Consider the following 57,671-nt stretch of genomic DNA (forward strand, 5'->3'; position numbering starts at 1 on the left):
ATTGAAAATACTGTTTTCAATTGGATCATACTTTTTCCTGCAGTCGGGGTCAGCACAGAAATAGCATTATTGATGAACTATTGATGAGCAATAACCTTGCACTCATTTATCAGGAATAGCAACAGCCTTCATAGCAAATTGAGGCAATAATCACGTATAGCCTGCAAAACCGTTTCATCTTCGCCAACGGCATTTGCCACCTTGAATTGCAAGCCAGGATGGCTTGCACGTATCGCCTCTGCCAGTAATGGTAAATCCCGCAAGACATGACCGCCCTGCCCCAAAAACACAGGGACCAAAGTGATACTTGCACATCCGTCTGCAACCAGTTGCGCGGCCAGTTCAGGCAGTGATGGCGTCATGAACTCCAGAAATGCGAGAGCAACGTTGACGTCTGGTAAATTAGCTTGCGTCATGCTTTGCAGGCGCTGGAAAGGCGCAGCCCAGCGCGGGTCGCGGGCACCGTGGGCAAACAGGATAAGGGCTGATTTATTCGCCATCAGTTTCTTTCAACATAACGCAGCCCTAGCGAGGCTATGATAAGGAACAGGATACTCGGCACCACCGCAGTCACCAGCGCAGGCCAGGTATTGAGCAAGCCGACATGGGAGAACAGCGCATTGATGAGGTAAAAAGTCATGCCTATCATAATGCCACTGAAAATTTTCAGACTGACGCCACCACTGCGCACATGCAGGTAAGCAAACGGTAGCGCCAGCGCCATCATGACCAGCGCCGCAAATGGATATGTGATCTTTTTCCAGAAGGCGATTTCATAGCGCTCACCATCCTGTTTATTATCTGCCAAATGCTTGGTGAACGCGGCCAGATCGGTTGCCGACATGCGGTCAGGGTCAGCAAACAACACTGACAGGATATCTGGCGTGACTTCGGATACGACATCACGGCTGGCCAGCTTCTCGCTCTTGACAGCTGCAATATCTTCACTGGTCAAGGTTTTAGGAAAAGAAGTTTCTATCACGTCAGAAAGACGCCAGATATTCTTGCCCATGTATTCAGCATCCGTCGCTGTCATTTCGCGCGACAGATGGAAGTTTTTATCAAACTCAAATATCTTGACGCTCTTCAAATGGCGGTTCGGCAGGATTTCTTTGACATTCAAAAAACGGGAACCGATGATGTCACCAGTCAAACCATTTTCCCGCACCAGGTCCTTGGTCCACAAGCCGGTACGAAATTCCTGTTCCAGTGATTCGCCGATGGCGCTGAGTTTCATTTTTTCGGCAAACTTGCTGGAAACCGGTGAAATGACTTCGCCGAACAAGAAGGTCAGCAAAACAAATATCATGCCTATCTTAAGCAGGATACTACCCGCCATCATAGTGGACATGCTTGACGCACGCATGATGGTGAATTCAGAATTGGAAGCAAACTGTGCCAGTACATAAATCGTCCCTATCAGCACTGCAATAGGCATGAATTCGTAGATACGGCCAGGCCAGCCCAGCAACACATAAATCACTGCATGCTTGAGCTGATAGCCTCCCCTGTTCACCGAGGACTGTAATTCATTGACGAGATCGAAGAAGGAAAACAAGGCCAGCAAAGCCAGCATGACGAACAGGACTGAGCGTAATATCTCAACGCCAAAATATCTTTGTAAAATTTTCATGCTGGGCACTTTTCCTTACCGCGCAAACCTGATTTAAAACGTACCCACAACATCAAAGGGTGCCAGCGGCTATTCACTTTCAAACGCCATAAAAACATACAGAGAGTCAGGACAGCCACAAACAAATGATGTGGCCACCAGGCCATGCCGAAACTGCTGCGCTCCTGCACCACCAGCGCCTGCAGGATATTCGTGACGGACAGGTAGATCACCACCAGTAACAGCGCAACGATCAGATTGGCAGAACGCCCGACACGCGGATTAACATAGCCCAGCGGGATAGCCAGTAGCAGCAAAACTGCGCACATCAACGGCAAAGATATGCGCCATAACAATTCGCCGAACTTGGTACTGTCAAGATTTTCCACCAAAGCTGTCAAGGGCATGGATTTGGCTGATTTGTCCCCGGCGATACTGGCATTCTGGCTGGAGATCAACACACCATATTTCTCAAACTGCATCATCTGAAAATCAGGTGCGGTTGGCACACCATCGTAGCGCCGCCCTTTGCTCATGACCAGGAACTTGTCGCCAGCCTTGTCGATTTCTACCATGCCTTCTTTGGCAACAACTATGCTGGATCGGCCATCTTTATAGGTATTGATGAAAATGTTTTGTACTTTACTGAGATCTCCGGCCACTTCTTCGACAAAGAAAATACGGTCAGACGATGCGGACTCCTGGAACTTGCCCGGTGCCACCTTGGCAATATCAGAGCGCTTCTCAAATCGCTCGCGGAACTCCACATTCTGTTGATTGGCCCAGGGAGTGACAATAAAACTCAATAAGCCAGTCAGAATGACAAGCGGGCCACCAAAGCGCAAAACTGGCTTGATCCATTGAGTCAGGCTCAGGCCAGAGGCAAACCAGACTACCATTTCAGAATCCTGGTAACTGCGGGTAACTACTAGCAAGACCGAGATAAAACCGGTCAGCAACAGCAAGATGTGCATGTTCATCAATGCGGTAAAGCCAATCAGGGCAACCACGTCAGCGGACGCCACCTTGCCCCCTGCTGCTTTTCCAAGGATGTTAATAAGCATCACCGAGATCGTGATGGTGAACAGAGTTGTGAAGACTGCGCCGGCGGCACTGTTTAATTCACGTCGAAGCGCGCGCTGAAAAATCATGAGTAGGATTATAATGTCTGTTTTACGAGACTTACAAAGAGGAGTAATACGTGGACTTTAGCATAAAAACAATCGACGCAAAAAGTGCCTCGACTGCCCATAAAGCAATTAAGACAGGCTGTATCGTCGTTGGCGTCTATGAAAACAAGAAACTTTCTGCCGCTGCAGCAGGCCTGGACAAGTCCGGCGACATCGCCGCCGCCCTGAAATCTGGCGATATCACAGGCAAAGCGGGAACATCCCTGCTGTTGCGCAAACTGGCTGATGTCGCTGCAGAGCGTGTATTGCTGGTAGGTTTGGGTGAAGAAGCAACAACCGTAGGCGAAAAAGCCTACAACCAGGCTGTGCAGGCTGCTGCCCGCACCCTGGCTGGTTTAGGTGCCAATGATGCAGTGATCGCCCTGCCTGCGGTCAAAGACCGTGATCTGGGCTGGTCCATCCGCGCCACCGTCCTGGCTTTCCGCGAAAGCATTTTCCGTGCTGACGGCCTGAAAAGCAAAAAAGACACATCCACTGCTGGCGTCAAAAAAGTCGCCATCGCAGTTGCAGCCACAGAAGCTACTGCCGCCAAAAATGCACTGGTACAGAGTGAAGCCCTGGCCAATGGCATGGATTTGACCAAAGAACTGGGTAACCTGCCACCTAATATCTGCACGCCTACTCACCTGGCCAATACTGCCAAGAAAATCGCTACCGACTACAAAATGGTAGTTGAAGTGCTGGACCGCAAACAGATACAAGCCCTCAAAATGGGTAGTTTCCTGTCTGTCACCAATGGTACGGTAGAACCACCCAAGTTCATCGTGCTCAAGCATAATGGCGGCAAAGTCAAGGACGCCCCAGTAGTTTTGGTGGGCAAAGGCATTACCTTTGACTCCGGTGGTATCTCGCTGAAAGCCGGTGCTGGCATGGATGAGATGAAATACGACATGGGTGGTGCAGCTTCTGTACTGGGTACCATGCGCGCTATCGGTGAAATGAAGCTCAAGCTGAACGTCATCGCCGTTATCCCTACTTGCGAAAACATGCCTTCCGGCAGCGCCACTCGCCCTGGTGACATCGTCACTTCCATGTCTGGCCAGACTATCGAAATCCTGAATACGGATGCTGAAGGCCGCCTGATCCTGTGTGACGCCCTGACTTATGCAGAACGCTTCAAGCCAGCAGCCGTAGTCGACGTTGCGACGTTGACTGGTGCTTGCGTAACTTCCCTGGGTCATCATAACTCTGGCCTGTTCACCCGCCATGATGAAGCGCATGACCAACTGGCAGCAGAATTGCTGGCAGCTGGCAAGCAAACTGGTGATACCGCGTGGCGCATGCCTATCGAAGAAGCGTACAACGAGCAACTGAAATCCAATTTTGCAGACATGGCAAATATTGGCGGCCCAGCCGGTGGCAGTATCACGGCAGCCTGCTTCCTTGAGCGCTATACCAAGAAATACACCTGGGCTCATCTGGATATCGCTGGCACAGCCTGGAAATCCGGTGTAGCCAAGGGTTCCACTGGCCGCCCAGTGCCTTTACTGACGACATTCCTGATCAATCGCGCAGGCTAATGTAAGGCTGGTAGGCGTTCTGAGTCGAATAAAAGCGGGGGCCTGGTTTTAATCAGGTTTCCCGCTTTTTAAATTATCCTCTGGGTGATTTGTACTTTATGGCTTAAACCAAAGCTCAGTGCGACTCAAGGGCATATTTGCCGGATTCAGGAAGGGATTTTGCAACTCCAGCACTGTTCTTTGTTTAAGTCCGGCTTTCTGTATCGAGCTTTGATGGTATTTCAGGAAAAGTCTCTCGAATTGGCCATTACGGATTAATATCTCAAGGCCATTTGTCAAGTCTTCAGCAAACTGACGCTTGGCAGGGGCGACAAAGAAATAATAGGCAGCAGGATAATGCAGGGCGATATCCTGGCTAATTATGAGGTTTTTACTTGCGTGTACCTCTTGTTCCTTCCAGATTTCCATGACAGACCTGGGGAAATAATCAAAGCGGCCAGCTTCCAGCATACTGAAAAGCGCCTCATAGGAATTTGCCTTTTCAACTTTCAGACCGTTGTTTTCAAGAATTTTTACATCCGGCCAATCCAGCTCTTGCCCAGCCGAATAATTCTCTATGTCGCGCAAGGTCTTGATGGCTTTGAACATTTGCCGGTTTTCACTGATAACGAAGGGGGTCCTCCAGCCCAGCAAACCCTTGTCGATGGGTATCTTGATGGCGATCAGATTTTTCTCCCTCTCGTCAGTAGACATGCTCCACAAGAGATCAACCTCGCCAGTGCCATTTTTCATTTCATGCACAGCCCTGCCCTGCTGCATGGTCGCCTTGCTGGGTAATAGCTGGTATTTGCGGGGTGAAAAGGCGAGTGCTTCAGTCAAGAGCTCATTGACGTAATCAAGATGGCTGTCTACCTTGGCTGCGGGACGCGGATAGCGTATGAATGTAGTATCTGCAAATGCTACGGATCCGCTCAAAAAGAAGATGGCACTAAAGACAATAATGAAATAATTGACCATGGCAAATAAAAAAGCAGCTACGTTGATGCATTTTAGTATCTTTCCAAAACGAAAGAAGTTTAAGCGAATGGAGAAACGTCAACGATTGAAAAGTCCCGTTTTGAGTGTGAATGCACGCAACACTTTTGTGATCTACATCGCCAGCATTATCAATTCACAACATCGTATAATGTGGGTCAAATCCATAGTCATTGCTACAACAGGGATTTTTCTCTGTCTTTTCCTGCAAAAATACCACCCACCCGCATAGATCAAGATCAATCATATGAAATTAGTCACATGGAACGTTAATTCCCTCAAAGTCAGACTCCCGCAAGTCTTACAGTGGCTAGAAACCAATCCTGTGGATGTACTTTGCATACAGGAAACCAAGCTCACTGATGACAAATTTCCACAGGCCGAGATAGAAGCGGCAGGCTACCACGTCGCTTTTACAGGCCAAAAAACTTATAACGGTGTAGCGATTTTATCGAAGCACGCGATGACGGATATTCAAAAGAATAATCCACAGTTTGAAGATGAACAGCAACGCATCATTGCCGCCACCATAGAAGGCATACGCGTCATTTGTGCTTATGTGCCGAATGGACAGGCGCCGGATTCCGATAAGTTCCAGTACAAGCTGACATGGTTTGCAGCGCTGGAAAACTGGATCAGGGAAGAAATGACACGTCATCCAAAACTGGCGGTATTGGGCGACTACAACATCGCCCCCGAAGACAGGGACGTACATGATCCCGCAGCCTGGGTGGGCATGAACCTGGTGTCACCAGAGGAAAGAACTGCGCTCAAGAACCTCATTGCACTTGGATTGAGCGATAGCTTCCGCCAGTTTGAACAGGCAGAAAAATCCTTTAGCTGGTGGGATTACCGTGCCCTCGGCTTCCGCCTGAACAAAGGCGTACGCATTGATCACATCTTGCTGTCTGCAGAACTTGCAAAGCAATGTACCTCCTGCGTGATAGACCGGGTACCACGCAAGTGGGAGCAACCATCGGATCATGCCCCGGTGATTGCTACCCTGGCTTAAGTTTAGTCAAAAAGTTTAATCGTCATATTCCAGACTGGGCGCAGAAGCCTTATTCTTCGCCCAGCTTGATTTGGCTGGTGCTAGGCGTGGACCAGAAGTTGAATCTTCCATACGGAAGGCTGACATAGCGGTTTTCAGCAAGTTGGCCTGCTCCTCCAGTGAACCTGCGGCTGCCGCAGCCTCTTCTACCAAGGCAGCGTTTTGCTGAGTTGCCTCATCCATATGAGCCAGTGCCACATTGACTTGCTGGATGCCGTCGCTTTGTTCTACCGAGGCGGTGGTAATTTCATTGATGATCGCTGCAACCTGATCTACTGCTGAAACAATGCGAGTCATGGCGGCACCAGCCTTATCCACCAGTTCTGACCCTTCACTGACTTTATTAACCGAGTCTTCGATCAGGTTCTTGATCTCTTGTGCAGCTGCTGCACTGCGTTGCGCCAGAGTACGTACTTCACTGGCAACCACGGCAAAGCCCCGGCCCTGCTCACCGGCCCTGGCGGCTTCCACCGCTGCATTCAAAGCCAGGATATTGGTCTGGAAGGCGATGCCCTCTATAACGCTGATGATATCGACAATCTTGCGCGAACTATCGCTGATGCCCTGCATGGTCGCGACTACCTTGCCGACCACTTCGCCACCTTGAGTTGCGACATCGGATGCATTGACGGCCATTTTGTTGGCTTCACGGGCATTGTCGGCATTATTGCGCACGGCTTCAGTCAACTCCTCCATGCTCGCGGCAGTTTCTTCAAGGGAAGATGCCTGTTGCTCGGTACGGCCAGACAAATCCATATTACCCGTGGCAATTTCTGTTGCCCCTACTGTAATGGAGTCAGTGGCCTTGCGCACATCCACGACCATCACACGCAACTGTTCAAGAAAGCGATTGAAAGCAGAAGCGGTCTGGGCCACTTCATCATCGCCCTCGACATCAATCTTGCGGCTCAAGTCGCCGCCACCGGCAGCGATATCCGACATAGCGTCGCGCACTCTTTGCAAACCGGCCAGCATGCGGCCCACCAGCAAGGTCGTCAAAGGCATGATCACACCCAGCAAGACCAGCAAGACAACGGCAGAAAGAATCAGTAACTGATCCAGCGCTTCCAGCGCTTTTTTCTTGTCGATGACCAACGCCAGGTAAATGTCGGAACCGGTGATTTGCTGCAAAAGCATGAAATGCGGTTTGCCGCCAATTTCAGTCAGTATCGGGTCTTTTTGTTTGGACAGGTTCGCCAGATTATCCAGTGCCAGATCGGGAGTAATTTCCTTTGCCATTTTCGTGACCCTGGCCTGATCTGCATGCGCCAGCACCTGGCCACTTTTATCCAGCAAGAAGGCATAACCGCCACCCGCCAGTTTGATGGTCAGTATCTGGTCAACAATCTTGGTCAGGAAAACGTCAGCACCCACGACTCCACCTTCACCTCCCTTGACAGGCGCAGCAAAAGTGATCATCAGACCAGGTGGAGCAACACCCATGTAAGGTGAAGTCACGATGGGTTTTTTGGCTTCCATCGCAGCCTTATACCAGGGACGCACAGTAGGGTCGAAACCGGCAGGCGGTGGGTCAGGAGGGATATTGGTAAATTGCTTGTCGGGCTGGCCTTGATAAACACTGAGGAAATTGCCACCACCACGCATCATGGTCAGGCTGGCCTGCAAATCTGCGCCATTGCCCAAGCCCTGTGACAGGCTGTCCATCATGGACAAATTGGTTTGTATCCAGTTACTCAATACGGCGTTATAACCTGCTGCAACGCCACGCATTTCATTGTTCAAGTCATTTTCTATCTGGGATTTCATCCTCAGGTAGCTGCCTATGGTCAAAACTATCGTACAAACAGCAATTAACAATCCTATAACAACAATGAGTCTGGCCTTGAGTGATTTCATAGCTTCCCCTGAGTATGGATATAAATAAGTAACGAGACTTTACAGGCTTCGCCCAAGCAAATTCAACAGTAAAGTGGCGTGCCAGTATCAATATCACGTCGCGACCACCCACAGCGAAAAGCTTAATGCCATTCAACAATATTACGCTCCAGACTAAACAATGTGAGAAAAAGTTTATCCAATTTACCATCTTGTAAAAGAAGTTCACAAGTCTGTAGGATCGCAGCATCACTCCGGTTCGGATAATTTGTTTCAATTCTGCCCTATTATCAGGGAAAAGCGCCTAGCTCTTTTATGTGGACGACTGTAAACTAATCGTTCCCAAGGAGACAGTAATGGCCACCATCATCACGACAGAAAGACTCTATCTGCGCACGATTACGACAGAGGATGCAGCGTTTTATCTGGCACTCGTGAATGACCCCGCATTTATCACCAATATCCGCGATAAAGGACTACGTACCCTGGAGCAGGCACAAACCGATATCGTCAACGGCCCCATGGCAAACCAGAAGAAAATAGGCTTTAGCCTGTACGTAATGGAACGCAAAGAAGATGGGCAGGCGATAGGCCTGTGTGGTCTGGTCAAGCGCGAAACCCTGAAGAATGTGGATATAGGCTACGCCCTGCTGCCTCAATTCATAGGACAGGGCTATGCCAGCGAGGCGGCCCGGGCGACGCTGGAATATGCCAACCAGCATTTGCGTATTACCAAACTCGCCGGTATCACATCACCAGACAATGCCGCATCCAACAAACTGCTGCAAAGCCTGGGTTTTAAACTCGAAGCGGTGGTGGTGCTGACAGGCGAAAGCAGAGATACCAATTTGTATGGGTACGAGTTCTGCTAGGACTTACGCAAAACCGCCGCAAAGCGTTGCAACTCCTCTTTTAGCAGCCGCGTACTAAAGTACTGTCTTCGTCATTGCGGTGAAGTCGGGGTTTCAGGCAACAAGTTGCTTGCCGATGAAACGGACATTTCCTAAAAGGGATGTTTCCTGAAGCGACAGCCTTGTCGGGACAATTCTGCGCAGGTCCTCTCTAAATCGGAATCTATACTATGTTCAAGGGAAGCTTAGAGGAAGCGGTCGAGTATCTTGCGGCTATGCTTGTCTATCTCATACATGTCACGTATCAGGAATTGTATGCCGTGATTATCGGTAATCAATAAAGAGGTCTTCCCGATACGGCGTATGTCTTCATCACCCTTGAGGACAAACTCAGTCTCGCCTCGGTCCGTTGCGACCTTCCAGGTACATGGCAGGGCAAAGCTGGTGACGCTGATGATGTTGTTGATTTCAGGCATGAATTCGCGACCTTCCAGCTCTTCCATGACCAATGCACGCACATCTGTTGCCAGGTCGTCGAGTTGATCTATCCATGCCACTTCGCGCCCGTCTGTCATGACCAGGGACATGCCCACTAGTGGTGACTGGATAGGGAATGCCCGTACCGGGCTGACGCCTTCAAACACTTCACCAGCTTCATTGCTGAGTATCAGCTTGCCGAAAGAATTGCGGGTCAGGGTAAATTTTGTCGTTGTCATCTTCTTTTACTCCTCAACCAGTTCTGCATTACGGGCTTGCGCCTGGTAAAGCTTGTAGTAAGCACCTTCTTTGGCCATCAATTCGTCATGGTTGCCCACTTCGACTACCTGGCCTCTGTCCAGCACAACCAGACGGTCGGCCTTATGCAGGGTAGATAACCTATGCGCAATCGCTATGGTAGTACGGCCTTGCACCAGGTTATCAAGGGCTTTCTGGATTTCTTTTTCTGTTTGCGAATCCACGGAAGAAGTCGCTTCATCCATGATCAAAATGCGTGGGTCTATCAACAAAGCACGGGCAATCGAAATACGTTGACGCTCACCACCCGACAAGCCCTGGCCGCGCTCGCCAACCATGGAGTCATAACCTTGCGGCAGGCGCAAGATAAATTCATGCGCATGGGCCGCACGCGCCGCCGCGATGATTTCATCACGCGTGGCTTCTGGTTTGCCATAGGCAATATTTTCGGCAATGGTGCCAAAAAACAGGAAAGGCTCTTGCAAGACCAGGCCGATATTTTGGCGGTAATCCGACACTGCAAATGAGCGTATATCGACACCGTCTAGCAAGATCGCACCTTCCGAAACATCATAGAAACGGCAGATCAGGTTCACCAGCGTACTCTTGCCCGAACCGCTATGACCAACCAGACCTATCATTTCTCCTGGTTTGATGTTCAGATTAATGCCACGATTAACCGCACGGTTACCGTAACGGAAGCCTACTTCCCGCAATTCTATCTGGCCTTTGACTTCTTTTACCTTCACCGGATTTTGCGGATCAGGCACGCTCGATACATGATCAAGAATATCGAAAATGCGCTTGGCAGCAGAAGCAGATTTCTGCGTCACAGAGACGATGCGGCTCATGGAATCAATACGGCCATAGAAGTTGCTGATGAAAGCCACAGCAGCCACCAGCGAACCAACGGTAATATCACCCTTGGAAATCTGCCAGATACCAAAGCCCCAGACCACCAGAATGCCAAGATCAGTCAGGAAAGACACAGTAGGTGAAAACAGCGACCAGACCTTGTTGAGCTTGTCGTTAACCGCCAGATTATGCTTGTTCGCCTCACGGAAACGTCCTGCTTCGCGCTTTTCCTGGGCAAAAGCCTTGACCACACGTATGCCAGGGATAGTATCGGCCAGGACATTGGTGACCTCGCCCCATACCCTGTCTATCTTTTCAAAACCGGTACGCAACTTGTCACGCACCAGGTGGATCATCCAGGCAATAAATGGTAGCGGCAGCAAGGTCACCAGGGCCAGCTTGGTATTGATCTGCAACAGAAAAGCCGCAGTCATGATGAACATCAGCACGTCAGTTGCAAAGTCCAGCAGGTGTAGGGACAGGTAAACGCAAATGCGGTCACTTTCACTGCCTATGCGTGACATCAGGTCACCAGTACGCTTGCCACCAAAATATTCGAGAGACAATTTCAGCAGATGTTCATAGGTAGCGGTACGCAAATCGGCGCCTATGCGCTCTGACACCAGTGCCAGGATATACGTCTTGCCCCAGCTTAGCAGCCATGCAACAACTGCAGAACCTAGCAGGCCGCCGATGTAAAACACCACCAGCTTGGGATCGACATGCGCACCGTTTTGATAGGGAATCAGCACCTCATCCGTCAGCGGTTTGGTCAGGTAACGCGGGATCATGTGTGCAGCAGTGCCCAGCAACATGAGTGAAAAACCGATAAACAGTTGCAAGCGGTAAGGATGGGCAAATCGCCACAGGCGCAATAGCGTCCATGTCGATGGTGGTGTATAGGTAACTTTGGTACACACCGGGCATTCTTCCTGGTCCGGCTCCAGCACGGCTTTACAGCTAGGGCAAATATTTTGTTCCGCACGTACTACCGGCATGCCAGTCACATGGCTTAGCAATTGTTCCTTGAAGTGATCCAGCAGGCGTATGGCATGCAAATTCTGGCCCAGGGTAAAGCGCCAGCTGGCCTGCAAACCCTGCTCATCAACGAGTTCAAGATGGCCGACACCGGCATGGTCATGATGACTTAATTGCAATCCCTGGTGAAAACGCCATTCTTTCCAGTCAGTTTCGCCGGGTGATTTGGTCAGCAGGCGCTGATCTGTGACCACCAGCAAGCCCTTGCGGAAGCGAAGTTTATTGTCTAGGTCAACCTCCAAGGCAGTTAAAACGTTCTCGCCCTTGACGATCTGACTGTTGAGGTCAGACTGCCAGGATACTGGAAGTGATGTAACAGGCTGTTCGAGGCTGAATTGTGTTGTGGTCATCGTAAAATGAACTCCTGCTCAAGAGCTGGTCCCGAATCAAATCAGGACATAAATTTTAGTAAAAGAGATCACTTGGTTTCCATTTCCGGCATAAGCCATGTCACGGAAGCAGCAATTTACGGTATTCTATCGAAAGAAAAATAATCAGATCACTCTGATCAAGAGGATGAACTGCTTTTGCGCTGGCGCGCAAGTATATCAGCAGGCGTGCCTTTCACAGCCGCTTTCAAGATGATATGAGAAGTAACATTGTGGCGATGACAAGATTTTCAAGGCAATAGAAAATTTTGCGTAGCCAGCCAGCCCAAGATGTTGCGCATTCAGGGAAAACGAAGAAACGCTCTAAAATGACAAGACCTGGTCCGCATAAACCTGGCTTATAAAAGTTTACATACATGATAACAAACAAGAAAGACATCCGCATTCTCAGCGCAACGCATTTGCGGGGCCCGAACATATGGACTTATCGCCCTGTCATTGAAGCAGTGCTGGACATAGGTGAGCTGGAAGAATTCCCATCGAATAAAATCCCTGGCCTGTATGAACGACTGACGACCTGGTTGCCTGGCATTATTGAACATCGCTGTGGTGTCGGTGAACGTGGCGGATTTCTGGAGCGTCTGCGTGAGGGCACCTGGTCTGGTCACATCCTTGAGCATGTAGTCCTTGAACTGCAAAATCTGGCGGGCATGCGTACCGGCTTTGGCCAGACCCGCTCTACCAATGTGGTCGGCGTCTATAAAATGGCATTCCGCACCCGTGAAGAACAGGTAGGACGCGCCGCCCTGCAAATTGGCCGCGACTTGCTGATGGCAGCAATCGAAGACCAGCCTTTTGACCTGCAAACCAAAGTCGCAGAATTGCGTGAACTGGTCGATGACCGCTGTCTGGGCCCTAGTACGGCCAGCATCGTTGATGCCGCTACCGAACGCCGCATCCCATCAATACGCCTGACAGATGGCAATCTGGTGCAACTCGGCCATGGCGCTGCCCAGCGCCGCATATGGACAGCAGAAACTGACCGCACCAGCGCCATTGCTGAAAGCATCGCCAGCGATAAAGACCTGACCAAGACACTGCTGCAATCTTGCGGTGTGCCGGTTCCTGAAGGTTCATTGGTGCGCAGTGCTGAAGAAGCCTGGGAAGAAGCACAGGATATCGGCCTGCCCGTCGTTATCAAACCTTATGACGGCAACCATGGCCGCGGTGTTTCATTGAACCTGATGAGCAAAGAAGATGTGATTGCTGCCTACGAACTGGCTTCGCGCAAGGGTGATAGCAAGAGCGTCATCGTCGAACGTTTCGTCACCGGTGACGAACATCGTGTGCTGGTCGTCGGTAATCAGGTCGTTGCAGTAGGTAAAGGCGAATCATTGTGGGTGACTGGCAATGGCAAATCCAATGTCACTGAACTGGTCGACGACCAGATCAATACCGACCCGCGCCGTGGCACGACAGAAGACTGTCCCTTGAATGCGCTGGACCCCGCAGCAGGCGCAGAAATCATACTGGAATTGAAGCGCCAGGGCATGGATGCCGATTCCATCCCGCTAGCAGGACAAAAGGTATTGATACAGCCGAACGGTAATGTTGCTGTTGATGTCACCGATAAAATCCACCCAGATATTGCCTATGCAGCGACATTGGCTGCACGTATTGTTGGCCTGGATATTGCGGGTGTTGATCTGGTGGCAGAAGACATTTCCCGTCCTATGGCAGAACAAGGTGCGGCAATTATTGAAGTCAACGCCAGCCCTGGCTTGCTGGCCCATATCAAGCCAGCCAATGGTGAAGGCCGCCCTGTCGGCAAAGCCATCATCAATCATTTATTTGCACCCGACGAAAATGGCCGCATCAGCATCGTTGGTGTTGCTGGCACCAAGGGTTGCAGCCTGATTGCACGCTTGATCGGTGCGCTGATCCATATCAGCGGCAAGGAAACCGGTGTCGCTTGCGCCCAGGGCCTGTTCCTGAACAAACGGCTGGTCAATGATGGTGATTGTGCCAACTGGGAAGCGGGCCAAAGGTTGCTGATCAACCGCTCAGTCCAAGCTGCCGTATTTGAAACCAATGCCAAGGCCATGCTCAGCGATGGTCTGGCCTATGACAAATGCGCCGTTGGCGTCGTCACAGATCTGGATGGCCATGCCGACCTGGGTCCTTTTTACATAGACAGCCCAGACCAGATGCGCAAAGTCTTGCGTACCCAGGTTGATGTGATATTGCCCGATGGCGTTGCGGTATTGAATGCTGCGGACTCTGCAGTAGCAGACTTGGCGGAGCTCTGTGATGGCAAGGTGATTTTTTATGCCAGGGATTCCGGGCTGGAAGCCATAGTCAATCACCGCGCCCTGGGTGAACGTGTCGTGTTTTTGCGTGACGACAATATCGTACTCGCAGATGGCGAGACTGAAACTGCCTTGCTGCCCTTGAGTGCCTTGAAGCCTGCAAAAGTCGCCCAGGCAGAAAGCGTATTGGCAGCGGTTGCAGCAGCATGGGCTCTGAACATCACACCAGAACTGATCGGTGCTGGGCTCAGAACTTTTGACTCCAGCAAGAAAGCTGCATACTAAGTTTACCGAAATGTGTGCGGATGCCTTGCATGGCATCCGTAAAATACCAGATATAGTATTAACGTATTTTCTTAGAATTTGCTATTTATCTGAGGGTGTGATTTCTGGTACTTATTCTGATATAAAAACCAGAATGCCAAGACGAAACACACTCTCGTTTGACGCCTTTTTCAACAGGATTAAGTTTTATGGAAGTATCACGCATCCGTGCCCTGCGCGGTCCCAATCTCTGGAGCCACCATACGGCCGTAGAAGCGATTGTTGCCTGCACAAATGAAGAGATGTCAATTGCTGGTCTGAACGGATTTGAAGACCGTTTGCGTGCCCTTTTCCCGCAACTCAGCATTTTGCAACCCACCGGCCATGATGATGCCATCCCCATGGCCCATGTGTTTGAATTGCTGACACTGGGCCTGCAGGCAGAAGCCGGTTGCCCTGTCACCTTCAGCCGCACTACGCAAACCCTGGAAGCAGGTATTTTCCAGGTCGTGGTTGAATATTCGGAAGAAGCTGTAGGTCGTCTGGCCGTGGAACTGGCAGAACAACTTATCAATGCCGCACTGATAGACCAAGCCTTTGATCTGTCTGCTGCACTTGAACAATTGCGTGATCTGGATGAAGACGTGCGTCTGGGGCCATCTACTGGCTCTATAGTCAATGCCGCCGTTGCCCGCAATATCCCTTACCGCCGCCTGACCGATGGCAGCCTGGTTGCCTTTGGCTGGGGCAGCCGCCAGCGCAAGATACAGGCAGCGGAAATGGATGGCACCAGCGCTATTGCTGAAGCCATTGCGCAAGATAAAGAGCTGACCAAGAAGCTCTTGCATGCCGCCGGCGTGCCTGTGCCTTTGGGTCGCTCAGTATCCGACCCTGATGATGCCTGGGCAGCCGCCCTCGAAATCGGTCTGCCTGTGGTGGTCAAACCCAAGGATGGCAATCAGGGCAAAGGCGTGACTGTTAATGTCACGACGCGTGAACAACTGGATGCAGGTTTCCATGCCGCCAGCGAATTCCGTGATGACATCCTGGTCGAGCGCTTCTTACCCGGCAATGACTTCCGTCTGCTGGTAGTCGGCAACAAGCTGGTTGCCGCTGCCCGCCGTGACCCGCCACAAGTAGTAGGTGATGGCAAGCAAAGCGTGCGTGAACTGGTTGAACAAGTCAATAAAGACCCGCGCCGTGGCAGTGGACATTCCACTTCCCTGACCAAGATACGTTTTGACGATATCGCCCTGGCCAGTCTGGCCAAACAGGGCTTTGTGGCTGACTCCATTCCCCCCAAGGGCCAGCGCGTGGTATTGCGCAATAACGCCAACCTCTCTACTGGTGGCGCCGCAACCGATGTGACAGATGATGTGCATCCTGAAGTCGCCGCCCGCGCAGTAGCTGCCGCACAAATGGTGGGGCTGGATATTTGTGGTGTCGATCTGGTCTGTGACAGTGTCTTGAAACCGATAGAACAGCAAAATGGCGGCATCGTTGAAGTCAATGCTGCGCCAGGTTTGCGTATGCACCTCTCCCCTTCTTTTGGCAAAGGCCGCCAGGTTGGTGAAGCGATTATCGCCTCGATGTTTGATGACAATGACGATGGCCGCATCCCTATCATTGCGGTCACCGGCACAAATGGTAAAACCACGACAGTACGCCTGATTGCCCATCTGCTGACAGCCAGTGGTTTGCGTACAGGCATGACCAATACGGATGGCGTCTATGTTGCTGGCCGCCAGATTGATAGCGGCGATTGCAGCGGCCCCCGCAGCGCCCGTAATGTCTTGTCTCACCCTGATGTAGATGCAGCCGTGTTTGAAACTGCCCGCGGCGGCGTCTTGCGTGAAGGCCTGGCTTATGACCGTTGCCAGGTTGCCGTCGTCACCAATATAGGTTCTGGCGATCATCTTGGCCTGAATTACATTACTACAGTGGAAGACCTGGCTGTATTAAAGCGCGTCATCGTGCAAAACGTTGCTGACAACGGCTATGCGGTGCTGAATGCGGCTGACCCTATCGTTGCTACCATGGCCAGCAATTGCCCGTCTGCCGTCATCTTCTTCGCTGCAGATCACCAGCATCCTGTGATGGCAACACACAGGGCCCAGGGCAAGCGCGTGGTATATATAGAAAATGGCCATCTGATCGCAGCAGAAGGCAAGACACGCCATAGTGTACCGCTGGCAGATATCCCTATCACCCGTAATGGCAGCATAGGCTTCCAGGTCGAGAACGTCATGGCATCCGTGGCCGCTGCCTGGGCAATCAATATTGACTGGGACAGCATACGCGCAGGCCTATTGTCTTTTGCCAATGAAGCCGATAATGCGCCTGGCCGCTTCAATGTTTTCAGCTTCCGCGGTGCGACCCTGATTGCTGATTATGGTCACAACCCGGATGCGATACTGGCACTGGTACGTGCAGTAGAAACCATGCCTGCCAAACGCCGCTCTGTCGTCATCAGCGGTGCTGGAGACCGCCGTGACCAGGACATACGCCAGCAGACTGAAATCCTCGGTGAGTCGTTTGATGACGTGGTTTTGTATCAGGACCAATGCCAGCGTGGTCGTGCTGATGGGGAAGTTGTCGCCCTCTTGCGTGAAGGATTGAAGCAGGCAACAAAAACTTCGCGCATAGATGAAATCAATGGGGAATTCATTGCCATTGATCTGGCCATGGACAGGCTTGAAGCAGGTGATCTTTGCCTGATCCTGATTGATCAGGTAGAAGAAGCACTGACGCATATCGCCAAGCGTGTTGCAGCAGGCTAAAATCGCTTAGCTTGGTTTAGCAAAATAAAATACCGGGGCAGTCTACACTGTCCCGGTATTTTTTATTCCTGGTTTCTTCAGGTATTTCGGCCTGCCATCACACCACCGTCCACATCCCAGATTGCCCCAGTTACCCAGGAAGCCTTATCCGACAGCAGGAAGGTAATCGCTTCTGCCACATCCTGTGGCGTACCTATACGACCGATAGGATGGAAACCATTGAAACCCTGCAAAGCCGCAGGAATATCCGCTTTGGGTATAAAGCTTTCATAGACAGGTGTTTCTACCACTGCTGGTGACACTGCATTCACACGAATATGATGGGAGGCAAGTTCCATGGCCAGATGCTGGGTCAAAGAATGTATGCCTGCTTTTGCCATCGAATAAGCAGAGGATGGCGTTACCGCAATCGCCTGTCTTGCCCACATGGAGCCTATATTCACGATAGACCCATGATTACCACTGGCAATCATGTTGGCAGCGATTTTTTGGGTAATGAAGAATATTGCTTTGTTCAAAGCCTGATACTGGTCATAGTCATTTTCACTATGCTCAAGAAATGGCTTGGGTACAAATATGCCCGCGGCATTCAGCAAGAGATCGATGTCCTTGTGCGCTTCATCGATTTTTTTCAAGAGTTGCTGTACTTCTTCTGCTTTGGATAAATTCGCGGTAAATATAGTGACTTCACCCAACGCTGACAACTGCTGCTGTGCCGCCTCAGCCTTGTCCTTGCGATGACCAACGATGACGACCTTGCCACCCTGGGATAAGACTATGCGTGCTGTCTCCAGACCCATACCGCTGGTGCCTCCTATTACCAGTAATTTCTTGCCTTCAAAATTAGTGCCCATTATATACCCTTTCTTTTATCTACCTACTAATTGGTAGTTTACATTTACAAAAAAATGCCGGCCTCAAGCCGACACAGTGGAAAGAAAAGTTCGCGCGATGTCAGCTGGCCCTTGCACAGTATGCATACCGCGTCCCAATACCATAGCCCCCTCCAGCGCACTCAAATAAGTTTGAGCCAGCGACTCTGCGGCGCAATTATTTTTGATTAACCCTGCATGCTGGGCATCGGTCATGATTTGGGTCAGCCAATCCAGGTTGACCTTGAAGAATCGTGCGATTTCGTCAGCAACAGCTTCTGGCAACGAGCCTGACTCTGCCCCCAGCATGCCGCAAACACAAAGCCGTCTTTCCCGATTGAAAGTCTGTTCAAATACAGCAGCATAGGCAGCCAACCTTTCCATGGGACTGGCATGCAGCCCTTCTATAACCAGCAATTCACCGCGAAATCTATGGGTATAGCGTTGTACCAGCACTGTAACCAATTCCTCTTTTTTGGAAAAATGATGATGAATGCTGGGTTTTTTGATACCGACCAACTTGGCCACATCATCATAGGAAAAACCGTTGTAGCCTTGCTGCTGTATCAAGCCTTGGGCAGCATCTATGATGCGCTCGGCCATAGGCGTCATTTCTGAAAAATGCTTCATGTGCTACCTGTTTAAAGTGAGCAATAATGCCCTGATCAATTAATTTACCTTCTAGTTGGTAGGCATCATAAGAACTCTTAATTGTTATGTCAAGGAGCTTTTTGATGTGCGGTACTGTTCCTAACAGAAACTCAAAAAACTTCCGCCAGGGTCAAATAAGTCGAGAGCAAGACCATGAATGACATTGCACCACTCATCCATCTGCTTAAAAACACCGCATTTATGCATGTTTATGCATGTTTATGCATGTTTATGCATGATAATTATTACGCATAAACATGGATTAAACGATCAAATCAAAAAACCTTTAGCTTCCGTCTTGGCATTGCGCAAACTAGCAAGCGGTAAAAGTTTATCAGTGGTGATTTCGCCATCCAGCATCAGCGAGGTATAACGCAAACAGCAAACTCGCAGGAAAGATGAGAAATTGTCGATATGGCCGCGGTAAGCAATCAACTCATCATACAGCTTGGTGATGAGTTGATTGGTATTCATGCCGTCGCGTACAGCGATCTCTTCCAGCACATTCCAGAATATATTTTCCAGCCGGATGGAAGTCACCACGCCATGCAGGCGCAGGGAACGCGCCCTGGATTCATACAGACCAGGATCGGCTTTGATAAATATCTCGCACATTTTTCCTCCCGCATATCGTCAAGAAAATGATTTCCTGACGATTATACGGCACTTGCCTGATTTACAAGCCAAGCCACGATATGGCTATAACTTGATTTCCGTACCCAGCAATTGCAGGAACTGACTTATCCAGGCTGGATGTGCGGGCCATGCTGGTGCCGTGACAAAATTCTTGTCCGTTACTGCATCGGTAACAGCAATATTTGCGTAATGGCCACCTGCCGCTTCTACTTCTGGCTGGCAAGCAGGGTAAGCTGAGCATTTGATACCCTCAAGCACCTTGGCAGCAGCCAAAATCTGCGCACCATGGCAAACGGCGGCTATCGGCTTCTTTGTCTGCGCGAAATGTTGCACGATAGCAATCACTTGTGGGTTCAGGCGCAGATATTCAGGTGCGCGGCCACCAGGTATCAGCAAGGCATCATAATCCTGCGCCTTGATGCTGGCGAAGTCATGGGTGATGCTGAATCGGTGACCTGGTTTCTCGGTGTAAGTCTGCTGGCCTTCAAAGTCATGGATGGCGGTAGCCACATAGTCACCGGGCTTTTTGTCCGGGCACACTGCATGTACTGCATGCCCGACCGCCAGCAGGCTTTGGAAAGGCACCATGGCCTCATAATCTTCTACAAAATCACCGACCAGCATAAGAATTTTTTTGGCTGCCATGATGTCTCCTGAATATTGGTTTGAAGGAGACCCATTGTTGAGCAAATTTCAGCATCGCAGGTAATGATGGGTTACTACATGAATGAGAAAATTTCCACCTGGAAATTAACTATATTTTGCGCATTCTTATTAATATTTTGCGACGTATTAATCAAACAGTAACAGGAACTCGTATAAAATCAAATCATGCTCTGGAATTCGATCATACGGGGCGGGTATCGTTTATAGCCTGGAGACAACATGGCAGAAGCAGGACCGCTGTATAAAAATCGGGTATTGCTGCTCACGCAAACCTTTTTCATCATCGATAACAAGAAAGAATTGTTGATCGGTGCCCATAAGTACGACTTCGATATACTGTTTTTTGACCAGATGAGTGACTTTGTGAAGGCGGTACAGACTTCCGAAGGCCATGATCTGTTCGTGATTGACCTTGATGTGCTGTACAACATGCAGGACGATATGCAGCACACCCGCCGCCAGACCATGTTCCTCAGCGACTTGCTGCAGCGCCTGCCAGATGATCAAAGCTATATCTACCTGCAGACCGTGCGCCAGGGTGAGCGTTTCTTGCTGCAACAAAAACTGGTTGATAGCAATTGCATGGCCTACGCAGAAAAACCCATCACCAATGAGGTGCTGGTAGATAAGTTATTCAACATCTTCGCCCGCCAAAAGCGCGGCGAGAACAATACCATCGTGCTTTGCGGTGAACTGTCTTCACTGGATACTGCCCTGCTGGCAGAAAACCATATAGAACTGCTGCACAATCCTGATGCCCGCTCTTTGCATGTGCGGGTCAAGGAAGCACAACCAGATATCGTGCTCATTGATGAAGCACAATATTTGCAGACCGAAGCCCTGGTGCGTGTACTCAAAAAGAATATAGAATTTGACCCCGGCCGCGAAATCATCCTGCTGCAAAGCCGCCCTGACCCAGCCATGGCCAGGCGCGCACTTGATAGCGGTTTTGATGAAATCCTGACACCCAGTGACGCTGATGTACTGACACGCCAGCTACTGAACCGCGTCAATAAAATCCGCGCCAGCAAAGACCTGATCAGTCGCGACCGCGCCACTGGCTTGTTGAATAAAGTCGGTTTGCAAAAAAAGGCTCAGGAATGGATACGCCGCGCCAGCCGCGAAGACAAACCGCTGGCCTATGGCATCATTGATATTGACAAGTTCAAGATCATCAATGACACCTGGGGCCATTATTTTGGTGACATCGTCATCAAGCGATTGTCTTTGGTCTTGTCTGCTCAGCTAGGCGAACAGGATTTGCTCAGCCGCTTTGGTGGCGAAGAATTTGTCGTGGTTTTCTGGGATTGCACACCGGCACAAGGCAAACAAAAACTCGATGCCATGCGCGAAGCCTTTGGCAAGATCGTCTTCGAAGTCAAACCAGGTGAAAATAAAAACTTCAGCTTCAGTGGTGGCATCGCCGATTTCCCTACCTGGAATACCGAGAATGCCATGTTCTTGCAGGCAGATGCGATGTTGTACCAAGCCAAGCAAGGTGGGCGGAATCAGGTTTGTGTTAGTGGCAAATAATTCAATTTAGGCCCCACCCGTAAGTTGGGCTACGCTTCACCAGCCCAACACTGGGCCGTAACAAACGCATACATTATTTAACCGCCGAATGTTGGGCTAATAAAACGTAGCCCAACCTACGAACCGACTCCCCAATTTGTGTCAGTGGTAAATAAGCTATCCAGACTTCTTAAATTTGTTGAGAGTTGATATGCTCCAACGGAAGACTGCAAGCTCGTTGAGCCCACACACCTTCCTCCCAGGAAAAAATAGGTGAGGAGAGTAATTTTCCTGTACCAGGCCATTCCCTATCGCGCGGAAGACTTCTTTTAAAAACCAGCGCGCTTCCAGGTTCATACAGCAAAACATATTGTCTCGCGAGGTGCAATCGCCTCCTGCGCAACTGGTGCATTGATACTGGCTTTTCCCATCCGCAATGGGGAAAGGGTTTACTTTTCCCATTGCTATGCTCAAGCACCAGCACCCTAAGCAGTTGCCGTTTCAACTCAGACCGGCTCATTCGCACGACTGTTTTTCTCCAAGGACGCACAGGCCAAAATTCACGCTGCTTCAGCATAGGCAGACAGCTTTAAAGCACAGGGACAGAATCATGCCCACCTGCCCCAAACAACTGTTCCTTGACATGCGCTAACTGATCCCTGACCTGGGCTGCTTTTTCAAACTCCAGGTTCTTGGCATGATCGAGCATGAGTTTTTCCAGGCGCTTGATTTCGCGGCTGATCTGTTTCTCGCTCATGACTTCATAACGTGCCTGCTCTTGTGCTACTGCCAGCTCTTCTTTTGCTTCCTGCGGATTATAGACGCCATCGATGATGTCCTTGATCTGCTTGCGTATGCCTACCGGCGTAATATTATTGGCCAGATTGAAGGCAAGCTGTTTATTACGACGGCGCTCGGTTTCACCCATGGCGCGACGCATGGAGTCGGTCACCTTGTCGGCATACAAAATCGCTTTGCCGTGCAGGTTACGCGCAGCGCGGCCTATGGTTTGTATGAGGCTGCGTTCAGACCTCAGGAAACCTTCTTTGTCTGCGTCGAGTATCGCCACCAGTGATACTTCAGGGATATCCAGGCCTTCGCGCAACAGGTTGATACCGACCAGCACATCAAAAGTGCCGAGGCGCAGATCGCGGATAATTTCTACCCGTTCTACCGTATCAATATCGCTGTGCAGGTAACGTACCTTGATGCCGTTTTCGTTGAGGAATTCGGTCAATTGTTCTGACATGCGCTTGGTTAACGTGGTGACAAGTACTCGCTCGTGTTTTTTGACGCGCTCGATAATCTGATTCATCAAATCATCGACCTGCGTCAGCGCCGGGCGTACTTCGATTTCCGGGTCAACCAGGCCGGTAGGCCTGACCAGTTGCTCTACTGTCTGGTCAGAATGCTGGTCTTCGTAATCACCTGGCGTGGCTGAGACGAATACGGTCTGGCGCAATTTGCTTTCAAATTCAGCAAACTTCAACGGGCGGTTATCCAGTGCAGACGGCAGGCGGAAGCCATAGTCCACCAGGTTGGTTTTGCGCGCCCTGTCACCGTTGTACATGCCATTCAACTGGCCTGTCAGCACATGTGACTCATCAAGGAACATCAGGGCATCTGCTGGCAGGTAATCAACCAGGGTTGGCGGTGGTTCACCGGCCTTGGCACCACTAAGATGGCGCGAGTAATTTTCAATGCCCTTGGTAAAACCTATTTCCGCCATCATTTCCAGATCGAAGCGAGTACGCTGTTCTATGCGCTGTTCTTCAATGAGTTTGTTTTCACGACGGAAGAAATCCAGGCGCTCACGCAACTCTTCCTTGATGGTATCGATGGCACGTAAGACCGTTTCGCGTGGCGTCACATAATGCGAACTCGGATACACAGTAAAGCGCGGTATCTTTTGCTTGATGCGACCTGTCAGCGGGTCAAACAATTGCAGGTTTTCAATTTCATCATCGAACATTTCGACACGTACAGCCATCTCGGCATGTTCTGCCGGGAATATATCAATGGTGTCACCACGTACACGGAAAGTACCACGTCCAAAATCAACTTCATTACGCTTGTACTGCATCTGTATAAGACGGGCAATGACGTCGCGCTGGCTAACCTTGTCCTTGGCACGCAGGGTCAAAATCATCTTGTGATATTCGCTAGGATTACCGATACCATAGATGGCTGATACAGTTGCCACGATGATGACATCACGTCTTTCCATCAGCGATTTGGTGCAGGACAGACGCATTTGTTCTATATGTTCATTGATAGCAGAATCTTTCTCAATGAACAAGTCACGCTGCGGCACATACGCTTCTGGTTGATAGTAATCGTAATAACTGACAAAATACTCCACCGCATTGCGTGGAAAGAATTCCCTGAACTCACTGTACAACTGTGCTGCCAGGGTTTTATTAGGTGCAAAAATGATAGCCGGACGACCTGTCCTGGCAATCACATTTGCCATCGTATAGGTCTTACCCGACCCCGTCACTCCCAGCAGTGTCTGAAAAAACAAACCGTCACTGATACCCTCTACCAATTGTGCAATCGCCGCTGGCTGATCACCTGCTGGCTTGAACATTTGATACAACTGATAAGGTGAATCAGGGAAACTGATAAATTTCGATTCGTCCAGCTGCTCTGACAAAGCTGTTGAATTAACTGGTGCTACGGCCATGATGCGATTACCTTTGCTAAAATAGGTGGCTGTACTATGCAATCTGCCTCATTCCAACCATTACTGTCGGCAACGACAAATATTTCCATATTATCACGATGACTGCTTCCACATCTTCACCCCTGTTTTCCGCCATAGAAATGGCCCCCCGCGACCCTATACTGGGTATCACCGAAGCATTCAATGCTGACCAGAACCCTGCCAAGGTCAATCTGGGTGTAGGCGTTTATTATGATGACAATGGCAAGGTGCCATTGCTGGAATGCGTCAAAAAAGCCGAAGCTATTTTGATGGAAAAATTCGCTCCACGCACTTACCTGCCTATCGAAGGCCTGGCTGCCTATGATAAAGCAGTACAGGAACTGGTGTTCGGTGCTGACAGTGACGTCGTCAAGGAAAAGCGTGCAATTACTGCACAGGCTATCGGCGGCACTGGTGCACTGAAGCTGGGCGCTGACTTTTTGCAGCGCTTCACGCCAAATTCTGAAGTATGGATCAGCGACCCAAGCTGGGAAAACCACCGCGCCTTGTTTGAATCGGCTGGCTTCAAGGTCAACTCTTACCCTTACTATGATGCAGCGACACGCGGCGTCAATTTCGCTGGCATGCTGGATGCATTGAAATCCATGCCTGAAGGCTCCATCGTATTGCTGCACGCTTGCTGCCACAATCCAACCGGTGCTGACCTGACTGATGATCAATGGACAGACGTCATTGCCGTGGTTACTCAACGCAACCTGATCCCTTTCCTCGACATGGCTTATCAGGGCTTTGGTGATGGTATCGAAGCGGATGGCAAAGTCGTACGTCGCTTTGCTGAAGCTGGCGGTGCTCTGTTCGTCTCCAACTCTTTCTCCAAATCCTTCTCCCTGTATGGCGAGCGCGTCGGTGCCCTGAGCATTGCCGCCTCCAGCGCAGAAGAAGCAGCACGCATCATGTCGCAACTGAAACGCGTGATCCGTACCAATTACTCCAATCCACCTACCCATGGTGGCCAGGTAGTAGCAACCGTGCTGGCAACACCAGAACTGCGCCAGTTGTGGGAAGAAGAACTGGCAGGCATGCGCGTACGCATACGCGAAATGCGTAATGCCTTTGTTAGCAAACTCAAGGAACAGGCTCCAGGCCATGACTTTGATTTTGTCGTCCAGCAGCGCGGCATGTTCTCGTATTCTGGCCTGACCAAAGAACAGGTTGGCAAACTGCGTGAGAACAATTCCATCTACGCTGTTGATACAGGCCGCATCTGTGTAGCTGCACTCAATAACAAGAATATTAACAACGTTATTGCGGCAATTACTGCGGTTTTGTAATTCGATTTGACTTGCGTATTGACAAACAGGGGTCGAGAGAATATAATTTTTGTCTCTGTTCCCTGATAGCTCAGTTGGTAGAGCGACGGACTGTTAATCCGCAGGTCCCTGGTTCGAGTCCAGGTCGGGGAGCCACAGAATTCGAAGTAAGTAGTGAACTTATCAAAAAATCACTGCGAACAAAGTAACAAGTATTAAATTATAAAGTTTAACGAAGATCATCAAATCTTCTATTCCCTGATAGCTCAGTTGGTAGAGCGACGGACTGTTAATCCGCAGGTCCCTGGTTCGAGTCCAGGTCGGGGAGCCAAATTTATAAAGACAGAGTTACTTGCTCAAGCTTGTAACTCTTTTTTTTCCACTGGAACTGTCCGGTAAAGTATGAAAAGTAAAATCCTGAAAGGGTTTTGCAGCAAGAGATTGAAGTGAACAGTGAACTTGACCATAATCACTGCCGAAGAATAGTTTTACAAGTTTAATGAAGATCATCATATCTTCTATTCCCTGATAGCTCAGTTGGTAGAGCGACGGACTGTTAATCCGCAGGTCCCTGGTTCGAGTCCAGGTCGGGGAGCCAAATTGAGAAAAGAGTTACTCGCCAAGGCAAGTAACTCTTTTTTTTCCGCCCTGCCCTTATCAGGCATGACGGACAAGTAGCGCAGAGTTCAGCGTTTCCAGAGCAAGGCTTTTATGTACGCGGCGTAAATAGCAGCTCGCAACGACTCAAAAATTCTGATGAACAAATACCGGTTGACGTACTATCCCGGGCAAAGAAAATCGTACAAGTATTTCCTCCTCCCTCTCGTAGCAAATCCCACAACGATCGTCAGACAAAACAAAAGCCCGGACAGCACTGGCTCTACTTCGCTTAATCTACATCGCCAGGTTCTGGCCCTGTCTTATTACCGGTAATCATGGCCTTGACAAGGTTCTCACGATGCTGCCAACTGGTAAAAACCACACCAAATATATGCAAAGCAATCAGCCCTACCATGGTCCAGGCGATAGTCACATGCACGCGCACGGGCCATTCATAACCCCATAGCAAATCGGTACCCATGGCCCAGCCTGTCAAGACTAGCAGGCTTAAGCAAGACAAAAGCGCAACCGCCATCCAGCCACCCAGGGGATTGTGGCCAATGTAACGTGGGGCTTTGGATTGAACGACCAGACGCAGATAATCGGCCGTTGCCTGACCCAGCTTCAGGAATTGGGTAAAACGTGCGTAGCGGTTACCGATGCCACCCCAGACCAGGCGTATGAGGACCAAGACGCCTGCGCCGTAGCCAACATATTCATGAACTATCCCTGTCATGCCGCTGGTGATCCAGGCGGCGATGATAATGACAACCTGCGCCCAGTGAATCAGGCGCACAGGCAAGTCCCAGACGGGCTGACTATTCTTCAACGCGTTCGAATGTGACCGGGTTAAAGAAGGCTTCTACGCGCTTGCCTTTAGGGTCTTTGGCATACACTTCATAGCAACTGGTGGTTTTTTCCATACGGCGAATTTGCCAGCCTTCTTTGGTCAGCTTTGCTTCCAATTCTGTATGTGGACGCCATTTTTCTTTTGGCTCGGTGGTGCATTTGACGTCGCCGTGTGCCCAGGCGCTGCCGGATGACATGGCGAATACCAATGGGACGAATGCAGCAAAAATAGATCGTTTAATTAGTGTCATGGATAACTCCTGATAAGTTAAAACAAATTCAAGTAATCGCCCAGCGGCGCAATAGATTATGATAAATGCCAGTGAGCCTTAAGAGTGCAGTATTTTGTGCATCGACCAGAGGGGTCAGCTTCTGGATAGCCTGATCAAGATCGTACAGCATGCTGCGTTCAGCATCATCATTGACCATACTTTCTATCCAGAAAAACGAAGCCACCCTTGCGCCAGCAGTGACTGGGGTGACTCTGTGCAAACTGGATGAAGGATAGAGCACCATGTCGCCAGCTTCAAGCTTGACAGTCTGCGCGCCAAAGTCAGTTTCAATTTCCAGCTCTCCACCGTCATACTCTTCAGGTTCAGCTAGGAATAAGGTCGCCGAAATATCGCTGCGCAAGTTTTGACGAGTGCCGGGCATCATCATCACAGCACTGTCCACATGCAAACCATAGCCACCACCATCCTGATAGCGGTTGAATTTTGGCGGGTAGATTTTTTGTGGCAAGGCAGCGGAAATGAAAACAGGATGCTCGCCAAGCTTGCGCAGGATGCGGTTTCCCAACTGGATCGCCAGGTCTGAATTGTCATCTATCTGCAAATTATTTTTGACTTGCAATGCGAGTGTGCCTGCCGTGCGTGCACCACTCTGCCAGTCAGCCTGGTCCAGATGGGCACGAAACTGCCGGACTTCATCCTTGCTCAAGACCCCTTCAATCACATTTAGCATAAGCCTGCCCGACCTTCCTTCAATTCATTCATGGCGCAGCAAAGCACCGCTATCAATATCGGCCAGCGTAGCGCATCCAGCCTGGGCCATACATATCTCCAACTCTTCGCGCAACAACTTGATCATATGTGCTACGCCCAGGGCACCAGCAACACTGAGCGCATACATCTGCAAGCGCCCGACCAGAACAGCGTCTGCTCCCAGCGCCAGCGCCTTGAACATATCAGTGCCAGAACGAATGCCACCATCCAGCAACAAAGGAAAGTCATCTCCTACCGCAGAGCGGATTGCAGGCAGCACTGACAAGCTGGCGGGTGCACCATCCAGACTACGGCCACCATGGTTGGATACAACAATACCAGCAACACCAGCCGCCTTCAGATCTGCCGCATCATCGGGATGCAAGACGCCTTTCACCCAGACCGGCAAGGATGTCTGAGCCAGCAACCATTCCAGATCTGGCCAGCCTGGTGCAGAATGCATCGCCCCCTGGAAAATACGGCTGTCATCAGCAGCAAGTTGCACGGGCACATTTGCATCTGTCGATTGCAGGTTAAGCGCAACGCAGTCGGCTGGCATGCAAAATCCTGCCGCCATGGCGCGTGCACTTGCCACCTGTATCGATGCGTCCAGCGTCAAAACAATTGCGCTGTAGCCAGCCGCCTCTGCCCTTGCCAGCAAGTTGCGGGTAGCGTCACGACTGGTTTGAAAATACAACTGAAACCATTTATGCGGGCCAGCAGCTTGCGCAACATCTTCCAGCAGGCTTGAGGACAAGGTGCTGCATACCATGCAAGTATCAGTCGCACTGGCAGCGCGGGCCGTGTCGATTTCACCAGCCGGATGTGCCAGCTTTTGAAAAGCGACCGGGGCCAGCAAAATCGGATGAAGAAAAGTTTGATTACCTAGCGTGACTCGCGTATGCCCACCAGTGACATCGCGCAAAATACGTGGATAGACTGACCATTGCGAGAAAGAGGCCCGATTGGCAGCGACAGTCAGGTCGTGCCCACTGCCGCCTGCCACATAGGCGTAGCTTGGTGCGGCCATGCTACGCTGTGCTGCAAACTCATAGTCCCGGGCACAGCGTATATCTGGTGGAATAACAGGAATAGCAGGGGTTTTCATCAAAGAAAATTATTCATAAAGAACCCGTATTCTAGCTGAATCACAAGAACCCACTGCTGTAGATGACATGGGTTCTTGCTCTCCATCAAAAGATCACATTTCGTAGTTCAGAGTGAAGCGAACAGCGCGTGCATCACCTTTGTACAGGAATGCGCCAGAACGATACACTGCTGTGTAGTAGTCTTTGTTGGTCGCATTCAGAACATTGACGCGGACGTCAAAACGGCGGGAGAAGCGATAAGCAGCGAACACGTCATACGCGGTGAAGCCTGGTACTGGCTGTGAGCACAGGCCGGTTGTTGTATAGCCAGCCGCTGTATCTGGCTGACCACCGCAACGGTCACTCTCATGACGGGCAACACCGCCAAACGAGAATGCATTCGTCAATTGGTACTTGGCTTGTGCCGAGAAAGTTTTCTTGGCAAAGTTACTCAAAGGATTGCCGATATTGGCTGCTGTGGTCGATGCCAGCACTTTAGAGTCCATGAATGCTGCACCAACCTGTACAGACAAATCTTCAGTCAGGTTACCACTCAGGCCAAATTCCACACCTTGTACACGGTTCTTACCTGTATTGAATGTACCGACCGTATCGTAGTTAGCACCTTCCATCACGTCTTTTTTCGTGGTTTGGAACAAGGCTGCTGTTGCCAGCAATTTGTCGTCCATCAGGTTCCATTTCAGGCCCAGTTCATAGTTGACTGAGGTTTCTGGCTTGGCACCGGCGATCTGGTTTTGGTACAGCACTGCGCCACCGTAACCACTGCTGGTACCGGCATCAGCTTCACCGCCATTGATGTCTTGTGCGCTGGCGACAGAACCATAAACGATCAGTTTAGGTGTGATCTTGTAGCTCAGGCCAAAGTGACCATTCAACAAGGTATCTTTGTAGCCATAGTCACCAGTGATCACGCCAGTGGTGTTGTTACGACGAGTCAGGCTCAGGTCAAAGGAATCGGCACGCACACCGCCGAAAGCAGTAAATTTGTCAGTCAAGTCAACGGTATCCATCGCTGTCAGGGCCAGCGCCTTGATATGCCAATCCTGGTTCCAGCTCAGGCGAGTGGAATTGCGGCCAGCCAAGCTGTTCAGGTTGGCAACAGGTGTGCCGTTGCTGTCTGTGAAGCAGAAGCCATTATTAGCACCAATGCCTGCAGTCGTTTTGCAATTGAATGTGCCTGTGTTGGTGATGCCATAAGTACCGGACACAACTTTGTGGTCAGCATATTCAGCGCCGAAGATGAATTCATGCTTCATGCCGCCGATTTGCTTGTCCCAGCGCAGGTTGGTCTGGTGAGCAAAGTAATCGATATCTTGCCAGCCAGTGTGACCACCATCGAGAACGCCAGTCGTGTATGCCACACCTGTCGTCCCATTATAACGGGTTGCAGAAGAAGCACCTGTAGTGACATAGCCGTTACCAGACTTGCCATAACGTGTCAGGCTGGTGATTTTCATGTCTGGGGCAATGGTCCAGTTGACGCGTGCTGTGACAGTGTCAACATCAGATTTCAGAAAATCATTCGTCTGACCATAGACCGGGACATTGGTCGCAGGAAAACGACTTGGCACAGTACCAACCAAATAGTAACCCAGGTCTGGTGATGTATCTTTGGTACGCAGGCCATAGTAATCCAGTGTTACAGACAGGTCTTTGCTGACTTCATACAGGCCGGACAATGCAATACCTTTGCGTGAACGGTTAGCTGGTGAACGATTAGGTACATCTTCATCGCCGTACAACAAGTTGGTACGTAACGCGAATTGTTCGCCAAAACCTTTGTTGATATCAGCAGTCACACGTTTTTGTGAATCGCTGCCTATGCCTATGGAAACACGCTCAAAGTCATGGTCCAGTGTTGCTTGTTTGGTGATAGCATTAATCGCACCACCGGCAGTACCACGACCTGCGAAGCTGGAATTTGGACCTTTGGAAATTTCGATTTGTTCAACAGCGAAACTTTCGCGAGTGGACATGCCTGGGTCGCGCAGACCATCAACGAACACGTCGCTGCGTGCTTCCTGGCCACGGATGATGTAACGGTCGCCGAAGGCATTACCATTCTCACCAGTACCCAGTGTGATACCTGGCTGTGCGCCCAGCACTTGTTTCAAATCCGTCAGGCCGGAATCATCCAGCGCAGCGCGGGTCAGTACAGAAATTGTCTGTGGTGTTTCTGCCAGTGGACGTGTGTGACGTGAATCAGCAGATGTCCTGGCTTTGTATGGGGAACCGACTTCTGCATTTGGATTGGACTCTACGCGCTTGCCCAGGATTTCTACTTCTGGCAATTTTTCTTTTTGTGTCTTGGTAGCGGGCGGCGTTGTGTCTTGTGCCATCGCAACCATAGGCATCAGCATCGCGCTGGAAATACCCAGGGCCAGAGTGGTTTTCTTCATAGAGCCAAATACCAGGTCGTCTGTGTCACGTAGGCTTTTTGGTTTTTGAGCTTGCGAGTGTTTCATGTAAGTCCCTGTTTGCGTAAAGCAAAAATGTTATAGATAAAATATTAAATTTGCAGCGATTGATGAACTAATACGAATGATATATATATTGACAATGAGAATCAATATCATTCACATTTAAAATGTTAAATATATATACTTAATCAAACTAAAAATCTTGTTACAAGGGTTAATGAATGGCAAATCACTTCTTTTTTACATGCTGGATTGTGCGAAAACCGGGCAGCCATTACTAGATAATTTGCATTACCATCACACAACTGCAAAGCATCAGATTAAGTCAGGAAAGTTTTTTCGCTTGCGGATACAATGAGTGCCTTCGACTCAAAAAACTCTTTTCTGATGTTGCTTACCATCCGCACTTGGCATAGAGCCGTTTTTTGTTTACTCATAGTTCTGCGCTCTGGCTTTTGCAATGCGGCGACGGAAGATGCCTGCCCAGCCAACCCTGCCCCAATCAGGTTTTTGTTGAGTTTTGACGATGGCCCCAGTGCTATACAGCCTGACAATCCTACAGAAAAAATATTAAAGGTTTTACAAGCCAATGCTTATCAGCCGGATATCAAAGCGATCTTTTTTACGCAGACAAGAGCGGTAAATGGTGGCGGCACAGAATTTGGCAGAGCATTGCTCAAACGCGAAGTGGATGCGGGCCATACGCTAGCTTTTCATACGGGAACACCCAGGCATTCCAACCACCGTTATTTGAGTGAGGATGATTTAAAAACCTCACTTGCTCTGGGCATTGCAGATCTCACGACTATCACTGGCACTGCCCCCAAACTGGTGCGCCCGCCATTCTGGAATTATGACGAACGTACGCTCAACACCTATCACAGCTATGGCCTGCAAATGTTGCTGACGGATTTGAGTGCTAATGATGGCATTATTTATGGCATCAACTTCAGCCTCACCAAACGTCGTAATATGCGCAAGCTGTTATTGGCAATCCGCCCGCACTGGTGTCAAAACGAAATGCCGGCACCAGACGGTGTCACACCTATCGTGGTGACATTTCATGACATCAATTCCTATACTGCCAATCACTTGGAAGAGTATCTGGACATACTTTTGGATGTGGCTAAGGAATTGAATATTCCTGTCAGTGAAAAGCCTTTTTACGATGACCACGATGAACTGGAACGCGCAGCTTTGGCAAGGACAGTGAAAGACGCCGGTAACCCACCAGAGTTGCCGGGAATATGGAACTGGTTCTGGGGCTTATTCCGCTGACAGACTGCTCAAGACAACTTGTGGCAGAAATTCTAGTCTCTTGGCACTGCACAGGGTGATCGACAAGTCAGGGTGTGGAAAATGTAAGCATTGTGCACTGGGTTGATTGAGTTTAATCTGCGCTTCTTTAGTGGTCCATAACTGATAAAAATCACGCATGCGGTCACTTGCAGGCCGTTGCTCTAACCACGCGCTTTCATCTGTATTAAATGCCTGTAATGCCAGTGCAGAAAAATCGCGGTTTGGATTCAAAAGCTCAATATCCAGACCCAGTTTACCATTGGCACTGACTGCGCACGCTATCCACGAACCGCTATGTGAGAGGCTGAATCCTGTATGAGTTAACTCAGGATTACCCAAGCGAGGCACATTGCCTGGGCATTCAGACAATTGCAACTCATTGACGGGTAGGTTCAACAATTGACTCAGGCTTTGACGTAATAAAATGCGTCCGACCAGAAACTGCCGCTGACGCAGTGGTCTGACAAAGCGCTGATAACGCTGTAACTCAAATGGACTAAGCCATGAGATATAGTTGGCAAGTTCCCTATCTTCGATAAAGGAACTATTCAGAAGACATATCTTAGTGATTGGCATTACCAAGTGACGAGGGTGCTATTAAAATTAATTACCTTGATCAAAGCCTGACAAAATTTTATAAGTGATTTCAGTATTTGTTGCTTTGATTATTTCTATGCGTGCACCTTTATAACCAAGTATTGAGGACTCGCGCAAATCGTACGTCACTTCGTTATTATAGGCTGGTCGCGCATTGTCATTAAAAAACTCTCTATATGCAAGCGTGATTCGATTTTCTATTTTTCCGTTATAAAGCAAAGTTTGTTGAGAAATAGTCCGAGATTTTTTTATAACTTTGTTATTGAGCGAATATTTGATATCTGCGCACTGCTCTTTACTAAAACAAATTTTATTTTCAGCCTTGTAAAGATAAACTTCCTTTTTTTCTTTTACAAACTTAATGCGCGCTGAATTTTCTGCCTCAAACGGATATTCACCTTTAAGTAAAGGCAATGAACCTATCATCTCATCTTGAGCAATAACCAGTGATGGTTCCAATTGCCCTTTCCCCTGCATTAATAGACTTTCGCCTACACCACTTGTCGAAATAGCGCCTATATCCGGAATAGTGAAAAAGGTGGATTCGAGTTGTTTTTTTGAAGCACATCCTGATAGCAAAAGCACTGGCACTATCGCCATAGGCAGAATTTTTTTCCAGATACTCATATATAGTTTTTCCAATATAAAAAACACATCGAAATGCAAAAATTTCAATCGCCATTGAAACCTTTGACTTATGCATTCAAATAAATATTATCAACACTCACGAAGATAAAGCATGTCGGGATAAATTTACAACTCTTTTTTATTTACTATCAACTTTCACAAAATCGGCCTTAAGAACAACACCAGCCATCAGGGCGCTAGCATGGCATTCGAATTCTGTCTCGCTTAATTTTTCAACATTGTCGTAGTTGCTGACGATATTCATCACTGCGTTGGTGCCTGACTTTTCTGCGCGCTTTTTCAGTTGCAGCATGGCCGATAAAAACACCCAATTACAAGCCTGCTCTGTAGTTTTATTCAAGGCATTTGTTTTTTTATTTGTTTCATCGTTGAGTATCCTTTTTACTACAGGCGGAGTCGTTTGTGCTGAAATAATATTTAAGCTTATCGCCCAGCCTTTACGGCACATCATTGCTGGACATCGCCGTTGCAATAGGTAACATCACGACGTTGTCAGCCGGAGCAGCTGACAACGAAAATCCAACGAAATAACCTGTGCAATTGCAGTAGAAATCAATGTCTTCATGTTCCATCTCCCGCTTAAAAACACCCTATCCGTACAATATCAAAACACATGTTGATCAAGTGTATTTTTTGAAAATCAAGGAAGTATTGATACCGCCAAACGCGAAATTATTCGACATCACATATTCACAATCTATCGCCCTGCCCTCATCCCTGATGTAATCCAGGTCTGCGCATTGCGGGTCCAACTCCTGCAAATTGATCGTGGGTGCAAACCATCCCTCGTTCATCATTTCTATACTGATCCAGGCTTCCAGTGCGCCGCAGGCACCCAGTGTATGTCCCATATAACTTTTCAGTGAACTAATGGGCATGGTATTGCCAAAAACCTGTGCTGTGGCATGGCTTTCGGCAATATCGCCCTGTTGAGTACCGGTGCCGTGAGCATTAACATAGCCAATATCGGACGCCTGCAGCTCTGCATCTTCCAGCGCCAGTTGCATGGCGATTTTCATGGTCTCGGCATTTGGTTGCGTGACATGGCAGCCGTCGCTATTGGTGCCAAAGCCCACCAGCTCGGCATGTATGGTGGCACCGCGTGCGAGTGCATGCTCCAGCTCTTCCAGTATCAGGCAACCTGCACCTTCACCGATGACCAGGCCATCACGTCCTGCATCAAAAGGACGTGGCGTCATCTCTGGCGTGTCGTTGCGCACACTGGTAGCGAACAGGGTGTCGAAGACTGCGGCTTCTGTCGCACACAATTCTTCAGCGCCACCGGCGATCATGGCGATTTGTTTGCCGCCACGTATGGCTTCATAGGCATAACCTATACCCTGGCTACCTGAGGTACAAGCAGAAGATGTGGTGATGACGCGCCCGGTCACACCAAAGAACACACCGATGTTAACAGGTGCAGTATGTGCCATCATCTTGATATAGGTAGTGGCATTGATACCCTTGGTGGTGCGCTCTTCCATCATGCGGCCAAAGTCACCAATCGCACTGGGTGTACCAGCAGAAGAACCAAAGGAGATACCCATATTACCGCTGCTGACGAGAGGATGATTGAGCAAACCGGCATGCTCCAGCGCCAGTTCACTGGCCCGTGTTGCCATCAGTGCGACACGGCCCATACTGCGGGTGGCCTTTCGGTGGTAGCGCTCGTTTAATTCAAAAGCTGGGGCTGGCGCACCCAGTTGCGTGTTCAGGCCTTCGTAGTCACTCCACTCATCCATGCGCTTGATGGCATTTCTGTATTCTCCCAGTTGCTTGCGTATGCTGGCCCAGTCATTACCCAAAGGGCTGATGCCGGCCATGCCAGTCACCACGACGCGAGGTTTCATATTATTCATACTCATGCCATACCCCCGTTCACAGAAATGACCTGGCGCGTGACATACGCCGCATCAGGTTGCATGAGAAAGCTGACGACGGCAGCCACTTCTTCTGGCTTGCCAACGCGCTTGGCAGGTATCATTTTCAAGGCTTCTTCCATCGGCACATCTTCTATCATGTCTGTTTCTATTAAACCTGGGGCCACGCAATTAACGGTAATGGCACGTTTGGCCAACTCTATCGCCAAGGCCTTGGTGGCACCGATAATGCCTGCCTTGGCAGCACTGTAATTGACCTGCCCACGGTTGCCGATCAGGCCGGATACCGATGCCATGGTGACGATGCGGCCAGGTTTGCGGCGCTGTACCAAGGGCATGACCAGGGGATTGAGTACATTATAAAAACCATCGAGATTGGTACTCAGCACAATATCCCAGTCCTCACCCGACATGGCAGGAAACGCATTGTCGCGTGCCACACCAGCATTACAGACAACACCATAATAGCAACCGTGCTGCTCAATATCGGCAGTCAATATGGCTGCGGACTGCTCGCGCTCGCTGATATCAAATTGCAGTACACGCACCTGCCGGCCCATGGCAACAATGTCACGCGCAACAGATTCTGCTTCTTCACGCTGGCTGCGGCAATGCAAGACGATATCGTAACCATCACTGGCAAGGCGCAAGGCGATTGCCTTGCCTATGCCACGCGAAGATCCTGTCACCAACACACTCATACTCATTACTAACTCCGTTGCAGAAAATCTTTGACGTTATTTGGCTGAAACACGGTAATAGTCGCATTTGCCAGCGACGTACCACTCGCGCTATCACTAATCTGACATTCAAAAGCCCCGAGGCCATTATCCCCCTGCAATGCCTTGTGCACATGGATATGTAATATGCAACCAAGCGCAAATATTGGCTGGCTACATTCATAGCGCCGTGAACCCAGCAAGAAACCGACTTTAACAGGCTCACCACGCAATTGCGCCAGATAACCTGCATGGGCAGCAATGGCTTGCGCCATATATTCGATACCAACCCAGGCACCGACGCCTGACGTTTCACAGAATAAGGTTTCCGGCCTGATACTGACTTGTGCACACAAATTCTCATCGTCAGCGCTCAGCACTCTGTCCAGCAAAACCATCTCGCCGTCATGCGGTACCAAGTCGCAAACCGGGGGCATTTCTTTTTCATTCAGCATGCTCATCCCCTTCCCAGTATCAAGACAGCATTGGAACCGCCGAATGCAAAAGAATTACTCAATACGTAACGCACCGGTCGCCCCAGTTGCTGTCCACGGGCAACCATATTCAGCGCAGGCAACTGCGGGTCGGCGACAGCATCCCACAGGTGGGGTGGTAACTTTCCTTGCGTATTATCGTCCTGCATCGCCAGCCAGCACAATGCAGCTTCCACAGCGGCAGCGGCACCCAATGTATGCCCGGTGAATGGCTTGGTGGAGCTGACTGGCACGGCATCGCCAAACAGATCATGAATCACGCGTGATTCCATCGCATCATTTTGCAGGGTGGCGGTGCCATGCAGGTTGATGTAATCGATGTCCGAAGCAGAAATGCCCGCACGCAGCAAAGCCTGGTTGATCGCCAGCCGCGCACCGCCACCTGCAGGGTCAGGAGCAGATATATGATGTCCATCGGATGACTCACCCCAACCACACAAAGCCACGCCAGAACCTGTGGAATCAGCTTCAGCACTCATCAGGAACAAAGCTGCGCCCTCGCCTATATTGATGCCGTGACGATTGGCACTCAAGGGATTGCACAGGTGGTCACTGACCGATTCGAGTGCTGAAAATCCAGCCACCGTAAAAGCGCACAAGGTATCGACGCCGCCAGTCAGAACAACATCGCAAAGCCCCATCTTGATCAGGCGCGCTGCGCTGGCCATGGCTTTGGCGCTGGAAGAACAGGCGCTGGAATGCACATAGGCAGGACCAGTAATACCCGCAACATGGGCCAGAAAATCAGCAGGTGACGCCATCTCTTGCTGGGCATAATGAAACTCCACAGGCAACGAAGCGTCAGTATCGAATTGGCGCAAGGCAGCTTCAGTATTGGCAACACCCGAAGTGCTTGTACCTATCACCACAGCGACGCGATGTGCACCAAAACGGGCAATGGCAGCATCCATTGCCGGCCGTATCTGTGCCAATGCGGCTAATGCCAGCTGATTATTGCGGCTGCGCATGCTCAGTGGCATGTCGCTAATATCTGGCAACGCGCTGGTGACTTGCCCTAGCGGCAATGTGCGGTCACTTGACCAGGCATCGGTGGGCAAGACGCCTGTCGCAACCTCGTCCAGCAAACGATGCAGGATGTCCTGATGATTGTCGCCTAGTGCGCAGACAATGCCGCAGTGATGTAAATACAGCTTCATAATGATATCAAGGTGCTGACTGTATGGTCAGGCGATAGTGGTAACGCAAATTATTCAAAACAACACTGCCACTCCAGCGCGGCATGCCACTGTAGTCAATAGTGACGACCAGTTTGTCATCCAGGTAAAGCGAACGATGCAAACCTTGTTCTTCAATACGCCAGCCAGCAGGTAAAGCCTGGGCAATCGCATTCACAGGCCACAGGCAGAGCTGCATGTCTTCCAGCACGTCTTCTGCCCTGACCTGTGCAGGAAGCATGGCATGCCGCCAGGACTTTAACTGCTTGCCGTCGTAGCTGAGGCTCAAGACGCGCTGCCCAAAAGCCAGCCCCACCAGTTCGAGATGGACAGGCTCAACTTCCAGCGCTGCATCCAGTTCATCTATACGGCCATTTCTTTCCACGATCAAATGCTGCTGCACGCTGAAAGAAGCATCCAGCGCAGCAGGGGCGAGCATCAGGCCCAGACGCGCTTCGGGCTGCGTCGGTTTGCTGGCGCAGGCACTTAGCAATGCGAGTGTGGCGGCCGACGCAGCCATGCTGAGCCATGATTTAAGTTTGAGCGACATGCGCACTTTCTGTAGTAGAGGTAAAACAGGGAACAATCAGCCACACCAGTGCGGTGCCTATCAGCATCGTCAAACCAAAGGCTTGTAATGCCGGGGTGGGGCTCAATCCCAACAAACCGAAAGACAGTAAGGTATTGGCAGCCGACAAACCAACTGCCAACCACGGCGTGGCATTGCGCCTGTCAGGATGCTCTTGCATGAAAATACCGTAATCAACACCCACGCCCAACAATAACATCAGCGCCAGGATATGGAATAACTGCAGGCTTTGCCCCGCCAGACCCAGCAAACCCAGCGTCACGAGGCTGGCACACAATGTTGGTGCCAGCACGCGCCACGCATTGCGACGGTAGCGTGGGAGTAACAGCGTAAATACCACCAGATAAGCCGCTGACACTACCCAGCCCATATAGGCACGATAGCGCCCCAACACCGAGGATATCTCATTGACCTTATCCACCCATTGCACGCCTTCTAGCCCCTGCCCTGTCTGCGCCAAAGTCGCCAGACCATTATTGGCATAACTGAGGCCGCGCAAGGCGACGATACTGGCATGTTCATTGCCGATGTGCCCCAGCCACAAATGCCGCCAGGGCTCACCGGCTGAAGTCTTCAAAAATTCATCAATAGAGATACTGGCGGTCAGTGTCAGCAAATGCTTGCGTATGGCGTCAGCCCAGGCCGCGTCTTCTTCCACCTTGTTTGCCAACAGAGTCAAAGCTGCGCCTTCTGCCAGCAGTTTTTCATCAATCAATTGATGACGCTGTTTTTGTAATTGTGCAGAAGGTATCCAGTTTGACAAAGCCTGGTAACCGGAGATGGTATGACGCTCTATCAGAAGATCCAGTTTGCGCTTCAGGGCTTCTTCACGCTGCAAGACAATTTCAGCACTGCCACCACGCACCAGGAAATACTGGACTGGCGTCGGCGCATCCAGCAATTTGCCGAGTTTGATCTGATCAGCAATTAGATGCTTGGGGGAATTTTGCAAGAGACGTATGTCGTCATTGGCACCCAGGCGTGAGCAGCCTATCGCCGTAGTTATCGCACAAATAGCCAGGACAACAAGGCTGCGCGGATTCAAGCCCAAGCGTGGCCAATGCATCAGAGCAGCCGAATAGCGCGCCACCAGTTTGCCACTTCTCAGGCTACCAGCATTGATCAGTTGCGGGAACCAGCAAATCACGGTGAGCCACGCAAATACCAGGCCCAGTGCAGAAAATACTGCCATATGGCGCAAACCAGGGAAAGGGGTCAGCCCCAGGCCCAGGTAACCGATGACTGCTGCCAGCAAAGTCAGTCCCAGACCTGGCAGCAAGCGTTTCAATAAAGTGGGCGAATCAATACTGGCATCAGCACTGAGGCGGTTACACAAAAAATAAATTCCATAATCCTGCGCCACGCCTATCAGGCTGGCACCAAATACCAGAGTCAGTAAATGTATGCCACCAAACAGCATCCAGCACACTGACAAAGCACCAAGAAAACCTACGCCTATGGAAAGTAAAATCAAGGTGATGGGTTTCAAGGAACGAAAACTCAGCCACATCAGCAAGATGATACCGACCAGTGAGCCCAAGCCTATCGTCGACACTTCACTGCCAGCCTGCTGCCCGGCTGCGGCTGCATGCAGGACAACACCGGCGCTGATGATCTCTACCGAAGGTGTCGCCAGCAAAGCTGCTTCCGCTGCCTTGTCAAGCAAAGGCACAACTGCCTCTTGCGCAGTCAGGGAAAATGCCGATGGTTTCAAAGTCAGCGGCAACAGTACATATTGTTTTTCCTTGTCTGCCACGAACAGATAAGCATCGAGCGGGCGCACTGGTGTTTCTTGCGCCCGTTCCTGCACCCATCCAGAAAACAGATTAAAAGGGTCATCCTGAAAGCTACCCAGCTTGGGGCCAGAGAAGGCACTATACATTTTCGCCAGCGCCAGATCAGTCCAGTATTGCGCTGGTTCTGTACGCAATTGCTGCTCTTGCCGTACTGTCAGCAAACCCAGGCTTTGTTTTTGAAATACTGCCAGCCAGTCATTTTGGGCTTGGTCGCTGATATTGGTCGCCGTCAATAAATCAGTGCGGCTTGCCAGCACTTTTTGGTAAGCGGCGGCGGCATGTTTTGCCTGTTCCCAGTCATTCGCACCTAACAGCACCACTACCCTTTGCTGGGCAGTGTCAACCATGTGGGCGAAGGACTGCTGCAAGACCGGGTCACGTTCTTGCACTGGCAACAAGGCCAGGATATCGGTATCAGGTGCGATACGCTTGCCCAGCCACAGATAGGCATGATGGGCCAGCAACAGGCAAACCACGATTGCCCATGTGATTGCCAGCCCTTTAGTCAATCCGTGCTGTTTTTTCATACCGTCGCTCATGAATTTGCTTTTCCATTACTGAGCAAACAAGGCAAGTTCTTCAGCCGTCATGGCCGTTTCCCCGGTCTTGATATCTGAAAAAACAATAGTGGTACGGTCACCGCTGGCTTCGTCGATATGGATATTTTTTACGTAGGCACCACCGTCCAGCGAGATCGCACCTATTGCTTTTGCCAGAGCTGCTTCACGGGCTTTTAATGCCACCTTCCAGCTAGCAGCATCGGCGCTGCCTTCGACTTCAAACAGGGTTTCCAGTTTACCCAGGTCACCAGACAGCAATGAAAACAGTACACTGTTGATCATACGTACCGTAGGTTCTTTTTGTGCATCCAGGCGCATTGCTACCCGTTCACCTTGCAAATGTACGATTTCATCACGCGTCAGGCGCAAGGTATTTGGGAATGGTTGCAGCGTGCGCCACAAGATACCCTTGCCATTGACCACACAAAAACGGCCATTGGATGCGAGTGGCTTTTTCATGCCCTGCAACTGCTTGGTCTGATCAAACCTGCCGCACAGTATTGATGGTTTAGCCAGCATGTTCTGGATTTTGCTGATAGGAGCGGCGGCATTACTACTCTCTGTCCATGACAGGCTCAGCAACAGCATGAAAATAATGGATGACAAACGCATCATGGATATCATGGAACAGGTACTCCCAATTTTTCAAACAAGATGGCAGGAGAAACAAAGCACATTTCTCCATTGGCGATTTCAACGGCAACCTGAGTAGTGCTGGCACGGTTCAGGCGTTTTCCTGTGGCTGTGTCGGTGATCAGGTAATCTATCTTCAAACGGTTTTCCCATTCGACAATCTCGGCACGCAGGGTCAGCTTCTGGCCGAAACTGGCGGGAGCAATATAGCGCAACTGCATGTCGATGACAGGCCAGGCATAGCCGGATTCCTTCATTTGCACATAGTTGTAATTGATCTGATCCAGCAAGGCACATCGTGCTACTTCCAAGTACTTAACGTAGTTGCCGTGCCAGACGATTTCCATCGGGTCCAGGTCAAAGAACTGGACTTGCATCACAACTTCGGCAGCCCATTGGCTGGGCGTATTCTTTTTACGCATACAACTTCCATTCTTGCTGGCGGATACGTTCCAACATCAGGCGCAGGTCAGGTTCCAGGCGGCGGTCTTCCTGCACTGGGGCTATATCTGTAGCGAGGGCATCCATCATCTGCGTCAAACCTGCCGACAATTGCAAATCCTGGTTCACGCGGGTTCGCAACCAGACACCCTGCCTTACTGTAATGAGCAAGGCAGCCACTACCTGTTCTGTTAATTCCAGCACGCGCAGGCAATCACGGGCAGCGATGGTGCCCATGCTGACCTTGTCCTGGTTATGGCATTCGGTGGAACGTGAAAAGACCGAGGCAGGCATGGTCAGCTTCAATGCCTCTGCTGTCCAGGCTGAAGCACTGATTTGCAAGGCTTTCAGGCCATGGTTAATTGCCGCACGCGGCCCCTCCATGCCAGACAGATTGGCTGGCAGACCATGGTTATAGCGGCTATCAACCATCAAGGCCATTTGCCTGTCGAGCAAATCGGCCAGATTGGCGACAGCGTTCTTCATGCCATCCATGGCGAAGGCGATATGACCGCCGTAGAAATGGCCGCCATGAAGTACTCGTTCATTGTCGCCGTCGACAATCGGATTATCGTTGGCGCTGTTCAATTCATTTTCTATAGACTGGCGGAAGAAAGGCAGGGCGTCGGCCAGCACGCCTATCACATGTGGGGCGCAGCGTATCGAATAACGGTCTTGCAGGCGTTTGCCATTGCGTTCAGCTTGCCCTGCTGGTAAATCATGACGTAACCATGCGGCCACGCCTTGCATGCCGGGATGCGGTTTCACTGAAAACAATACTTCATCAAAATGGTGGGCATTACCATCCAGTGTCACTGATGCCATTGCCGTGATGCGCGTAGTCAACCTGACGAGGTAATCAGCACGATCATAGGCCATGCAGGCCAGTGCTGTCATGACGGCTGTGCCATTCATGATGGCCAGGCCCTCTTTCGGGCGCAGGCGTAAAGGTGTGATTCCTGCTTCACGCAAAGCCTGGGCGGTTGGTACTTGCACGCCATCGCGCCAGACTTCACGCTCGCCACATAAAACTGCGGCCAGATAAGATAACGGCGTCAGGTCACCACTGGCACCGACAGAACCTTCACTGGGTATCATTGGCAAAAGACCAGCTTCCAGCAAACGGCTGATCTGTTCCAGCAACTCCACGCTGACCCCCGAAAAACCTTTGGACAAAGACGCCAGGCGTGCCGCCATGACGGCGCGGGTTTGTGCCGGTGACAGATATTCACCCAAGCCACAGCCGTGGTAGGTATATAGATGGTACGGCAATTCTGCCACCAGGTCTGGCGGTATGGTGACGGTACAGGAATCACCATAGCCAGTCGTGACGCCATAGATGGTGCCATCTTCACGCAACAGGCGATCCAGGAAATCAGCGCCGCGGGTTATCGCTGCGCGAAACTCAGGGTCGGCGGACAGTGCCGCATTGGCGCGGCCATGGGCGATATCGACGATATCTTCTATGTTCAATCTGTTACGGTCGAATTGTACGGTGCGCAGCTTGGTGCTCTGATCAGCGGATTGCATCTTGTTTTTCCAATTCGGGTAAATGCCAAAAATCATAAAAATTAAACCATTGCAGCGGTGCCCGCACAGCATAATATTGCAGGCGCGCGGCGTAATCTGCCACCACGCAGTGCAAGGCTTCGTCACGTCCTTTGCGTGGCAGCCTGATAGCCTCACGAAAGAGTTCAAAGCAGACTTGCGGCACGCCATCCATTTGCAAGGAAAATAGCAAGTAGACCGGGCATTGCAAGACACTGGCCAGTACATAAGGGCCAACCGGAAAAGCTGCATCACGGCCAAGAAAAGAGGCTACCGCCACCCTGGGTTGTGGCGCTACCGGTATACGGTCACCAGCAATTACGACAAAGCCACCTTCAGCAATTTTGTCCGCCAACAGCATTGCCGTAGCAGGTGTCATCTCTGTCACCTGCAATAAATTCATCTGGCTATCGGGATCAAGCTGGGCCAGCATGCGGTTAAATGCCTGTGCATGCTTGGTATGTACCAGCACAGTTAACTTCACTTCAGGGAAACGGCGCGATAATACACGGCACATTTCCAAGTTACCCAGATGAGAACAAACGATCAGGCCGCCACGTTTTTGGGTGACTTGAATATGCATCTCTTCTTGCCCTGCATACTTGACTTTGTTCTCATCAAACAAACCTCCCCATAACAGCATCTTGTCGAGTATGTTTTCTGCAAAGGCAGCAAAATGCCGCAAGACACCAACCCAGCCCTGGGCGACTTTGGCATAGGCATTCACACGTTGCAGGTAAGCCATTGATGCACGGCGAGGTGCAGGCTTGGTGAGGACATACCAGGCCAGTACCGGGTACAAAAATATGCGGAACGGCCAGCGTCCACAGAACTTGAATATCCAGAACAAAAAGCGCATGCCGGCCACAAAGCTGACTTCATTGATGCTGGCCCAATGCCAGGAGGAATCTGAGTGCTGAGTGTTCTGTTTCATTGTCCAGCCTCAGGCTCGCTACGCCAGTGACGTGCCAGTAGAGATGGGATACGCAACAACATCCCAAAAAATAACTTGGTATGCATGACGGTAATCAGTGCATTGTCACGCCATACGCGAAAATGAGAAACACCATCCATTGGGTAAGCAACACGCGTTGGCAGATTGATGACTACCGCGCCACCCCAGTACAACCTGACCAGGATATCGGTATCAAAATTCATGCGCCTGCCTATGTCTTGCCTGGCCATCAGTGCAATCACTGCATCCACAGGGTAGACGCGAAAACCGCACATGGAATCGCGTATGGCCAGCGACAAGGTATTAATCCATACCCAGACATGGGTCAGGTAGCGGGCATACAAACGTATGGCAGGCACTGATTCATCATAGACTGGGTAACCGGCAATCACCGCCTGCGGGTGTGCCTTTGCCTGCGCCAGGAATTGCGGTACATCTGCCACGCAATGCTGGCCATCTGCATCAATCTGCAAGACATGGGTATAAGTCGCTTGCGCTGCATAGCGAAAACCTGTCAGCACGGCAGCGCCCTTACCCTGATTGATGTCATGACGCAGCAAAGTCACCTTGCCTGGCGTTGCGACCTGTAAATCCTGCAATACCCGCGCACATTCAGCCGAGCTGCCATCATCCACCAGCACACAATCCACCTCATGCGTCAGCACAGCCTGCACTACGGCAGCTATCGCATGTTCATGGTTATACACGGGGATGAGGACGCAGGGCTTGAACACTTTACTTCTCCACCCTCGCAAAACGCAGCAAGGAATGACAATAGCCTATATCGTCGCGGGTCGTGACTAATTGCAGGCCAGCGGCTTCTGCAATACGCACATAATCACCACTTTCATAAATCTTGCTGTTACCGCTGGCCATGGCAGTAAAGTACGGTGAAGTATTAATGAGGCAAAATGCAGCGATATCATAACGCTGCCTGTCCCAGAAAGTATCCATGATCAGCAATTGCCCATTGGGGGCCAGCGCCTTGGCAGCACGTTGCAATATACTGGCAATGGCAGGTTCTGAAAAACAACTGAGGAACTGGCTCATCCAGATCATGTCTATGCCAGTTGGCAAGACAGCTTCATTATCCAGCAAATCAATGGAATGAAAATGGGCGCGCTCATGTACGCCAGCATTTTTCAAATTTTCTTCTGCCACCAACAACTGGCGCGGCAAATCTACCAGATGCATTTCTACAGTTGGATTGTAGGCCAGGGCAGCACAACTGAATTTACCGGTATTGGCGCCAATGTCCATGAGCTTGCGTGGCGCTGTGGCAAACACATCCGGCAAGATGCTAGGGAAAGAGGTATCAGAATAATGATGGTCAAAAGCAAACCAGCTGGTTTTTGCTGGCTCTGGCAATTGCGACAAACCTTGATATAGCGTTGGCCAGTTACCCAGCGCGCTCAGGCCCAAAGGTTTTTCATTATCCAGGGACTCATCAAGCTTGAACAAACCTTCGTAACAGACATCATGATTGAAATCCAGATTGACCTGGGTGATGGAATCAGTCAGTACACAATAACCCGCCTTGTCCAGTACATAAGAACCTGCGCTCAGATACACCACGCCAGATGAAAGGCAGGTTTCGAGCACGACTTTCAATGCATATGCTGTCCATTTACCTGTGGCTGCCATGTCGGAAATTGTCAAGCCCGCACATCCTGCATCTGCAAGAGCCTGCAACATGCCGCGCTTCCAGGCATAACGTACGCATTGAAAAACAACCGGACCAAATGCAATTTTTTGCGCTTCAAAACGAGCGGCAAAAGCAGTTTGGCGTTCAGGAGAAAATTTCTTATCTAGCATGCGGGCTTTTCATTAGCGAAAATAATACGACCACCGGCATGTTGCCCGGCCTCAGAAAAATAACGGAATTGCAAACTGTCTTTTACTACATCATGTATTAATTCCAACATGACTGGCACTTCAGGGTGAATCACATGCTGGAACTTCAGTGCATGAACAGACTTGAATATGGGCGGCAGTGCAAAATACTCGCGGGCATATTTGATCACCCAATCGAGTTGCACCACGCCAGGCAGCACAGGTGCAACCGAAAAATGTCCATCAAAATAAAACAGCGTTGCTGGCACGATCAGTTCAAACAATACTTTTTCTGATGTTTGTTCCAGCAGCCGTATTTGCGGCAAACGTGGACGCGGATCACCTGCCTCATCCAGCAAGGCATGCAGTTGTGCAAGCGTAGTCTTACCCTGGGCATTGACTGGCATCTGATCCAGATAACGCCAGCGGCGGGGCAAGGCAATTGCCTCCACCAGCTCGCTCAATATGGCACGCATGCGCAGGTTGAATGCCCTCTTTCCTTCAAGAGCCAGTTGCTGGCCACCTTCTTCTGTGGTCACAATAAAAGCGGACAGTTTTTGTCTTTTCCCAGGCGCTTCATGATCCGCGATCACTCGGACTTCGCTGACCAGATCAGAGGTCAATAAAGCCTGCTCAATGGCATCAAGTGAAATACGCTTTTCTTCGATTTTTACGATGCGGTCACTACGCCCCTGCAACAGCAAACGTCCACTGTCTGTCAATTGGGCCTTGTCTGCCATGCGCAACCAGCTAGTCTGGTCCAGGTGCGGCGAACGCACTTCCAGCAAATCTTCTTCTGTTATCCGCAAATCGACTTTGGGTAAAGCTTCCCAGCTTTCTATTGCTCCCGCCTGACGCTGGCGCCAGGCGATGCCGCCGGTTTCAGAACTGCCATAGACTTCATAAGGTACATGCCCGAGCATATCGCCGACAGCATAAGCAGTCTCAGCCGCCAATGGGCCACCTGAAGAAAATATGGTGCGCAATCTTTGCTTGCCTGCTTGCCAGTCAAGATGCTCTGGCAGACGTTTCAAGTGAGCGGGGCTGGCAATCAGGACGCAATCGCGCTGTGCCAATATTTGCGCCAGTTGTTCGGGGAAATTCACGCTCAAGGCATGAATGGCACGTTCAGCCGACAAAGGCCACAAGACCTTGAACAGCAAGCCATAAATATGCTGATGCGATACGGTAGCGACAATTTCGGCATTACTTAGACGCTGGCCAAATACTTGCTCCAGGCTACCGACCTCGCTCATCAGTTGTGAGAGTTTTTTTGGTATCGCCTGCGGCTCTCCGGTACTGCCGGAAGTATGTACAACCAGGCCAATGAAATCGGGGTCGAGCGCTTTCAATATGACAGGCACTGCAGTGACTGCCACTTTTACGGGCTGATATTCTGCAGGAAACTCACCCAAAAAAGCATCCACAGATGTGGATAATGCAAGGCATGTGGCAGGCAAGGTATCGGCTGCCAGCCATACCGTTTTATGTTCCAGCCAGACTGCCAGCAAGGCCGCTGAGAACTCAAGGCTGTCTTCGAAATACAAGGCTAGTTGTGTTCCTGCAGTATTGCGGATGGTGGCACTCCATACACCTATACGTTGTAGAAAATCGTCATGCGATACTGCGCCTGCCGCATTCCATCCTATGATGGCGTGGCCAGGACGAGCTGCCAGCGCAAGGCAAGGATCGGGAGAAAAATCAGACATGATGAATTCGTTTAAATCTCAGGCGCACCAGGTATTCGATAGCAAATAACAGGCCCATGAGGATATAGGCGATGACGCCGGTATACAGTGACCAGACTGCTGGTGTAGCCCACAAGGCCGTGGCAAAAGCGATTGCGCCATTGATGACGAAAAACACGCACCAGACTTGCGTCACGCGGCGTGTGTACGCAATCGCCACATCCGGCAATTCGGGTTCGCGCAAACGTGCAAATCGTTCCACCATAGATGGCGGCACCAGCAAGCTGTAAGAAAAAACAGCCAGCAATGCGCCATTCACCAATACCGGATACAATTTAAGGGGCAAGAGAGCATTGGCCCATACAGCACAGCTAGCCAGCAGCAAGGCACAAAACATAGACCACCGCGCTACCCGGCTGACCTTGAATGTGGGCAATCTGGTTGCCGCTGCCAATAGCAATAAGACTGCCAACCAGCGCGGCTCTACCTGCCCCTGGCCAAACCAGATGACGATTGGATAAAGCACCGTAAGGATAACCGCGACGACGGTCAGGATTGCGCGAACTATGTTGACTGCTCCGCCTGCAGATTGAGCAGGGCATCAATCACGTCGCCAATAGTGCGTATCTTTTTAAACACTTCAGGCTGAAGACGCATGCCTGTCATTTGCTTGAGCTTGACCGCCAGGTCAACCGCATCAATGCTATCAATGTCCAGGTCGGCATACAGATTGGATTCCATCGTCAACGCCGATTTGTCCAGCTCAAACATGTCGGCCAGCAGGTCCACCACCCAAACATAGAGCTCGTCTCTGCTCATTTCACTTACCACTACCATTGCAGACTCCTTACTTCTTTCTATTTGCAGCAATTAATGCTGCCAGTGCATTCACCGATGCAAAATGGCGGCGCGTATCTTCAGAATCAGCCGAGAGCGAAATACCGTAACGCTTTTGCAGGGCCACACCCAGCTCAAGTGCATCGATAGAATCCAGACCCAAACCTTCAACAAACAAGGGGGCATTACTGTCGATGTCGGCGGCTGTGATATCTTCCAGTTGCAACACTTCGATGATCAATTCTTTTACTTCTTGCTCAAGCATGACGTTGATTTTCCTCGGTAAAATAATGCTGCAGATGCTCCGTCAAATGACGGGCTGCCATGACGTCCGACTGGCCAGCACCAATAAAATGCTGAATCGGAATATCTTCTTTAACTTCTATCCTGAACTGCGCAAAACGTTCTGGCACATGCCACCACTTCTCACCCTTGCCCAAAGTCGGCGGGTCACAACGTATGACTACCGGCGTTACTGCGCAAACTCCGCGCACCGCGATATTTGCTGCACCGCGCTTTAAACTGATCACGCCATCAGCGGGAGTACGTGTCCCTTCAGGAAACACGATCAGATTATTGCCTGCCCGCAAAGAAGCAATACAGGCTTCCAGTAATTCTGTGCCCTGCTCATTACTGATATAAGCAGCAGCTCTTACGGGACCACGGGTGAACGGGTTACTCCACAAATTACTTTTGACGATGCAATCTGCATTTTTGACAAAAGCCATCAAAAAAACTGTATCGATCAGGGTAGGATGATTTGCCAGTATCAGCAAGCCACCTCGTTCCAGTTTGTCCAGACCAGTGATCTCATAACGCAAGACTCCAAGCTGCCGCATCAGGCCAACAAAGCTACGGAACGTCAGCCGTATGATGTTACGCGCAGCTTTGGTCCGTTTTTCCTGCTGCCATACCAGCACATACAATGCCGGAAACACCAGCACCCGCAACAACAAACCACCTATGCCAAACGTCAGAAAACTGATACCTGTGGCCAAAACCCGCCAACCACGATCAAGCTTGTCAAGCATGACGTGACCAAAGCCAGCGCCGTTTGCCGACTATACGCTGCATCTGCGTTTGTTCTCCAATTTGAAAACGCAAGACTTCCAAGCCGCCAGGCATGTCGCCGGAGTCTAATTCCTGCCCTTCAACATCATCCCAACTCAAATGAATAGCATTTTCCTGCGCAGGTACCATCAACCAGGCCCAGGCATAAGACTGCTCGTCACAATCCTGAAATGATGCAAAAACTGGAGGCAAAGCATGATCATAAGTCACCAGCATCACCATGGGTGCCCCATCTGCCAATAAACCACATGCTTCAATGACTGCATGCTCAACCGTGCTTTTTCCACTGGCCAGGGCAATATGATTGGCTTGATCCTTGCGTGCAATTGAAAACAATCCAGCACTGGCATTATGTACAGCCAGACCAAAGCCTGTTGGCGACACAGATCCATCCCGCGCCAATTCTGTCAACAAATCGACAGCGCGCGACACCTCGCCATGGCGAGAACAAAATACCGTGGGAACCTCAGTCCGATCGCCCAGACACTGATAGGATACCTCAAGTGCCATTTTGCCAAGAAAGCCAGCACGCCTACGCAACATGACTGGCATGGGCGCCACATTGGGCTCAGCATCGCCAATCAAAGGGAATGGCGATGCTGCCCATCTTTTCCATGCATCGATGGTCGAAACACCGGGAGCCCAGGCGGCATAATTATCAATTGAAAAACGAACACCGTTAACACGCATTATTATATTTTTCCGTCCGTTTTTTTAGCATGCCACAGGGCGCATAGTACTGTGCTATACAATTTGTAACAAATAGGGTCGCATTATAGCAAAGCATGAATAGAGTCCACAATCTGATATGCCATGGGATTGATTTTTTGTTTTTTTTGGTTCAAGCCTTTGTTTCTCAAAGGAAAAGTGCTAACAAATAAAAATGGCGATAGTGATTGATTTGGAAAAATGATTGTCGTTACCAACATGAAAATAACAAAACCCCACAACACTTTCATGTTGCGGGGTTCTTATTTTGACTTACTCTACAAGCTCACTACATAGCAAAATACATTTTATAAACTTTGATGAGCATCCGTTGTAAGCTGGTTTGCAGATTTTCCAGACAATTTGCGCCTGATTTTCCCTAACAAATGCTCAAAGTCATCGATATAGGTGAACACTGCCGGCACCACCAGCAAGCTCAACAAGGTCGAAGTAATCAAGCCACCAATCACCGCAATTGCCATCGGCGACCGGAAGCTGGGGTCAGCCCCCCAACCCATCGCCAAAGGCATCATGCCAGCGCCCATGGCGATGGTGGTCATGATGATGGGGCGGCTACGTTTGTGGCAGGCATCAACCAGAGCATCAAAACGAGTCAAACCTGCATTTCTGGCCAAGACTGCATAATCAACCAACAAGATAGAATTCTTGGTGACGATACCCATGAGCATGATCAGGCCTATCATGGATGGCATAGACAAAGCGCGGCCAGTCACCAGCAAGGCCACGAATGCACCACCTATGCTCAAAGGCAGGGCTGCCAGAATCGTCACCGGTTGCAAGAAATCCTTGAACAACAAAACCAAGACACCATAGATACACAGTACGCCGATCAACATGGCTATGCCAAAGCTGGCAAACAAGGCTTGCATCTCCTGCGCATCACCAAGCTCAGCAATGCTGACTGAGGGTGGCAGGTTTTTCATACTCGGCAAAGCGCGGGCTTCTTCATTGACTTCACCTAACTGACGGCTACCGAGCTCCACATCCAGTGTCACATTACGTTTGCGGTTCAAACGGTCTATCTGAGCCGGGCCAGATTCCATGGTGACGCTGGCAACGCTGCCCAGCATGACAGGACCATTCTTGCCTGGCACAGTCAGGCGCTCTATCTCAGCCAGGTCAGCCCTGAAACTATCAGGCAATTTGACGCGGATAGGCACCTGACGCTGCGACAGATTCAGCTTTGGTAAAGCCTGGTCATAATCGCCCGCCGTTGCCACCCGCACTGTTTCACCGATGGAAGAAGCCGTCACACCCAGGTCCGCGGCCCTTGCTGAATCGGGGCGCACGATAATTTCGGGACGTACCAATGAAGCACTGGAACTGACATTACCCACACCTTTGAGTGTACGCAATTCCCTTTCCACTTTTTGTGCCGCTTCAAGCAAAGCCAGCGGGTCTTCACTTTGCAAGACCAGTTGCATCTTGACGCCAGTATCCGGCGGCCCAACCGTAAACCTGGCACCAGAAATATCTGCTATCTCGGTACGGATTTTGGCGTCAATATCGGCAATTGAATCTTTGCGTTTATTTCTGTGCACTGCCGTTACGGTCAACACTGCGCGTCGGGCTTCTGCTGCAGCACCAGGAGCAAAAGCATCACCACTGGAACCACCACCGATAGAACTGAAGACATTGATAATTTCTTTATTCTTCATGATGGCGATCCGGGCCTGCTCAGCGACGGCACGGGTTTCTGCCAGCGTGCTGCCTGGCGGCAGCTCAATGTTTACCTGCGTTTGTGCGCGGTCTGCAGAGGGGACGAAACCTGTTGGCAACAGACCTACCAATGCGATTGAGCAAACAAAAAATACCGTGGCAGCCGCCATCGTGATGAAGCGGTGACGCAGGCACCATTGCATAGTTCTCATATAGCGCGTCATGAGCCAGCCATCGGCCTGACCATGTTCACCAGCCTTGCCAGGCTTGGGGGACTTCATGATGTAAGCTGCCATCATCGGCGTCAGCAAACGCGCGACCACCAGCGAAGCCAGAATCGCAATCACCGCTGTCCAGCCAAACTGCTTGAAAAACAGGCCAGGCACACCTCCCATGAAAGCAGTAGGCAAGAACACGGCAACCAGCGCAAAGGTAGTGGCAATGACGGCCATACCAATTTCATCCGCCGCTTCCATGGCGGCCTGCATCGGTGTTTTGCCCATGTGTAAATGGCGGGCAATGTTTTCAATTTCCACAATCGCATCATCAACCAGGACACCCACTACCAAAGCGAGCGACAACAAGGTTACGGTATTGAGGGTATATCCAAAATACTTGAGACCAAGGAAAGTAGGTATCACCGACAAAGGCAAGGCAGCTGCTGCCACCAGCGTTGCACGCCAGTCACGCAAGAACCACCACACCACCAGAATGGCCAATAAGGCGCCCTCATACAGCAAGTCCATGGAGCCATCGAAGTTTTCCTCTACCGGCTGCGCATTGTCGATGGCCTGATGAAACTTCATGTTAGGATGCGCAACCTGCAATTCATCGACCGCAGCATGTGAACCTTTGGCAACATCGACTTCACTGGCGCCCTTGGTACGGAACACTTCAAAGCCGACCACGGGCTTGCCATCAAGTGTTGCCACTGAACGTGGCTCGCTGACGGTATCAAGTACGCGGGCCACCTGATCAAGCCGTATATGCCTGCCATCTGGCAAAGGGATATCCAGAACAGCTAGCTCAGCCGCCGTCTTGACGGTCGCAATAGTACGGACAGATTGCTCTGCACCACTGACATCACCACGACCACCTGGAGCCTCTTGCTGCACCAGCTTCAAGCGACGCGATACATCAACAGCAGCGACATTGAGGGCTGCCATTTTTTCGGTATCAAGTTCAACCCGCACTTCGCGGCTGACACCACCCATGCGCCTGACCGCACCAACACCGGGGACAGCACGCAAGCGTTTTGCCACGGTGTTATCGACAAACCAGCTCAGCTCTTGCGCATCTGGTTTGCTACTTTCGCCAGCAACAACTTTACTGTCTTTGCTATCGTCTGCAGCTTCTACCGTGTACGTCATGATGACACGGCCAGCAGTAGATGCCTTGGTGACAGTAGGATCACGCATTTCGCTAGGCAAGTCGGCGCGTACGGTTGCCACTGCATCACGCACTTCATTGACTGCATCCGAAATCACTTTTTCCAGGACAAATTCGACCGTGACTTCAACATCACCATCGAGTACTTTGGTGTAGACGTTTTTCACGCCCTGCAGTGAAGCGACAGCATCTTCTATCTTGCGGGCGACCTCAGTTTCCAGCTGTGCCGGTGCGGCACCAGACAAAGGTGCACTGACTGTGACGATGGGCAATTCAATATCCGGGAAATCCTGGACTATAGTAGAGCGAAACGACAATATCCCTGCCAGCGTCAGCAAGATAAACAGCATGATCGCCGGTATGGGATTTTTTATGGAGAGGGAAGAGAAATTCACATGAACCCCTTAATTTTTTGCAGCAGCCGGTGTCACCGGAGTGACGGCTGTGGCATTGGCTGGCTTGGTTGCAGCCACCACTTTTACGGTATCGCCATCATTCAAGAAGCCTGCGCCGCTGGAAACGATGGTGCTGTCTGCATTCAAACCAGAGACCACTTCCACCAGATCGCCCTGCGCATTGGATACGCGGCGGCCAGTCTGCAATTTGATTTGCGTGACGCGGTTATCCGCATTAACACGGAAGGCATAGCTGAAACCATCCCTGACCACCACAGCCTGCTGCGGTATGGTCAAGGCTTGAGAACTGCCCATCACAAAATCGCCCTTGGCATACATACCCGGCTTGAATGCCAGAGATGCCGTAGCTGCTTGTGGCTTGGCCGTACTATTTGCATCTGGCACCAGATCAACATATACCAGTCCCATCCTGGTTTGCGCATCGACTGTTGGCGATACCACCCTGACCTTACCCTTCCATTGCGTTCCACCTGGTGCAGTAACAATGGCTTCAGTACCTGGCATTATTTTTGCCATTTCACTGGCCGTTACTTCAGCACGCCATTCCAGACGCCCCTGACGTATCATGCGGAACAACTCTGCACCGTTACCGACGACAGAACCAAGGGTAGCTGCACGCGCAGTAATAATACCGCTGTCAGGTGCAAGAACGCGGGTATGGCGCATACGCAATTGCTGGGCTTCTACACTTGCTTTAGCCGATTCAACCCGGGCTTTGGCGGTTTGCTCTGCAGTCAGATATTGACCAACTTGCTGGGCACTAAGTGCTCCACTCGATTGCAGGGAACGAGTACGTTCTGCATTGGCTGCAGCGTCAGCCAGATTGGCTTGCGCCTCCGCCAGGCTGGCTTGTGCCAGTGCCAGATCGGCTTTGACGGTTTCGCTGGCAAAGCTGACCAGCAACTGGCCGCGCTGCACCACATCACCGATATTGGCATGCAACTCTTGTATGCGCAGGCCTGTTGCCTCTGAGCCGATCAAGGCTTCCTGCCAGGCGGCGACACTGCCGTTGGCGGCCAACTTGATGACGAGATTACCGCTACTGGCTTTAGTCGTGGTGACCGTCAGGGCGGGTTTCACTTTCGTGGCACTCGCAGAGGCACTGGCTGTCTTGGCTGGTTCATCCGCAGCATTGGATGTCGCTGACAGCCAGATACCGCCAGCACCAACAGCAATCATGCCAGCCAGGCTCAGGGATAGTGGTTTGCGTGAAATGAGTTTCATCATGTCTGATACGCTTTCTGTTTAATTTTTAAATTCAGGAATTTATCTGGCGTTGGGGCTGGAATTCGGGCTGAGGCTGGGTAGCTGCTTGTGCATTCAAATCCCAGCCACCGCCCAGCGCACGGTATAGCGCGATCCAGGCACGATTTCTTTCTAACTGCAGGGCAATCAGGGCAGACTGGGAAGCGAAGGCAGTGCGCCGCGTGTCTTCCAGTTCCAGCAAGCTGGCCATGCCCTTGTTGTAACGCTGGGCAGTTGCCTGCAAAGACTGGTCATAGCCTTTGGCTGAAATTTCAGAATCAAGGCGACGGGCATCTGTGCTGTTCAGATTAACCAGTGCCTCCTCCACTTCACGTACTGCCTGCCTGACCTTGCCGTGATAATTGACACTTGCATTTAGGTAACGTGCTTTGGCAGCTTCAATGTTGGCTGTCGTCTGTCCACCGTTGAATATAGGCAGGGTCAAAGCAAGTGGGCCGACCGACCAGGTATCCATCCGTGTCGTACTGCCTGCAACGTCATAGCGCATGGTGCCGATGGACCCACTGAGGCTCAGACGTGGATAACGCTGCGCTTCTGCAGCGCCGACCTGGGCACTGGCGGTTGCCACTTCTTTCTCGGCCGCATACACGTCCGGCCTTTGCGCCAGTAATTGTGCAGGCAAGGTGGTGACAGCCAAAGGCAGCAGGTTTTTGAAACTGGCCTGGGCAATTGTCAATAATTGCCTGAGGTCTGGCTCTGGCTTGGCAGTCAGCGCGACCAGGGCTTTGATATCCAGATCACATAATGCAGCCTGTTGTATGGCACGGCTATTACCTTCAGCAGCGCTGGCGCGTGCCAGTGCTGATGTCGCACTGGATGACATGCCGGCGTGGGCACTGAGTTCAGTCAGCCTGGCAGTTTCTGCGCGTGACTTGGCATCTTGCCAGGTCAGGTCTGCCGTTTGCTGGCAGCTGATGACAGAGAAATACAGTTGCGCTACTTCAGCCGCTACCGATATCCGCGCATCATGCCAAAGCGCCTGCGTACCTTCCAACTCTGCCTGGGCAGCCTGATTGGTAGCGCGATTGGCGCCAAACACATCAATTTCCCAGGCTGTCTGCAAACCTGCCTGCGATGTAGTGGCGACTGGCATGCCCGGCTGGTTTTTTGCCCGGGTCGCATTGGCAACAGCATCGAGCGAAGGTAAGAGTGCAGCACCACTGGCCACCCTTGCGGCCCTGGCAGTTTCTATGCGTGACCAGGCTTGGGAAATGGAAGGGCTGACCTTTTGTGCAGACTCAATCAATTCCAGCAAACTGGCATCGCCATTGGTTTGCCACCAGTTGCGCAATTCGGTATTTTTTTCCACGGAGGGCAATACTGCCTGCCATTGTGCTGGCACGCTACCGGTACTGGATGTCATTGGAGCAGTTGTCGAGCATGCTGCCAGCAAGACGGCAATGGCCGGCATAAGAATGAAATGTCGTATAGTCATATCGCTGTCAAAGATTTGGTTTATCAGAACTTGTTAAAAGCCGGCGTCGTTTTTCGTCTTCACACATAGCGATGGCATAGTCCACCAGACGCGAAGCATAGGCATCAATTGCCTTGGGCTTGGCGATTAACGCGGGCCTGGTCGCCTGTATCACGTCACCGCTGATCAGCAGTGAAATCGCCAGTCCAGTAATTGAAATCGCCAGCCTGTGTACATCATCATCTGCCTTGGTGATGCCAAGATAACGGCACAAAAGCCTGACAAAACCCTGGTGCGAAGGTTTGATGACGGAGTCAATTTCTTCCATCCACAGGCCTGTGGGTTCCAGCATTTCACGAAAGTGCAGCTTCATGCAGGTTTCCATGATCTCACCCTGCTTCAGCGAATCAGTAA

At 50.7% G+C, this 57,671-nt stretch carries 51 protein-coding genes and 3 tRNA genes (2 of these 54 cut by a window edge); 11 read left to right on the plus strand and 43 right to left on the minus strand.

All coding sequences use genetic code 11. The features are described from left to right. The 4 genes from ACO0LG_RS01920 to lptF form a co-directional block, all read right to left on the minus strand. Positions 1–29 carry the beginning of a substrate-binding periplasmic protein gene (locus ACO0LG_RS01920; RefSeq protein ID WP_423022786.1) on the minus strand. It extends 739 nt beyond the left edge of the window, so 29 of the gene's 768 nt are visible here — the first part of the coding sequence; the start codon lies at positions 27–29; the stop codon falls past the left edge of the window. A gap of 99 nt (positions 30–128) precedes the next feature. Beyond that, positions 129–500, minus strand: coding sequence for a sirohydrochlorin chelatase (locus ACO0LG_RS01925; RefSeq protein WP_423022788.1), 372 nt, complete (start codon positions 498–500; stop codon positions 129–131). Further along, positions 500–1,633 (minus strand): LPS export ABC transporter permease LptG, encoded by a 1,134-nt coding sequence (lptG, locus tag ACO0LG_RS01930; protein ID WP_162041764.1) that lies wholly within the window; start codon positions 1,631–1,633, stop codon positions 500–502. Before lptG ends, ACO0LG_RS01925 begins: the two co-directional genes overlap by 1 nt. After that, positions 1,630–2,763 carry an LPS export ABC transporter permease LptF gene (gene lptF, locus ACO0LG_RS01935; protein ID WP_423022791.1) on the minus strand — a complete coding sequence of 378 codons (1,134 nt, stop codon included), beginning with the start codon at positions 2,761–2,763 and terminating at the stop codon, positions 1,630–1,632. Before lptF ends, lptG begins: the two co-directional genes overlap by 4 nt. Before the next feature lie 50 nt (positions 2,764–2,813). Between lptF and ACO0LG_RS01940 the strand changes: the two genes are divergently transcribed. Further along, positions 2,814–4,322: a leucyl aminopeptidase gene (locus tag ACO0LG_RS01940; RefSeq protein ID WP_423022793.1), complete on the plus strand. Its 1,509-nt coding sequence runs from the start codon at positions 2,814–2,816 to the stop codon at positions 4,320–4,322. Positions 4,323–4,418: 96 nt separating this feature from the next. Here the strand turns inward: ACO0LG_RS01940 and ACO0LG_RS01945 are convergent, their stop codons facing one another. Then, positions 4,419–5,237: a hypothetical protein gene (locus ACO0LG_RS01945; RefSeq protein WP_423022795.1), complete on the minus strand. Its 819-nt coding sequence runs from the start codon at positions 5,235–5,237 to the stop codon at positions 4,419–4,421. Between the two features lie 307 nt (positions 5,238–5,544). Here ACO0LG_RS01945 and xth point away from each other — a divergent pair, with 307 nt between their 5' ends. Beyond that, positions 5,545–6,309, plus strand: coding sequence for an exodeoxyribonuclease III (xth, locus tag ACO0LG_RS01950; protein ID WP_423022797.1), 765 nt, complete (start codon positions 5,545–5,547; stop codon positions 6,307–6,309). Positions 6,310–6,324: 15 nt separating this feature from the next. On the opposite strand, the gene ACO0LG_RS01955 is transcribed toward xth, so the two are convergent. Further along, the gene (locus ACO0LG_RS01955; RefSeq protein ID WP_423022799.1) at positions 6,325–8,205 is read right to left on the minus strand and encodes a methyl-accepting chemotaxis protein; all 1,881 of its coding nucleotides are present in this window, start codon (positions 8,203–8,205) and stop codon (positions 6,325–6,327) included. Between the two features lie 335 nt (positions 8,206–8,540). Here ACO0LG_RS01955 and ACO0LG_RS01960 point away from each other — a divergent pair, with 335 nt between their 5' ends. After that, positions 8,541–9,056 (plus strand): GNAT family N-acetyltransferase, encoded by a 516-nt coding sequence (locus tag ACO0LG_RS01960; RefSeq protein ID WP_423022801.1) that lies wholly within the window; start codon positions 8,541–8,543, stop codon positions 9,054–9,056. A 224-nt stretch (positions 9,057–9,280) separates the two neighbouring features. Here ACO0LG_RS01960 and ACO0LG_RS01965 read toward each other — a convergent pair whose 3' ends face one another. Beyond that, the gene (locus ACO0LG_RS01965) at positions 9,281–9,751 is read right to left on the minus strand and encodes a DUF1854 domain-containing protein (RefSeq protein WP_423022803.1); all 471 of its coding nucleotides are present in this window, start codon (positions 9,749–9,751) and stop codon (positions 9,281–9,283) included. A gap of 6 nt (positions 9,752–9,757) precedes the next feature. After that, positions 9,758–12,013 carry an ABC transporter ATP-binding protein gene (locus ACO0LG_RS01970; protein WP_423022805.1) on the minus strand — a complete coding sequence of 752 codons (2,256 nt, stop codon included), beginning with the start codon at positions 12,011–12,013 and terminating at the stop codon, positions 9,758–9,760. Positions 12,014–12,411: 398 nt separating this feature from the next. Between ACO0LG_RS01970 and cphA (ACO0LG_RS01975) the strand changes: the two genes are divergently transcribed. Both cphA (ACO0LG_RS01975) and cphA (ACO0LG_RS01980) read left to right on the plus strand, forming a co-directional pair. Then, entirely contained in the window at positions 12,412–14,586 is a 2,175-nt protein-coding gene (cphA, locus tag ACO0LG_RS01975) for a cyanophycin synthetase (RefSeq protein ID WP_423023274.1), read from the plus strand. Positions 14,587–14,774: 188 nt separating this feature from the next. Beyond that, positions 14,775–17,345 carry a cyanophycin synthetase gene (gene cphA, locus ACO0LG_RS01980; protein WP_423022807.1) on the plus strand — a complete coding sequence of 857 codons (2,571 nt, stop codon included), beginning with the start codon at positions 14,775–14,777 and terminating at the stop codon, positions 17,343–17,345. Between the two features lie 77 nt (positions 17,346–17,422). On the opposite strand, the gene ACO0LG_RS01985 is transcribed toward cphA (ACO0LG_RS01980), so the two are convergent. The 4 genes from ACO0LG_RS01985 to ACO0LG_RS02000 all read right to left on the minus strand — a co-directional run bounded on the left by ACO0LG_RS01985 (position 17,423) and on the right by ACO0LG_RS02000 (position 20,149). Beyond that, complete coding sequence (locus ACO0LG_RS01985) at positions 17,423–18,199, minus strand: SDR family NAD(P)-dependent oxidoreductase (protein WP_423022809.1); 777 nt, start codon at positions 18,197–18,199, stop codon at positions 17,423–17,425. 63 nt (positions 18,200–18,262) lie between these two features. After that, entirely contained in the window at positions 18,263–18,847 is a 585-nt protein-coding gene (locus tag ACO0LG_RS01990) for a TetR/AcrR family transcriptional regulator (RefSeq protein WP_423022811.1), read from the minus strand. 291 nt (positions 18,848–19,138) lie between these two features. Then, on the minus strand, positions 19,139–19,483 hold the full coding sequence (locus ACO0LG_RS01995; RefSeq protein ID WP_423022813.1) for a ribbon-helix-helix domain-containing protein: 345 nt from the start codon (positions 19,481–19,483) through the stop codon (positions 19,139–19,141). 84 nt (positions 19,484–19,567) lie between these two features. Next, complete coding sequence (locus tag ACO0LG_RS02000) at positions 19,568–20,149, minus strand: DJ-1/PfpI family protein (protein ID WP_423022815.1); 582 nt, start codon at positions 20,147–20,149, stop codon at positions 19,568–19,570. A 240-nt stretch (positions 20,150–20,389) separates the two neighbouring features. Between ACO0LG_RS02000 and ACO0LG_RS02005 the strand changes: the two genes are divergently transcribed. Further along, positions 20,390–21,703 (plus strand): GGDEF domain-containing protein, encoded by a 1,314-nt coding sequence (locus ACO0LG_RS02005; RefSeq protein ID WP_423022817.1) that lies wholly within the window; start codon positions 20,390–20,392, stop codon positions 21,701–21,703. A 568-nt stretch (positions 21,704–22,271) separates the two neighbouring features. On the opposite strand, the gene uvrB is transcribed toward ACO0LG_RS02005, so the two are convergent. Next, the gene (gene uvrB / locus ACO0LG_RS02010; protein ID WP_423000935.1) at positions 22,272–24,368 is read right to left on the minus strand and encodes an excinuclease ABC subunit UvrB; all 2,097 of its coding nucleotides are present in this window, start codon (positions 24,366–24,368) and stop codon (positions 22,272–22,274) included. Between the two features lie 98 nt (positions 24,369–24,466). Here uvrB and ACO0LG_RS02015 point away from each other — a divergent pair, with 98 nt between their 5' ends. The 4 genes from ACO0LG_RS02015 (at position 24,467) to ACO0LG_RS02030 (ending at position 26,258) form a co-directional block, all read left to right on the plus strand. Next, complete coding sequence (locus tag ACO0LG_RS02015; RefSeq protein ID WP_423022819.1) at positions 24,467–25,681, plus strand: aromatic amino acid transaminase; 1,215 nt, start codon at positions 24,467–24,469, stop codon at positions 25,679–25,681. Positions 25,682–25,740: 59 nt separating this feature from the next. Beyond that, positions 25,741–25,816: transfer RNA gene (locus ACO0LG_RS02020), tRNA-Asn, on the plus strand. Between the two features lie 99 nt (positions 25,817–25,915). Further along, positions 25,916–25,991, plus strand: a tRNA-Asn gene (locus tag ACO0LG_RS02025). Between the two features lie 191 nt (positions 25,992–26,182). Then, a tRNA-Asn gene (locus ACO0LG_RS02030) sits at positions 26,183–26,258 on the plus strand. 291 nt (positions 26,259–26,549) lie between these two features. On the opposite strand, the gene ACO0LG_RS02035 is transcribed toward ACO0LG_RS02030, so the two are convergent. The 5 genes from ACO0LG_RS02035 to ACO0LG_RS02055 all read right to left on the minus strand — a co-directional run bounded on the left by ACO0LG_RS02035 (position 26,550) and on the right by ACO0LG_RS02055 (position 31,666). Further along, positions 26,550–27,089, minus strand: coding sequence for a cytochrome b/b6 domain-containing protein (locus ACO0LG_RS02035; RefSeq protein ID WP_423022821.1), 540 nt, complete (start codon positions 27,087–27,089; stop codon positions 26,550–26,552). Next, on the minus strand, positions 27,079–27,360 hold the full coding sequence (locus tag ACO0LG_RS02040) for a PepSY domain-containing protein (RefSeq protein ID WP_423022823.1): 282 nt from the start codon (positions 27,358–27,360) through the stop codon (positions 27,079–27,081). Before ACO0LG_RS02040 ends, ACO0LG_RS02035 begins: the two co-directional genes overlap by 11 nt. A 28-nt stretch (positions 27,361–27,388) precedes the next feature. Then, positions 27,389–28,072, minus strand: a complete 684-nt coding sequence (locus tag ACO0LG_RS02045) for a Fe2+-dependent dioxygenase (RefSeq protein ID WP_423022825.1) — start codon at positions 28,070–28,072, stop codon at positions 27,389–27,391. Between the two features lie 24 nt (positions 28,073–28,096). Next, on the minus strand, positions 28,097–29,200 hold the full coding sequence (locus ACO0LG_RS02050) for an alpha-hydroxy acid oxidase (protein WP_423022827.1): 1,104 nt from the start codon (positions 29,198–29,200) through the stop codon (positions 28,097–28,099). A 93-nt stretch (positions 29,201–29,293) separates the two neighbouring features. Further along, complete coding sequence (locus tag ACO0LG_RS02055) at positions 29,294–31,666, minus strand: TonB-dependent receptor (RefSeq protein ID WP_423022829.1); 2,373 nt, start codon at positions 31,664–31,666, stop codon at positions 29,294–29,296. A gap of 468 nt (positions 31,667–32,134) precedes the next feature. On the opposite strand from ACO0LG_RS02055, the gene ACO0LG_RS02060 reads away from it, so the two are divergent. Next, complete coding sequence (locus ACO0LG_RS02060) at positions 32,135–32,899, plus strand: polysaccharide deacetylase family protein (RefSeq protein WP_423022831.1); 765 nt, start codon at positions 32,135–32,137, stop codon at positions 32,897–32,899. On the opposite strand, the gene ACO0LG_RS02065 is transcribed toward ACO0LG_RS02060, so the two are convergent. From ACO0LG_RS02065 to ACO0LG_RS02185, 25 genes are all read right to left on the minus strand, one after another. Further along, positions 32,888–33,496: a 4'-phosphopantetheinyl transferase family protein gene (locus ACO0LG_RS02065; RefSeq protein WP_423023276.1), complete on the minus strand. Its 609-nt coding sequence runs from the start codon at positions 33,494–33,496 to the stop codon at positions 32,888–32,890. The two genes, ACO0LG_RS02060 and ACO0LG_RS02065, sit on opposite strands and share 12 nt — an antisense overlap. 27 nt (positions 33,497–33,523) lie before the next feature. After that, on the minus strand, positions 33,524–34,144 hold the full coding sequence (locus ACO0LG_RS02070; RefSeq protein ID WP_423022833.1) for a hypothetical protein: 621 nt from the start codon (positions 34,142–34,144) through the stop codon (positions 33,524–33,526). Positions 34,145–34,283: 139 nt separating this feature from the next. Then, a complete protein-coding gene (locus ACO0LG_RS02075; protein WP_423022835.1) occupies positions 34,284–34,616 on the minus strand; it encodes a hypothetical protein in 333 nt (110 codons plus the stop codon). A gap of 169 nt (positions 34,617–34,785) precedes the next feature. Continuing rightward, positions 34,786–36,015, minus strand: coding sequence for a beta-ketoacyl-ACP synthase (locus ACO0LG_RS02080; RefSeq protein ID WP_423023278.1), 1,230 nt, complete (start codon positions 36,013–36,015; stop codon positions 34,786–34,788). Between the two features lie 11 nt (positions 36,016–36,026). Next, on the minus strand, positions 36,027–36,752 hold the full coding sequence (locus ACO0LG_RS02085) for a 3-ketoacyl-ACP reductase FabG2 (RefSeq protein ID WP_423022837.1): 726 nt from the start codon (positions 36,750–36,752) through the stop codon (positions 36,027–36,029). Between the two features lie 2 nt (positions 36,753–36,754). Beyond that, complete coding sequence (locus ACO0LG_RS02090; protein ID WP_423022839.1) at positions 36,755–37,225, minus strand: 3-hydroxylacyl-ACP dehydratase; 471 nt, start codon at positions 37,223–37,225, stop codon at positions 36,755–36,757. Then, the gene (locus ACO0LG_RS02095) at positions 37,222–38,415 is read right to left on the minus strand and encodes a beta-ketoacyl-ACP synthase (protein WP_423022841.1); all 1,194 of its coding nucleotides are present in this window, start codon (positions 38,413–38,415) and stop codon (positions 37,222–37,224) included. Before ACO0LG_RS02095 ends, ACO0LG_RS02090 begins: the two co-directional genes overlap by 4 nt. 7 nt (positions 38,416–38,422) lie before the next feature. After that, complete coding sequence (locus ACO0LG_RS02100) at positions 38,423–38,983, minus strand: DUF3261 domain-containing protein (RefSeq protein ID WP_423022843.1); 561 nt, start codon at positions 38,981–38,983, stop codon at positions 38,423–38,425. Continuing rightward, entirely contained in the window at positions 38,967–41,345 is a 2,379-nt protein-coding gene (locus tag ACO0LG_RS02105) for an MMPL family transporter (protein ID WP_423022845.1), read from the minus strand. The genes ACO0LG_RS02100 and ACO0LG_RS02105 overlap by 17 nt, the downstream gene beginning before the upstream one ends. A gap of 27 nt (positions 41,346–41,372) precedes the next feature. Next, a complete protein-coding gene (locus ACO0LG_RS02110; protein WP_423023280.1) occupies positions 41,373–41,966 on the minus strand; it encodes a LolA family protein in 594 nt (197 codons plus the stop codon). Positions 41,967–41,998: 32 nt separating this feature from the next. Next, positions 41,999–42,433, minus strand: a complete 435-nt coding sequence (locus ACO0LG_RS02115; RefSeq protein WP_423022847.1) for an acyl-CoA thioesterase — start codon at positions 42,431–42,433, stop codon at positions 41,999–42,001. Continuing rightward, complete coding sequence (locus ACO0LG_RS02120; protein ID WP_423022849.1) at positions 42,426–43,982, minus strand: HAL/PAL/TAL family ammonia-lyase; 1,557 nt, start codon at positions 43,980–43,982, stop codon at positions 42,426–42,428. Before ACO0LG_RS02120 ends, ACO0LG_RS02115 begins: the two co-directional genes overlap by 8 nt. Then, entirely contained in the window at positions 43,969–44,934 is a 966-nt protein-coding gene (locus ACO0LG_RS02125) for an acyltransferase (RefSeq protein ID WP_423022851.1), read from the minus strand. Before ACO0LG_RS02125 ends, ACO0LG_RS02120 begins: the two co-directional genes overlap by 14 nt. Further along, positions 44,931–45,689 carry a glycosyltransferase family 2 protein gene (locus ACO0LG_RS02130; RefSeq protein ID WP_423022853.1) on the minus strand — a complete coding sequence of 253 codons (759 nt, stop codon included), beginning with the start codon at positions 45,687–45,689 and terminating at the stop codon, positions 44,931–44,933. Before ACO0LG_RS02130 ends, ACO0LG_RS02125 begins: the two co-directional genes overlap by 4 nt. Position 45,690: 1 nt before the next feature. After that, positions 45,691–46,770 (minus strand): class I SAM-dependent methyltransferase, encoded by a 1,080-nt coding sequence (locus tag ACO0LG_RS02135; RefSeq protein WP_423022855.1) that lies wholly within the window; start codon positions 46,768–46,770, stop codon positions 45,691–45,693. Then, on the minus strand, positions 46,764–48,497 hold the full coding sequence (locus ACO0LG_RS02140; protein WP_423022857.1) for an AMP-binding protein: 1,734 nt from the start codon (positions 48,495–48,497) through the stop codon (positions 46,764–46,766). Before ACO0LG_RS02140 ends, ACO0LG_RS02135 begins: the two co-directional genes overlap by 7 nt. Continuing rightward, entirely contained in the window at positions 48,490–49,002 is a 513-nt protein-coding gene (locus ACO0LG_RS02145; protein ID WP_423022859.1) for a hypothetical protein, read from the minus strand. The genes ACO0LG_RS02140 and ACO0LG_RS02145 overlap by 8 nt, the downstream gene beginning before the upstream one ends. 38 nt (positions 49,003–49,040) lie before the next feature. Then, positions 49,041–49,313, minus strand: coding sequence for an acyl carrier protein (locus ACO0LG_RS02150; RefSeq protein WP_423022861.1), 273 nt, complete (start codon positions 49,311–49,313; stop codon positions 49,041–49,043). A 10-nt stretch (positions 49,314–49,323) separates the two neighbouring features. Next, positions 49,324–49,578 (minus strand): phosphopantetheine-binding protein, encoded by a 255-nt coding sequence (locus ACO0LG_RS02155; RefSeq protein ID WP_423022863.1) that lies wholly within the window; start codon positions 49,576–49,578, stop codon positions 49,324–49,326. After that, a complete protein-coding gene (locus tag ACO0LG_RS02160; protein WP_423022865.1) occupies positions 49,571–50,344 on the minus strand; it encodes a lysophospholipid acyltransferase family protein in 774 nt (257 codons plus the stop codon). The genes ACO0LG_RS02155 and ACO0LG_RS02160 overlap by 8 nt, the downstream gene beginning before the upstream one ends. Continuing rightward, positions 50,337–51,074 (minus strand): beta-ketoacyl synthase chain length factor, encoded by a 738-nt coding sequence (locus ACO0LG_RS02165; protein WP_423022867.1) that lies wholly within the window; start codon positions 51,072–51,074, stop codon positions 50,337–50,339. Before ACO0LG_RS02165 ends, ACO0LG_RS02160 begins: the two co-directional genes overlap by 8 nt. Positions 51,075–51,400: 326 nt before the next feature. Then, on the minus strand, positions 51,401–54,556 hold the full coding sequence (locus ACO0LG_RS02170) for an efflux RND transporter permease subunit (protein ID WP_423022869.1): 3,156 nt from the start codon (positions 54,554–54,556) through the stop codon (positions 51,401–51,403). A gap of 9 nt (positions 54,557–54,565) precedes the next feature. After that, positions 54,566–55,804 (minus strand): efflux RND transporter periplasmic adaptor subunit, encoded by a 1,239-nt coding sequence (locus tag ACO0LG_RS02175; protein ID WP_423022871.1) that lies wholly within the window; start codon positions 55,802–55,804, stop codon positions 54,566–54,568. 31 nt (positions 55,805–55,835) lie between these two features. Next, positions 55,836–57,278: an efflux transporter outer membrane subunit gene (locus tag ACO0LG_RS02180; RefSeq protein WP_423022873.1), complete on the minus strand. Its 1,443-nt coding sequence runs from the start codon at positions 57,276–57,278 to the stop codon at positions 55,836–55,838. 7 nt (positions 57,279–57,285) lie between these two features. After that, positions 57,286–57,671: the 3' portion of a TetR/AcrR family transcriptional regulator gene (locus ACO0LG_RS02185; RefSeq protein WP_423022875.1), read on the minus strand. It continues 379 nt past the right edge of the window; 386 of the gene's 765 nt are visible here — the last part of the coding sequence; its start codon lies off the right edge, out of view; the stop codon is at positions 57,286–57,288.

It is taken from the genome of Undibacterium sp. Ji42W (genome assembly GCF_049340405.1).
GTDB lineage: Bacteria > Pseudomonadota > Gammaproteobacteria > Burkholderiales > Burkholderiaceae_D > Undibacterium.

Excerpts from the sequence above, each read along its gene's own strand:
- ACO0LG_RS01925 (WP_423022788.1), bottom strand. The coding sequence starts at position 500 with ATGGCGAATAAATCAGCCCTTATCCTGTTTGCCCACGGTGCCCGCGAC.
- lptG (WP_162041764.1), bottom strand. The coding sequence starts at position 1,633 with ATGAAAATTTTACAAAGATATTTTGGCGTTGAGATATTACGCTCAGTC.
- lptF (WP_423022791.1), bottom strand. The coding sequence starts at position 2,763 with ATGATTTTTCAGCGCGCGCTTCGACGTGAATTAAACAGTGCCGCCGGC.
- xth (WP_423022797.1), top strand. The coding sequence starts at position 5,545 with ATGAAATTAGTCACATGGAACGTTAATTCCCTCAAAGTCAGACTCCCG.
- ACO0LG_RS01955 (WP_423022799.1), bottom strand. The coding sequence starts at position 8,205 with ATGAAATCACTCAAGGCCAGACTCATTGTTGTTATAGGATTGTTAATT.
- ACO0LG_RS01960 (WP_423022801.1), top strand. The coding sequence starts at position 8,541 with ATGGCCACCATCATCACGACAGAAAGACTCTATCTGCGCACGATTACG.
- ACO0LG_RS01965 (WP_423022803.1), bottom strand. The coding sequence starts at position 9,751 with ATGACAACGACAAAATTTACCCTGACCCGCAATTCTTTCGGCAAGCTG.
- ACO0LG_RS01970 (WP_423022805.1), bottom strand. The coding sequence starts at position 12,013 with ATGACCACAACACAATTCAGCCTCGAACAGCCTGTTACATCACTTCCA.
- cphA (WP_423022807.1), top strand. The coding sequence starts at position 14,775 with ATGGAAGTATCACGCATCCGTGCCCTGCGCGGTCCCAATCTCTGGAGC.
- ACO0LG_RS01985 (WP_423022809.1), bottom strand. The coding sequence starts at position 18,199 with ATGGGCACTAATTTTGAAGGCAAGAAATTACTGGTAATAGGAGGCACC.
- ACO0LG_RS01990 (WP_423022811.1), bottom strand. The coding sequence starts at position 18,847 with ATGAAGCATTTTTCAGAAATGACGCCTATGGCCGAGCGCATCATAGAT.
- ACO0LG_RS01995 (WP_423022813.1), bottom strand. The coding sequence starts at position 19,483 with ATGTGCGAGATATTTATCAAAGCCGATCCTGGTCTGTATGAATCCAGG.
- ACO0LG_RS02000 (WP_423022815.1), bottom strand. The coding sequence starts at position 20,149 with ATGGCAGCCAAAAAAATTCTTATGCTGGTCGGTGATTTTGTAGAAGAT.
- ACO0LG_RS02005 (WP_423022817.1), top strand. The coding sequence starts at position 20,390 with ATGGCAGAAGCAGGACCGCTGTATAAAAATCGGGTATTGCTGCTCACG.
- uvrB (WP_423000935.1), bottom strand. The coding sequence starts at position 24,368 with ATGGCCGTAGCACCAGTTAATTCAACAGCTTTGTCAGAGCAGCTGGAC.
- ACO0LG_RS02015 (WP_423022819.1), top strand. The coding sequence starts at position 24,467 with ATGACTGCTTCCACATCTTCACCCCTGTTTTCCGCCATAGAAATGGCC.
- ACO0LG_RS02040 (WP_423022823.1), bottom strand. The coding sequence starts at position 27,360 with ATGACACTAATTAAACGATCTATTTTTGCTGCATTCGTCCCATTGGTA.
- ACO0LG_RS02045 (WP_423022825.1), bottom strand. The coding sequence starts at position 28,072 with ATGCTAAATGTGATTGAAGGGGTCTTGAGCAAGGATGAAGTCCGGCAG.
- ACO0LG_RS02050 (WP_423022827.1), bottom strand. The coding sequence starts at position 29,200 with ATGAAAACCCCTGCTATTCCTGTTATTCCACCAGATATACGCTGTGCC.
- ACO0LG_RS02055 (WP_423022829.1), bottom strand. The coding sequence starts at position 31,666 with ATGAAACACTCGCAAGCTCAAAAACCAAAAAGCCTACGTGACACAGAC.
- ACO0LG_RS02065 (WP_423023276.1), bottom strand. The coding sequence starts at position 33,496 with ATGCCAATCACTAAGATATGTCTTCTGAATAGTTCCTTTATCGAAGAT.
- ACO0LG_RS02070 (WP_423022833.1), bottom strand. The coding sequence starts at position 34,144 with ATGAGTATCTGGAAAAAAATTCTGCCTATGGCGATAGTGCCAGTGCTT.
- ACO0LG_RS02075 (WP_423022835.1), bottom strand. The coding sequence starts at position 34,616 with ATGATGTGCCGTAAAGGCTGGGCGATAAGCTTAAATATTATTTCAGCA.
- ACO0LG_RS02080 (WP_423023278.1), bottom strand. The coding sequence starts at position 36,015 with ATGAAACCTCGCGTCGTGGTGACTGGCATGGCCGGCATCAGCCCTTTG.
- ACO0LG_RS02085 (WP_423022837.1), bottom strand. The coding sequence starts at position 36,752 with ATGAGTATGAGTGTGTTGGTGACAGGATCTTCGCGTGGCATAGGCAAG.
- ACO0LG_RS02090 (WP_423022839.1), bottom strand. The coding sequence starts at position 37,225 with ATGAGCATGCTGAATGAAAAAGAAATGCCCCCGGTTTGCGACTTGGTA.
- ACO0LG_RS02095 (WP_423022841.1), bottom strand. The coding sequence starts at position 38,415 with ATGAAGCTGTATTTACATCACTGCGGCATTGTCTGCGCACTAGGCGAC.
- ACO0LG_RS02100 (WP_423022843.1), bottom strand. The coding sequence starts at position 38,983 with ATGTCGCTCAAACTTAAATCATGGCTCAGCATGGCTGCGTCGGCCGCC.
- ACO0LG_RS02105 (WP_423022845.1), bottom strand. The coding sequence starts at position 41,345 with ATGAAAAAACAGCACGGATTGACTAAAGGGCTGGCAATCACATGGGCA.
- ACO0LG_RS02110 (WP_423023280.1), bottom strand. The coding sequence starts at position 41,966 with ATGCTGTTGCTGAGCCTGTCATGGACAGAGAGTAGTAATGCCGCCGCT.
- ACO0LG_RS02115 (WP_423022847.1), bottom strand. The coding sequence starts at position 42,433 with ATGCGTAAAAAGAATACGCCCAGCCAATGGGCTGCCGAAGTTGTGATG.
- ACO0LG_RS02120 (WP_423022849.1), bottom strand. The coding sequence starts at position 43,982 with ATGCAATCCGCTGATCAGAGCACCAAGCTGCGCACCGTACAATTCGAC.
- ACO0LG_RS02125 (WP_423022851.1), bottom strand. The coding sequence starts at position 44,934 with ATGAAACAGAACACTCAGCACTCAGATTCCTCCTGGCATTGGGCCAGC.
- ACO0LG_RS02135 (WP_423022855.1), bottom strand. The coding sequence starts at position 46,770 with ATGCTAGATAAGAAATTTTCTCCTGAACGCCAAACTGCTTTTGCCGCT.
- ACO0LG_RS02140 (WP_423022857.1), bottom strand. The coding sequence starts at position 48,497 with ATGTCTGATTTTTCTCCCGATCCTTGCCTTGCGCTGGCAGCTCGTCCT.
- ACO0LG_RS02150 (WP_423022861.1), bottom strand. The coding sequence starts at position 49,313 with ATGGTAGTGGTAAGTGAAATGAGCAGAGACGAGCTCTATGTTTGGGTG.
- ACO0LG_RS02155 (WP_423022863.1), bottom strand. The coding sequence starts at position 49,578 with ATGCTTGAGCAAGAAGTAAAAGAATTGATCATCGAAGTGTTGCAACTG.
- ACO0LG_RS02160 (WP_423022865.1), bottom strand. The coding sequence starts at position 50,344 with ATGCTTGACAAGCTTGATCGTGGTTGGCGGGTTTTGGCCACAGGTATC.
- ACO0LG_RS02165 (WP_423022867.1), bottom strand. The coding sequence starts at position 51,074 with ATGCGTGTTAACGGTGTTCGTTTTTCAATTGATAATTATGCCGCCTGG.
- ACO0LG_RS02175 (WP_423022871.1), bottom strand. The coding sequence starts at position 55,804 with ATGATGAAACTCATTTCACGCAAACCACTATCCCTGAGCCTGGCTGGC.
- ACO0LG_RS02180 (WP_423022873.1), bottom strand. The coding sequence starts at position 57,278 with ATGACTATACGACATTTCATTCTTATGCCGGCCATTGCCGTCTTGCTG.